At 71.4% G+C, this 55,538-nt stretch carries 52 protein-coding genes and 1 pseudogene (1 of these 53 running past the window's edge); 20 read left to right on the top strand and 33 right to left on the bottom strand.

From position 1 onward, the window contains the following. The 7 genes from I8D64_RS08830 to I8D64_RS08800 all read right to left on the bottom strand — a co-directional run. A protein-coding gene (locus I8D64_RS08830; RefSeq protein ID WP_200502141.1) for a class I SAM-dependent methyltransferase crosses the window boundary here: on the bottom strand, positions 1-122 show its beginning. It extends 652 nt beyond the left edge of the window; the window shows 122 of its 774 coding nt (coding positions 1-122); its start codon is at positions 120-122; its stop codon lies beyond the left edge, outside the window. A 71-nt stretch (positions 123-193) separates the two neighbouring features. Further along, entirely contained in the window at positions 194-1,468 is a 1,275-nt protein-coding gene (locus I8D64_RS08825) for an alanine racemase (RefSeq protein ID WP_200502140.1), read from the bottom strand. A gap of 34 nt (positions 1,469-1,502) precedes the next feature. Next, positions 1,503-2,120, bottom strand: coding sequence for a bifunctional 4-hydroxy-2-oxoglutarate aldolase/2-dehydro-3-deoxy-phosphogluconate aldolase (locus I8D64_RS08820; RefSeq protein WP_343068507.1), 618 nt, complete (start codon positions 2,118-2,120; stop codon positions 1,503-1,505). Then, positions 2,117-3,112, bottom strand: a complete 996-nt coding sequence (locus I8D64_RS08815; RefSeq protein WP_200502139.1) for a sugar kinase — start codon at positions 3,110-3,112, stop codon at positions 2,117-2,119. Before I8D64_RS08815 ends, I8D64_RS08820 begins: the two co-directional genes overlap by 4 nt. A 23-nt stretch (positions 3,113-3,135) precedes the next feature. Then, on the bottom strand, positions 3,136-3,540 hold the full coding sequence (locus I8D64_RS08810; RefSeq protein WP_200502138.1) for a RidA family protein: 405 nt from the start codon (positions 3,538-3,540) through the stop codon (positions 3,136-3,138). Between the two features lie 32 nt (positions 3,541-3,572). Continuing rightward, positions 3,573-5,297 (bottom strand): N-acyl-D-amino-acid deacylase family protein, encoded by a 1,725-nt coding sequence (locus I8D64_RS08805; RefSeq protein WP_200502137.1) that lies wholly within the window; start codon positions 5,295-5,297, stop codon positions 3,573-3,575. A gap of 1 nt (position 5,298) precedes the next feature. Continuing rightward, complete coding sequence (locus tag I8D64_RS08800) at positions 5,299-6,729, bottom strand: MFS transporter (protein WP_246482899.1); 1,431 nt, start codon at positions 6,727-6,729, stop codon at positions 5,299-5,301. A 201-nt stretch (positions 6,730-6,930) separates the two neighbouring features. Here I8D64_RS08800 and I8D64_RS08795 point away from each other — a divergent pair, with 201 nt between their 5' ends. Both I8D64_RS08795 and I8D64_RS08790 read left to right on the top strand, forming a co-directional pair. Then, positions 6,931-7,677 carry a PAS domain-containing protein gene (locus I8D64_RS08795; protein ID WP_200502136.1) on the top strand — a complete coding sequence of 249 codons (747 nt, stop codon included), beginning with the start codon at positions 6,931-6,933 and terminating at the stop codon, positions 7,675-7,677. 85 nt (positions 7,678-7,762) lie between these two features. Then, the gene (locus I8D64_RS08790) at positions 7,763-8,533 is read left to right on the top strand and encodes a glucose 1-dehydrogenase (RefSeq protein ID WP_200502135.1); all 771 of its coding nucleotides are present in this window, start codon (positions 7,763-7,765) and stop codon (positions 8,531-8,533) included. A gap of 12 nt (positions 8,534-8,545) precedes the next feature. Here I8D64_RS08790 and I8D64_RS08785 read toward each other — a convergent pair whose 3' ends face one another. Both I8D64_RS08785 and I8D64_RS17915 read right to left on the bottom strand, forming a co-directional pair. Further along, complete coding sequence (locus I8D64_RS08785) at positions 8,546-9,589, bottom strand: ROK family protein (RefSeq protein WP_246482898.1); 1,044 nt, start codon at positions 9,587-9,589, stop codon at positions 8,546-8,548. 30 nt (positions 9,590-9,619) lie between these two features. Continuing rightward, positions 9,620-9,826: pseudogene (locus I8D64_RS17915) on the bottom strand (MarR family transcriptional regulator); the annotation flags it as partial. Between the two features lie 97 nt (positions 9,827-9,923). Between I8D64_RS17915 and I8D64_RS08780 the strand changes: the two are divergent. From I8D64_RS08780 to I8D64_RS08765, 4 genes are all read left to right on the top strand, one after another. Continuing rightward, a complete protein-coding gene (locus I8D64_RS08780; protein ID WP_200502133.1) occupies positions 9,924-11,174 on the top strand; it encodes an ABC transporter substrate-binding protein in 1,251 nt (416 codons plus the stop codon). A 5-nt stretch (positions 11,175-11,179) separates the two neighbouring features. Further along, positions 11,180-12,085 carry an ABC transporter permease subunit gene (locus I8D64_RS08775; RefSeq protein WP_200502132.1) on the top strand — a complete coding sequence of 302 codons (906 nt, stop codon included), beginning with the start codon at positions 11,180-11,182 and terminating at the stop codon, positions 12,083-12,085. Between the two features lie 89 nt (positions 12,086-12,174). Continuing rightward, on the top strand, positions 12,175-12,981 hold the full coding sequence (locus I8D64_RS17315; RefSeq protein ID WP_200502131.1) for an ABC transporter permease subunit: 807 nt from the start codon (positions 12,175-12,177) through the stop codon (positions 12,979-12,981). A 2-nt stretch (positions 12,982-12,983) separates the two neighbouring features. Further along, positions 12,984-14,339: a sulfatase family protein gene (locus I8D64_RS08765; RefSeq protein ID WP_200502130.1), complete on the top strand. Its 1,356-nt coding sequence runs from the start codon at positions 12,984-12,986 to the stop codon at positions 14,337-14,339. A 46-nt stretch (positions 14,340-14,385) separates the two neighbouring features. On the opposite strand, the gene I8D64_RS08760 is transcribed toward I8D64_RS08765, so the two are convergent. Then, positions 14,386-15,280 (bottom strand): IS5 family transposase gene (locus I8D64_RS08760; RefSeq protein WP_200502356.1). Its coding sequence is split into 2 segments (ribosomal slippage): positions 14,386-14,928 and positions 14,930-15,280, totalling 894 coding nucleotides; the frame shifts between segments, so codons are not numbered across the junction. 164 nt (positions 15,281-15,444) lie between these two features. Here I8D64_RS08760 and I8D64_RS08755 point away from each other — a divergent pair. Beyond that, on the top strand, positions 15,445-16,479 hold the full coding sequence (locus tag I8D64_RS08755; RefSeq protein ID WP_200502129.1) for a putative FMN-dependent luciferase-like monooxygenase: 1,035 nt from the start codon (positions 15,445-15,447) through the stop codon (positions 16,477-16,479). 46 nt (positions 16,480-16,525) lie between these two features. Here I8D64_RS08755 and I8D64_RS08750 read toward each other — a convergent pair whose 3' ends face one another. Genes I8D64_RS08750 through I8D64_RS08735 form a run of 4 tightly spaced genes read right to left on the bottom strand, consistent with a single transcriptional unit; the run spans position 16,526 to position 21,506 of the window. Then, the gene (locus I8D64_RS08750) at positions 16,526-17,632 is read right to left on the bottom strand and encodes an enolase C-terminal domain-like protein (protein ID WP_200502128.1); all 1,107 of its coding nucleotides are present in this window, start codon (positions 17,630-17,632) and stop codon (positions 16,526-16,528) included. A gap of 45 nt (positions 17,633-17,677) precedes the next feature. Continuing rightward, positions 17,678-18,619, bottom strand: a complete 942-nt coding sequence (locus tag I8D64_RS08745) for a phosphotransferase (RefSeq protein WP_200502127.1) — start codon at positions 18,617-18,619, stop codon at positions 17,678-17,680. After that, positions 18,616-19,797 carry a MarP family serine protease gene (locus tag I8D64_RS08740; RefSeq protein WP_200502126.1) on the bottom strand — a complete coding sequence of 394 codons (1,182 nt, stop codon included), beginning with the start codon at positions 19,795-19,797 and terminating at the stop codon, positions 18,616-18,618. The genes I8D64_RS08745 and I8D64_RS08740 overlap by 4 nt, the downstream gene beginning before the upstream one ends. Further along, positions 19,794-21,506 (bottom strand): ABC1 kinase family protein, encoded by a 1,713-nt coding sequence (locus I8D64_RS08735; RefSeq protein ID WP_200502125.1) that lies wholly within the window; start codon positions 21,504-21,506, stop codon positions 19,794-19,796. The genes I8D64_RS08740 and I8D64_RS08735 overlap by 4 nt, the downstream gene beginning before the upstream one ends. A 211-nt stretch (positions 21,507-21,717) precedes the next feature. Between I8D64_RS08735 and I8D64_RS08730 the strand changes: the two genes are divergently transcribed. After that, positions 21,718-22,749, top strand: a complete 1,032-nt coding sequence (locus I8D64_RS08730) for a hypothetical protein (protein ID WP_200502124.1) — start codon at positions 21,718-21,720, stop codon at positions 22,747-22,749. A 17-nt stretch (positions 22,750-22,766) separates the two neighbouring features. Here the strand turns inward: I8D64_RS08730 and I8D64_RS08725 are convergent, their stop codons facing one another. Then, on the bottom strand, positions 22,767-23,477 hold the full coding sequence (locus I8D64_RS08725; RefSeq protein ID WP_200502123.1) for a response regulator: 711 nt from the start codon (positions 23,475-23,477) through the stop codon (positions 22,767-22,769). Beyond that, positions 23,477-24,748 (bottom strand): sensor histidine kinase, encoded by a 1,272-nt coding sequence (locus I8D64_RS08720; RefSeq protein WP_200502122.1) that lies wholly within the window; start codon positions 24,746-24,748, stop codon positions 23,477-23,479. Before I8D64_RS08720 ends, I8D64_RS08725 begins: the two co-directional genes overlap by 1 nt. Before the next feature lie 103 nt (positions 24,749-24,851). Between I8D64_RS08720 and I8D64_RS08715 the strand changes: the two genes are divergently transcribed. From I8D64_RS08715 to I8D64_RS08700, 4 genes are all read left to right on the top strand, one after another. After that, entirely contained in the window at positions 24,852-25,592 is a 741-nt protein-coding gene (locus I8D64_RS08715) for a GAP family protein (protein WP_200502121.1), read from the top strand. A 184-nt stretch (positions 25,593-25,776) separates the two neighbouring features. Next, positions 25,777-27,111, top strand: coding sequence for an ABC transporter substrate-binding protein (locus I8D64_RS08710; protein ID WP_200502120.1), 1,335 nt, complete (start codon positions 25,777-25,779; stop codon positions 27,109-27,111). After that, complete coding sequence (locus I8D64_RS08705) at positions 27,108-27,992, top strand: carbohydrate ABC transporter permease (RefSeq protein WP_200502119.1); 885 nt, start codon at positions 27,108-27,110, stop codon at positions 27,990-27,992. Before I8D64_RS08710 ends, I8D64_RS08705 begins: the two co-directional genes overlap by 4 nt. Beyond that, entirely contained in the window at positions 27,989-28,951 is a 963-nt protein-coding gene (locus I8D64_RS08700; RefSeq protein ID WP_200502118.1) for a carbohydrate ABC transporter permease, read from the top strand. The genes I8D64_RS08705 and I8D64_RS08700 overlap by 4 nt, the downstream gene beginning before the upstream one ends. 264 nt (positions 28,952-29,215) lie before the next feature. Here the strand turns inward: I8D64_RS08700 and ykgO are convergent, their stop codons facing one another. From ykgO to rpmB, 5 genes are all read right to left on the bottom strand, one after another. Next, complete coding sequence (gene ykgO, locus I8D64_RS08695; protein WP_200502117.1) at positions 29,216-29,338, bottom strand: type B 50S ribosomal protein L36; 123 nt, start codon at positions 29,336-29,338, stop codon at positions 29,216-29,218. Continuing rightward, positions 29,335-29,658 carry a type B 50S ribosomal protein L31 gene (locus I8D64_RS08690; RefSeq protein WP_200502116.1) on the bottom strand — a complete coding sequence of 108 codons (324 nt, stop codon included), beginning with the start codon at positions 29,656-29,658 and terminating at the stop codon, positions 29,335-29,337. The genes ykgO and I8D64_RS08690 overlap by 4 nt, the downstream gene beginning before the upstream one ends. A 70-nt stretch (positions 29,659-29,728) precedes the next feature. Beyond that, positions 29,729-30,034 (bottom strand): 30S ribosomal protein S14, encoded by a 306-nt coding sequence (rpsN, locus tag I8D64_RS08685; protein ID WP_200502115.1) that lies wholly within the window; start codon positions 30,032-30,034, stop codon positions 29,729-29,731. Further along, on the bottom strand, positions 30,034-30,201 hold the full coding sequence (gene rpmG / locus I8D64_RS08680; RefSeq protein WP_200502114.1) for a 50S ribosomal protein L33: 168 nt from the start codon (positions 30,199-30,201) through the stop codon (positions 30,034-30,036). The genes rpsN and rpmG overlap by 1 nt, the downstream gene beginning before the upstream one ends. Before the next feature lie 308 nt (positions 30,202-30,509). Then, positions 30,510-30,746 (bottom strand): 50S ribosomal protein L28, encoded by a 237-nt coding sequence (gene rpmB, locus I8D64_RS08675; RefSeq protein WP_200502113.1) that lies wholly within the window; start codon positions 30,744-30,746, stop codon positions 30,510-30,512. Positions 30,747-30,802: 56 nt separating this feature from the next. Here rpmB and I8D64_RS08670 point away from each other — a divergent pair, with 56 nt between their 5' ends. Together I8D64_RS08670 and I8D64_RS08665 are read left to right on the top strand one after the other, a co-directional pair. Next, positions 30,803-31,939 carry a GTP-binding protein gene (locus I8D64_RS08670; RefSeq protein WP_200502112.1) on the top strand — a complete coding sequence of 379 codons (1,137 nt, stop codon included), beginning with the start codon at positions 30,803-30,805 and terminating at the stop codon, positions 31,937-31,939. Between the two features lie 86 nt (positions 31,940-32,025). Then, the gene (locus tag I8D64_RS08665; protein WP_200502111.1) at positions 32,026-33,906 is read left to right on the top strand and encodes a glycoside hydrolase family 35 protein; all 1,881 of its coding nucleotides are present in this window, start codon (positions 32,026-32,028) and stop codon (positions 33,904-33,906) included. Between the two features lie 212 nt (positions 33,907-34,118). Here I8D64_RS08665 and I8D64_RS08660 read toward each other — a convergent pair whose 3' ends face one another. The 3 genes from I8D64_RS08660 to I8D64_RS08650 all read right to left on the bottom strand — a co-directional run bounded on the left by I8D64_RS08660 (position 34,119) and on the right by I8D64_RS08650 (position 37,920). After that, positions 34,119-35,762, bottom strand: a complete 1,644-nt coding sequence (locus tag I8D64_RS08660; RefSeq protein ID WP_200502110.1) for a type 2 periplasmic-binding domain-containing protein — start codon at positions 35,760-35,762, stop codon at positions 34,119-34,121. A gap of 83 nt (positions 35,763-35,845) precedes the next feature. Further along, entirely contained in the window at positions 35,846-36,706 is an 861-nt protein-coding gene (locus tag I8D64_RS08655) for a carbohydrate ABC transporter permease (RefSeq protein WP_200502355.1), read from the bottom strand. Positions 36,707-36,870: 164 nt separating this feature from the next. After that, positions 36,871-37,920, bottom strand: a complete 1,050-nt coding sequence (locus I8D64_RS08650; RefSeq protein ID WP_425490287.1) for an ABC transporter permease — start codon at positions 37,918-37,920, stop codon at positions 36,871-36,873. 276 nt (positions 37,921-38,196) lie between these two features. Here I8D64_RS08650 and I8D64_RS08645 point away from each other — a divergent pair, with 276 nt between their 5' ends. Next, positions 38,197-39,369 (top strand): Gfo/Idh/MocA family protein, encoded by a 1,173-nt coding sequence (locus I8D64_RS08645; RefSeq protein ID WP_200502109.1) that lies wholly within the window; start codon positions 38,197-38,199, stop codon positions 39,367-39,369. Positions 39,370-39,473: 104 nt separating this feature from the next. Here the strand turns inward: I8D64_RS08645 and I8D64_RS08640 are convergent, their stop codons facing one another. The 5 genes from I8D64_RS08640 to I8D64_RS08620 are packed head-to-tail and all read right to left on the bottom strand — an operon-like array spanning position 39,474 to position 44,825. Beyond that, positions 39,474-41,003: an FAD-dependent monooxygenase gene (locus I8D64_RS08640; RefSeq protein ID WP_200502108.1), complete on the bottom strand. Its 1,530-nt coding sequence runs from the start codon at positions 41,001-41,003 to the stop codon at positions 39,474-39,476. 42 nt (positions 41,004-41,045) lie between these two features. Beyond that, positions 41,046-41,903 carry a class II fructose-bisphosphate aldolase gene (locus I8D64_RS08635; protein ID WP_200502107.1) on the bottom strand — a complete coding sequence of 286 codons (858 nt, stop codon included), beginning with the start codon at positions 41,901-41,903 and terminating at the stop codon, positions 41,046-41,048. After that, positions 41,900-42,961, bottom strand: a complete 1,062-nt coding sequence (locus I8D64_RS08630; RefSeq protein WP_200502106.1) for a 1-phosphofructokinase family hexose kinase — start codon at positions 42,959-42,961, stop codon at positions 41,900-41,902. The genes I8D64_RS08635 and I8D64_RS08630 overlap by 4 nt, the downstream gene beginning before the upstream one ends. Next, positions 42,958-43,926 (bottom strand): ROK family protein, encoded by a 969-nt coding sequence (locus I8D64_RS08625; RefSeq protein WP_200502105.1) that lies wholly within the window; start codon positions 43,924-43,926, stop codon positions 42,958-42,960. Before I8D64_RS08625 ends, I8D64_RS08630 begins: the two co-directional genes overlap by 4 nt. 20 nt (positions 43,927-43,946) lie before the next feature. Beyond that, complete coding sequence (locus I8D64_RS08620; protein WP_200502104.1) at positions 43,947-44,825, bottom strand: SIS domain-containing protein; 879 nt, start codon at positions 44,823-44,825, stop codon at positions 43,947-43,949. Positions 44,826-45,177: 352 nt separating this feature from the next. On the opposite strand from I8D64_RS08620, the gene I8D64_RS08615 reads away from it, so the two are divergent. From I8D64_RS08615 to I8D64_RS08605, 3 genes are all read left to right on the top strand, one after another. Beyond that, on the top strand, positions 45,178-46,053 hold the full coding sequence (locus I8D64_RS08615; protein WP_200502103.1) for a DeoR family transcriptional regulator: 876 nt from the start codon (positions 45,178-45,180) through the stop codon (positions 46,051-46,053). After that, entirely contained in the window at positions 46,050-47,084 is a 1,035-nt protein-coding gene (locus tag I8D64_RS08610) for a LacI family DNA-binding transcriptional regulator (protein WP_200502102.1), read from the top strand. The genes I8D64_RS08615 and I8D64_RS08610 overlap by 4 nt, the downstream gene beginning before the upstream one ends. Positions 47,085-47,149: 65 nt before the next feature. After that, positions 47,150-48,523 carry an alpha/beta fold hydrolase gene (locus I8D64_RS08605; protein ID WP_200502101.1) on the top strand — a complete coding sequence of 458 codons (1,374 nt, stop codon included), beginning with the start codon at positions 47,150-47,152 and terminating at the stop codon, positions 48,521-48,523. A gap of 90 nt (positions 48,524-48,613) precedes the next feature. On the opposite strand, the gene I8D64_RS08600 is transcribed toward I8D64_RS08605, so the two are convergent. Continuing rightward, complete coding sequence (locus I8D64_RS08600) at positions 48,614-49,801, bottom strand: DUF4185 domain-containing protein (protein ID WP_200502100.1); 1,188 nt, start codon at positions 49,799-49,801, stop codon at positions 48,614-48,616. A 286-nt stretch (positions 49,802-50,087) separates the two neighbouring features. On the opposite strand from I8D64_RS08600, the gene I8D64_RS08595 reads away from it, so the two are divergent. Then, positions 50,088-51,011: a glycoside hydrolase family 172 protein gene (locus I8D64_RS08595; protein ID WP_200502099.1), complete on the top strand. Its 924-nt coding sequence runs from the start codon at positions 50,088-50,090 to the stop codon at positions 51,009-51,011. After that, positions 51,001-52,026, top strand: a complete 1,026-nt coding sequence (locus tag I8D64_RS08590) for a glycoside hydrolase family protein (protein ID WP_200502098.1) — start codon at positions 51,001-51,003, stop codon at positions 52,024-52,026. Before I8D64_RS08595 ends, I8D64_RS08590 begins: the two co-directional genes overlap by 11 nt. On the opposite strand, the gene I8D64_RS08585 is transcribed toward I8D64_RS08590, so the two are convergent. From I8D64_RS08585 to I8D64_RS08575, 3 genes are read right to left on the bottom strand one after another with little or no spacing between them, the layout of a single operon-like run. Then, the gene (locus I8D64_RS08585) at positions 52,004-52,906 is read right to left on the bottom strand and encodes a carbohydrate ABC transporter permease (RefSeq protein ID WP_200502097.1); all 903 of its coding nucleotides are present in this window, start codon (positions 52,904-52,906) and stop codon (positions 52,004-52,006) included. The two genes, I8D64_RS08590 and I8D64_RS08585, sit on opposite strands and share 23 nt — an antisense overlap. A gap of 1 nt (position 52,907) precedes the next feature. Further along, positions 52,908-53,867, bottom strand: coding sequence for a carbohydrate ABC transporter permease (locus I8D64_RS08580; protein ID WP_343068506.1), 960 nt, complete (start codon positions 53,865-53,867; stop codon positions 52,908-52,910). Beyond that, positions 53,864-55,222 carry an ABC transporter substrate-binding protein gene (locus I8D64_RS08575; protein ID WP_200502096.1) on the bottom strand — a complete coding sequence of 453 codons (1,359 nt, stop codon included), beginning with the start codon at positions 55,220-55,222 and terminating at the stop codon, positions 53,864-53,866. The genes I8D64_RS08580 and I8D64_RS08575 overlap by 4 nt, the downstream gene beginning before the upstream one ends. Between the last annotated feature and the right edge of the window lie 316 nt (positions 55,223-55,538).

Here is a 55,538-nt window from a genome sequence, read left to right as displayed (position 1 = left end):
CCGCAGCCCGCGTCGAGGAGGGTTCCGGACCCGGTGGCGTCGAGCAGGTGGTCGACGGTGCCTGCGCACAGGGATCCGAAGGACCGCGCGTAGGCGTCGCCGCGGTCCGTCCATGGATTCATGCCGCGATGATCGCAGACTCCGTGGCGGCACCCCGGGCGGATGGACTCGTGGGCCTCGCGACCGCTCGGGCTCAGAACCGCGTCTCGATCGCCTCTACGACGACGCCCTTCCCGTCGACCACCGGCACCAGCCGCCACTTGTCGAAGGCCGTGCACGGGTGCGAGAGGCCCAGCGTCACGACCTGCCCGACGGCGAGGGGCGCCGGGCTCTCAGCACCCGCCGCGCCCGCGGCATCCCACCGTACGAACGTGTGCTGGTCGTTCAGTGCCGTCACCTCGAGGGCACCCGGCTCGACCGCCCGCTCCCGGCCGCCGAGCTCGTCGGCCACCGCGAGGACCGTCGGCAGGCCCTCGTCGAAGGGCACGTCGCGCTTGCCGGCATCCAGCAGGGCCAGCCCGGGCTCGGGCTGGGACACCACCCGCGCATAGGCGCGCATGGCGGGACGCAGCGCCTCCTCCGCGGCGACGCCGCGGGTCGCGTCCAGGGGGGAGATGCCGCGGTAGAACCCGCTGTCGTGCACGATGTACGCGCCTGAGCGCAGGATCGCCCGCACGGCCTCGAGGCCCGCGAACGCCTCGGCCACCAGGTCGAAATACGCGCTGCCGCCCGCGGTCACCCACGGGGTGCCCTCGACCAGCGGCCGCACCTGCTCGACGAGCGCGGCGAGGCGCCGGCAGTACGCGCCGACCGTCGCGAGCGACTCCGGGGAGCGGTCGTGCGCGAGCGCGCCCTCGTAGCCGGCGACGCCGCGCAGGGTGAGCACGGGCGAGGCCGCGATGCGCTCGGCGATCGCGACCGCCTCATCCTCGCGGCGTGCGCCCGTGCGCCCGCCGTCGGCCCCGAGCTCGACGAGCACGCCGAGCCGGGCCTCGGCAGGAAGCGATCGCTCCATGAGCTCGACCGCCGCGAGCGAGTCCGCCCAGCACACCACCTCCTGCTCAGGATGCTCGGCGAGGTGCGCCGCGAGCTGCCGCAGCTGCCCCGGGTCCAGGCTCATGTTGGCGATCTGCACCGTGGGGATCCCGGCGCGCAGGGCGACGCCCGCCTGCCATCCGGTCGCGACCGTGATCCCGGTGGCGCCCGCGGCGAGCTGGCGGTGCCAGAGCGTGGGCGCCATCGTGGTCTTGCCGTGCGGCATCAGCTCGAGCCCGCGCTCGCGCGTCCATGCGGCCATCGTGGCGAGGTTGTGGTCCATCGCATCGCGGTCCAGGACGAACAGCGGCGTCGAGAACTCCGCGAGCGGCGCGTCGAGGTCGGCGACGTCGCGGCCGACGAGCGCCGCGGGGAAGGACTTGTCGTCCTCGGTGACGGTGCGCGTGGTCGGGGGAGTGGGCTGCGTCGTCATGGTCTCCATGGTCCTCGGTCTCGTGGTGGGGCGGTCAGTTCTCGATGATCCGTGCGAGCCGGGGGAGCTCGTCCGCGTCGGCCAGGGCGCTGCCGACGGCCACGACCCGCGCTCCCGCGGCGAGCATGTCCGGGGCGTTCCGCGCGTGCATGCCACCGGTCGCGACGAAGCGCACCTGGGGGAACGGGCCGTGCATCGCCGTGAACCACTCGGCGCCCAGCACGGAGGCGGGGAACGCCTTCAGCCAGGTCAGCCCGGACTTCTGGGCGATCTGCACCTCGGACGCGGTGGCGACGCCCGGCAGCGAGGGCATGCCCGCCGCCTCGCTCGCGCGGACCACGTCGAGGTCCAGACCCGGGCTCACCGTGAAGGCCGCGCCCGCCCGGGACGCGGCCTGCACGGTCGCTGCGTCGACGACGGTCCCGGCGCCCACGGCCTTCCCTCGTTCGCGCCCTGCGCGGACCACGGCGGCGAGGGCCTCCTCGTCGGCCGGGCCCTGGATCGGGACCTCGACCATCTCGATGCCCAGGTCCCAGGCGGTATCGGCCAGTTCGAGACTGCGCTCGGTCCCCATGCCCCGCAGGATCGCCATCAGGGGCGCCGCCCGGAAGGCCTCGTCGAACCATGCGCTGCTGTCGATCGGGGTGCTCACGCGGTCGCCTCCTGCATGTCGGGTGCTGATGACCCGTGACGATCGGCGTGATCGCCGTGGTCGGGGATGTCCTGGGTGCTCGAGAGCGCCCGCGCCGCCCACTGGTGCCCGCGCCCGAGGCGCGAGCGCGGGGACGCGCCCTCGAGCAGGCCGTCGAGCCAGCCGGCGGCGAAGGCATCGCCCGCGCCGACGGCCTCCACGACCTCCACGCGCGGCGTCGGGACCGCGGTGCGGCCGTCGGCCGAGAACTCGACCGCTTCCACGTCGGCGTCCTTGACCACGAGGTGCGGTGCCTCGGGCAGCAGCTCCCGCACGGCGTCCGCGGTGCGGGCGCCCCACAGGGTCTCGGCCTCGTCCCTGCCCACGAACACGATGTCGGCCCGGCGCGCCAGCGCGAGGATCGTGCGCGCGGCCTTTTCGGTCGACGCCCACAGCGCGGGCCGATGGTTCACGTCGAAGCTCACCAGAGTGCCGGCATCGTGCGCGCGGTCGATGGCCGCGTCGACGAGCGCCCGGCAGCTCTCGGAGAGGGCGGGCGTGATGCCGGTCAGGTGCACGATCCGGGCCTGTTCCGCGTCGATCCCGGCGAGATCCTCCGGGCCCAGGCGGGAGGCGGCCGAGCCCCGCCGGTAGTAGGAGACCCCGGCGCCCGGATCCTTGACGTACAGGCCCGTCGGCGCGCCCGCATCGAGGCGCACACGCCCGACGGAGACGCTGCTGGCCTCGATGAACGCCCGGACGCGACGGCCCAGGGGGTCATCATCCAGAGCGCTGAACCATTCGACCCGGCATCCGGCCGCGGCGAGGTGGCAGGCGACGTTGGACTCCGCGCCGCCCGAGCCGACGTGGAAGTCGCGGGCGTCCTCCAGCGGCTCCGGTCGCGCGGGCGTCACCAGCGCCATCGTCTCCCCGATCGCGAGCAGGTCCAGGGGGCGCGACCCGCCTCCGGAGTCCTCCCGCGTCGGGTGCGCCGTGTCGGCTTCGCGCGTCATCCCGCGCCCTCCCGTCGTCGTCCTCAGGCCTTCACGCGGGCGACGACGTCGATCTCCACGAGGATGTTCGCGAGCTGCGAGCCGACGGTCGTGCGCACGGGGTACGGCTCGGTGAAGAACTCGGCGTAGGCCTCGTTGAACTCGGCGAAGTCGGCGAGGTCCGCGAGGTGCACGGTCGTCTTCAGCACGGCGTCCATGTCCACGCCGTGCTCGGTGAGGACGGAGCGGACGTTCCGCAGCACCTGGCGGGTCTGCTCGGCGACGGAGTCTGCGACGGCGTTGCCGTTCGCGCGGTCCTGCGGGCCGAAGCCGGCGGTGAACAGCAGGTCGCCGCTGACGATGCCCTGGCTGTAGGGGCCCGCGGGCCGCGGCGCGCTCTCGCTGACGATGGCGGACTTCTCGATCTTCTGAGTGTGCTCGGTGCTCATGGTGCTCCTTCGGTGGGTGTCTCGTGATGGTGTCAGGGACGGGCGGCCGACGGGGGTTCCCCGCGGCCGCCGGGGGCGCAGGCACGGATGCCTCCGCCGGGGGTGACGCCGGTCAGCCTGCCGTCCGCGAGGACGGGCAGGCCGCCGACGATCACGTCGTCGATCCCCTCGGCGAGCTGGAGCGGCGCGGCGTAGGTCGCCGCGTCCCGCACGGCGTCGGGGTCGACGAGGGCCAGATCGGCGATCGCGCCGGGCCGGATGCGGCCACGATCGCCCAGGTGGAAACGGTCCACGGCCGCGGTCGACAGGTGCGCCGCGGCCTGCGCCCAGTTCAGGAAGCCGTGCTCGCGCACGTAGGTGGCGAGGTAGGAGGCGAAGGTCCCGCGGGCGCGGGGATGCGGGTGCGCGCCGATGAAGATGCCGTCGGACCCGCCCATGTGCGCCGGGTGTGCGAGCAGCCGCCCCAGGTCCTCGACGGCACGCTGATGGTGCGCGGCCATGATCGCGTTCGCGTCCAGGCGGGAGGCGACCAGCACGTCCAGGGCGGCGTCGACGGCGTCGGTGCCGCGGCGCTGGGCGATCTGGGCGAGCGTGAGACCCGGCGCCCACGCGAGCTCCGGCGCAGCGGTGTGGGCGAGGGTGATCAGCTCGGGCCACTCCTCGCCCAGGCTCGGGTTCTTCGCGACGCGCGGGAACCACTCGCGGCGCAGGCGCTCGCGCTGCGAAGGGTCCTGCAGCAGCGGCACGAGGTCATCGGCCCGCATCGCGTTCAGCTCCGGCGGCAGCATGGTCATCGCGAGGATCGAGCAGCCGCGCGTGTAGGGGTAGGCGTCGAAGCTCCCTGCGACGCCCTGGCCAATGAGCCAGTCCATGAGACGCGCGGCCTCGTCGGCCGGGGTGTGGAAGTGCGAGATGTGCACGGGCACGCCGGCGGCGGCGCCGATGCGCCCGGCCTCCTCGACGCCCACCTGTGCGTTGTCCTCGTAGCCGCCGCGCATGTGCGTCACGTACGGCAGGGCCGACGGCGCGAGCGGCGCGCACAGCGAAGCCATCTCGGCGGCGTCCGCGAAGATGCCCGGCGCGTAGTCGAGCCCGGTGGACAGGCCCACGGCCCCGTCGGCCACGCCCTCGGCCACGAGCGCCACCATGCGCTCGAGCTGCGCGTCCGTGGGTGCGTCCTGCGTCGACCCCATCACCTCGTGGCGGACCGTCCCGGCCGGCACCAGGTAGGCCACGCCGAGGGGGATCCGGCCGTCGTATCCTGCGAGCAGGTCGGCGACGCGAGTGCCGGGGGCGTGCGTGCCGGAGACGCCGGTGCCGGGGGAGGCGGATCCCGCCCCGCCCGTCGGCCCCGGATCGCCGCCGCGGGTCGCTGTTTCCGGCACACCCGGATACCCCGGGTGCGCGCCGTTGATCGGTGCGAAGTACTCCGAGGCGTAGGTGCCGTCGCCCGGGGCGAAGGAGACGCCGTCCTGCCCGCCGATGACGGCGGTGATGCCCTGGCGCAGCAGCGCGAGCTGCACGTCCTCGTCGAAGACGGCGGCGTCGGCGTGGGAGTGCGCGTCCACGAAGCCGGGCATGACGAGGCGGCCATCGGCCTCGATCACGTGCGTCCCGGGGAGGTCGGTGCCCGCGCGTCCCGTGCCCGGTGCGGAGACCTCGGCGACGCGATCTCCGTCGACGAGCACGTCGGCGTGCACGGGCGCGACGCCGTCACCGGGGACGACGCTCCCTCCGCGGATCAGGAGCCGGCCCATGTCAGGTCGTCTCCAGCGCGCGGAGCCGGCCGGCGTCGGCCGTATCGGGACGGATCGAGGCGGCGGCGGTGGCGATCGCGCCGATCAGGCAGATGACGACGACGTACACGATGACCGGCCAGATCTCGCCGCTCGCCCAGCCCACGAGCGCGGTCGCGATGAAGGGTGCGAGCCCCCCGCCGAGCGTGTTGGAGAGCTGGTAGCCGACGTTCACGCCGGTGGTGCGCTCCTCGACGTCGAACATCTCGGTGAGCAGGGTCGAGAGCGTCCCCTGCATCATGACGCCGGGGATCACGAACCCCACGACCATGCCGAGCCAGATGAGCGCGGGCACGTGCGTCCCGTACAGCAGGAACGCCGGCCAGACGAGCAGGGCGAAGCCGATGCAGCCGGCGATGTAGACGCGGCGCCTGCCCACCCGGTCCGAGAGCGCCCCGTAGGCGGGGGCGACGAAGATCTGCAGCACACCCACGATCATCGTCCCCAGGAAGCCGACCTGGGGCGGGACGCCGCCGGAGACCATGTATGAGAGCCCGTAGGTGAGCACCACGTAGCCCGCGATGGACTGCGGGAGGCCGATGAGGATGCCCAGGATCGTGTTCCGGGGGTGGAGCAGCACCTCGAGGATGGGGGAGCGGCGCCGGATCCGGCCCAGCTCGATCTCCTGGGTATGGGTTGTGAACTCCTCGGACTCCTGCAGCTGGCGCCTCAGCAGCACCGCGCACACGGAGAGCACCAGGGAGAACACGAACGGGATCCGCCAGCCCCAGGTCATGAAGAACGAGTCCGGCCCCAGGCCCAGGCCCGCCATCATGCCCGCGGAGAGCACGTTCGCGACGCCGGCCCCGCTGATGAGGAAGGCGCCGAACAGGCCGCGCCGGCCGACGGGCGCGTGCTCGACGACCATCGTCGCCGCGCCGCCCATCTCCCCGCCCACGAACAGGCCCTGGAGCATCCGCATCACTAGCAGCAGCACGGGCGCCGCGAGGCCGATCATGTGGTCGGGCGGGATGAACCCGATCGCGGCCGTGGACAGGCCCATGCCGATCACCGTGACCAGCAGCGTGACCTTGCGGCCCATGCGGTCGCCGATGTAGCCGAACACGACGCCGCCGAGGGGGCGGAACAGGAAGCCGACGGCGAAGGTCGCGAAGGACTCGAGCTGGGCGACGAAGGGGTCGTTGCCCGAGAAGAAGACCTGCGGGAACACCGCGGCGGCCGCGAGTCCGTACAGGTAGTAGTCGAAGTACTCCATCAGGGTGCCGACGGCGCCGCCGGCGATGGTGCGCGCCTGCGCGCGGCGCGGGCGCCCGGACCCGGGAGCGTCGGGACGAGAGCCGGCAGGGCCGTGCGCGGCCCGGGACCCCGGGGAGCGCTGAGGGGTCGAGGCGCTCATGAGCGCCTCGCGGCGGGGCGTGAAGTCATGGCTCATGTCCTCCTTGACGTGGCCTGTCGATGGGGCGTGGACCCACCGCGAGATGGTGGGACCGTGCGGCAGAGCTGGGTGATCGGGCTGGTCGAGCGCCGATGCGGAGCGAGACTACGCGATGCTGTACTGAAATTCTAGGTGGCTGACAGAATGTCTGTCCATGTGGGTGCGATGATGTCCGTGCATCGACGAACGGAGAGTGCCGTGACGACGACCTCAGCTGCGAAGACCGACGCTGCGCAGACCGACGCCGCGAAGACCGGATCTGCGCTGGCCGAGTCTCCGCAGACGGACATGCGCTTCGCCGACATCGACGAGGCCCACCGCGCTCTCGCGCCGGTCATGGAGGCGATCGCCGCCGTCGGCGGGCCGCACTGCGAGGTGGTCCTGCACGACCTCTCGGCGGGCGACCTCGAGCATTCGATCCACGCGATCCTCCACGGCGAGGTCAGCGGCCGAAGGGTCGGTGGCCCCTCCACCAACCTCGGCGCGGAGGTGCTGCACGACCAGAGCCGCGACCACAACGCCTTCGGGTATCGCGCCCGCACGGCCGACGGGCGCGAGCTGATCAGCTCCTCGGTCTACTACCGCGACCACGAGGGCCGCATCATCGCGGCGCTTTGCATCAACCGCGACCTCACCCCGGTGCAGGGCGCGATGGACGCGCTCACCGCGCTGCTCCCCGCCGCCACAGAGGACGCCGCCTCCGAGCCCCAGGAGCTCGTGGTCCCGAACGTCTCGGACGTCCTGGACGACATGATCGCCGAGGCCGTCGCCGCCGTCGGCAAGCCCGCACCGGCGATGACGAAGGCCGATCGCATCGAGGTGCTGCGACTGCTCGAGGGCAGGGGCGCCTTCCACATCAAGCGCGCCGCCGAGCGGGTCTCCGCGCGGCTCGGCGTCTCGCGGGTGACGACGTACGGGTACCTGGACGAGGTGCGGCGGGGCTGAGCGGCTCCGGTAGCGTCCCTGCCACCGGGCTGCGCTCTCCGCTCGGTCTCCCATGGCGCCCCCGACGAAGACGGTGATCCCCCCGATGAGCATCCTCTCCACCTTCGACCTGACCGGCCGCACCGCGATCGTCACCGGCGGCTACCGCGGCCTCGGGCTCGCCTTCGCGCGCGGTCTCGCCGAGGCCGGGGCCGACATCGTCATCGGCGCCCGCGACGGCGCCGCCTCCCAGGAGGCGGCGCGCGACCTCGCCGAGGAGACCGGTCGACGCACCCGTGGCATCGCCCTGGACGTCACCGACCCTGCATCGTGCGAGGCGGCCGTCGCCGCCGCCGTGGAGCTCGGCGGGGGTTTCGAGGTGCTCGTGAACAACGCCGGCGCCTGCTTCCACGCCCCCGCGCTCGACGTCACCGCGCAGGAGCTGCGCACCGTGCTCGACACGAACGTGGGCGGAGTCTTCGAGATGAGCCGCGCCGCAGCGCGCGCCATGATCCCCGCAGGTCGCGGCTCGATCGTGAACATCGGATCGATGTCCGGGGACATCGTCAACCGTCCCCAGCTGCAGCCGATCTACAACGCCTCCAAGGCCGCCGTCCACCACCTCACGAAGTCGCTCGCGATGGAGTGGGCGGAGCACGGGATCCGCGTGAACGCCGTCGCCCCGGGCTACGTGAAGACCGAGATGGCGCCCGTCGACGACCCGTCCCTGCGCCAGCGCTGGATCGACGATGCCCCCATGAAGCGCTACGCCATGCCCGAGGAGATCGCCCCGGCGGTGCTCTTTTTCGCCTCCGACGCCTCGAGCTTCGCGACCGGCTCCGTGCTCACGGTCGACGGGGGATACACGGTGGTGTGACGCGAGGGCCTCTCACCCCAGATACAGCTGGCCCGGTGCGTCGAACATGGTCTCCGCCATCGCCAGGGACGCGGCGCCGACGGCGCCGACGTGGCCTCCGATCGCGGTTCCCCGCACATCGACCGTGTGATCGTCCTTCGCCACGTAGTGCTCGTTCACCAGGGTTGGAGCGATCCGCAGGCAGGCGGCCTCGAAGGCCGGCCACTGCGGACCGCCGAACACGATGCTGTCCAGGTCCAGCAGGTTGGCCAGCTGCATGCCGACCCGAGCGAAGCCGCGCGCGGCGTCCTCGAGGATCTTCCGGGCCACGGGGTCGCCGCGATGCTCCGAGCGCTCCGCGAGTCGGGACAGTGCGGCTTCCACGGAGCGTGCGTCGTCGAGGTCGGTCCCCTTTTCCAGGGCGCCCTGCTCCACCGCGGTCCCCACGATCTGTGACGGGAGAGAGGAGACCGCCACGCAACCGCGGCCGCCGCATTCGCACGGCGGCCCATCCGGGTCCGCGGTGAAGTGTCCGATATTGCCCAGATGGGAGAGGCGTCCGGCGGCGTTCCCGGACCCGCGCAGCGGCTGTCCGTCCAGCACGATCCCGGCTGACACGCCGCTCCCCAGGTAGAAGAAGGCCAGATTCTCCGCATCGCGCGGTGTTCGCCAGATCTCTCCGATCGCTGCGGCGGTGCTGTCCTTCTCGACCAGCACCGGGAGGCGCAGGCGCTGCGCGATCTCGTCTCGGAGCTCGACGGTCCCCCACCCCGGCAGCAGGGGAGGGCCGACGACCGACCCGTGCTCGATGTCGAGCGGGCCGGGTGTCGCCACACCGACACCGGCGACCTCTTCGGTCGGGACAGCTGCCTGGTCGAGTAGAGCTCTCACCTGGGTATCGACCAGTTCGAGTATGTGCTCGGGCCCGGGTGTCTGCGGTGTGGGCACGGTCAGCGCATGGACGTCATCGCCGGCGAGGTCGAGCAGCACCAGGGAGAGGCTCGCCGGATCGATGTGGAGTCCGATCGAGTACCGGCCGGTGGGAACGACCTCGTAGACGATGCGCGGGGCGCCCATCCCGGAGCGCACGCGCCCTGACTCCCGGATCAGTCCCGCAGTCACCAGGCGCTGGCAGATGTTCGAGAGTGTCTGCGGTGTCAGTCCCGTGCGCTGCACGAGCTCGCTCCGACTGGTGCCGGGAGAGCGTCGGATCAGGTCGAGGACCAGGACCTGGTTGTACCCGGCGACGCGAGGAAGGTTCGTCCCGCGGCGCCCCGGTCGCTCCGTCGCCGGCTGCGGGTACTGCAGTGCCATGGGCCGATGGTACGTCGGCCGTTGACTTATTCAAATTGATCATGTCTACTGGCGAACGCCGAGGCTCGACGTGGAGACCTCAGGAGGAGACCTGGTCATGAGACGACGGACGATGCTGGCCGCGGGATTGGCGGCACTCCCGCTGGCCGGCTGCGCCGGAGGGAGAGGGGAGGGCCGACGCGTCTTCCGCCAGTTCGACCCTGCGGATCAGGCGACGGGACTCGCGAAGGCGGTCAAGGCATGGAATACCGAGCATCCGGACTACACCGTCACCATGGAGACGCTGTCGCCGAACAATCCGCAGCAGTTCGCGCGCGAGGCCAATGCCGGTTCGGGCCCCGACATCGCTCAGCTGGCGTTCACCGATGTGTCCTTCATGGCGGAGCCCCGCATCCTCACGCCGCTCGATCGCCTCATGTCCAGCGCCCCGGCGGAAGGACAGGAAGACCTCCTGGCCACAGACATGACGACGTACGACCGCCAGTCCTGGGCGATCCCCTGGACCGCAGACACGATGGCTCTCGTCTTTAGACCCGACGTGCTGGAGAAGTCGGGAGTGGCGGACACTCCCGAGGACTGGGAGGAACTGGCGGAGGTCTCCGCACGCATCACCAAGGATTCTGGGGGCGATGTCAGCGGCTTCGTGTTCCCGGCGGCCGCCCAGTACTCGAGCGCCCAGTGGTTCCCCATCAACTACTACCTCTGGGCACATGGCTCCCAACTGATCCGGGCCGACGGAGAATCGTGGGAGGTGGCCGTCGACGAGCAGCAGCTCGCGGACGCGATGACCTACTTCAACACCTTCTTCACCGAGCGCATCACTCCGGCGGCGATGCAGGCGGTCACCGATTACGGCGACCCGAGCATCGTGGGCGCTCTCGGCGAGGGCAGCTGCGCGATGACGTTCATGCCGCCGACGGCATTCCGCGCCGCACGGGAGAGCATCGACGCCGAGCTGATGACAGCCCCCATGCCGTGCGGCCTCGTCGACGGCGCGACGCATCTCGGTGGCCGAGCGCTCGGCATCAACGCGAACTGCGAGGAGCCGGAAGCGGCCTGGGCGTTCGTCTCCCATTTGCTGAGCCCGGAGACCTTCGAGCTGTACCCGCAGTACCCGGCGTCGGCCGCGACTCTCGATCGGGTGGATGTGGACCCGTCGGAGCGAGGGTTCACGAAGCAGCTCCCGCACGCCGAATCCTTCGCACGCTACGCGGACGCGCCGATCACCATCGCTTCGCTCCAAGAACAGGTGAACCAGCAGTTCTCCGCCGTCTACTCCGGTCAATCGGAGCCCGAGGACGCCTCGCACAAGCTCCTCGACGCCCTCGCCCGCGGGCTCGAGGAGTGATCGACGTGATCGCATCCCGCCTCCGCTCGGCGCAACCGTACCTGCTCAGTGCCCCCGCTCTGCTCGTGATCGGACTGCTGTTCCTCATCCCGTCCGTCTACAACGTGGTCCTCGCCTTCCAGCACCTCACGCCCTACCAGTCGCCGGGCGAGGCCGAAGCTGCGGGCCTCGAGAACTTCACCGACCTGTGGAGCAGCGGAGACCTGCCGCACGCCGCACTCAACACCGTTCTCTGGCTGACAGCGGCGACCGTGGTCCTGCGCCTCGGCATCGGGCTGGGGCTGGCCCTCGCTCTGGAGTCCCCGATCCTGAGGCGGTGGCGGCTCCGCGGTGTCTCCCGCACGATCATCCTCATCCCGTGGATGGTCCCCCAGGTCGTCGCGATCGCAGCGTGGCGGTGGATCCTCGACGGGAGCACGGGCGTGCTGAACCAGGCGCTCACCGGGCTCGGGGTCATCGATCAGGGCGTCCCCTTCCTGGCGCAGACCAGCACCGTGTGGTGGTCGATCATCGCGATCATCGTCTGGCGCGAGCTCCCGTTCGTGGTCATGGTGCTCGTCGCCGGACTGCAATCGATCCCGGCGGAGCAGTACGAGGCCGCCGCGGTCGATGGCGCGGGTCGGTGGGCGTCCTGGCGCAGCGTCACCGTCCCGCATCTGCGTCCCGTGCTGACCGTCGTGGTGCTGGTGACCGTGATCCAGACCTTCAACAATTTCGTATACGTCTGGCTCACCACGGGCGGTGGGCTGGGAAATGCGACCGCCGTGCTGGCCACCGAGCTGTACAGCGCCGCGTTCTTCGACAACGACCTCGGCGCGGGCGCGGCGATCGGATTGCTGATGACCGCGATCATGGCGATCTTCGCCGTGGTCTACCTGCGTGTCACCTCCACGAAGGGGGAATCCCGATGACGGCGGCACCTTCCGATCGGATGAGCGGGGCCCGGCGTCGGCCCGGAGCACCACGACGATCACGTGAGGGCAGGCGTCTGCGGGACCTCGTGTTCCTCATTCCGTTCGCCGTGATCCTCCTCGTGATCCTCTTCCCCGTGATCTGGATGCTCTACAGCTCTCTGCGCCCGGTGCAGGCCATCTCGCAGGGCATCACCTGGCGCACCGTCTTCTCGGGACTCAGCCTGGACTCGTACGCGCGGCTGTTCGAGCAGACGGGATTCGGGCGCTACCTGCCCAACAGCATCATCGTGTGCGTCAGCGGGACGGTCATCACGGTGGCGATCGCGACGCTCGCCGGGTTCGCGCTCTCGCGCTTCGCGTTCCGGGGGAGGCCGGCCGTGATGCTGGTGCTGGTCGCCACGCAGCTGCTCCCCTTCGTCGTGCTGATCACGCCGGTCTACCTCCTCTTCGCCGAGCTGCGGCTGCTGAACTCTTTCGCCGGGCTGATCATCGTCTACGTCGCGATCACGACCCCGCTCGCCACGCTCCTCATGACCGGATTCCTGAACGCCGTGCCGCAGACGCTCGACGAGGCGGCGAGGATCGACGGAGCCTCGACGCTCACGGTCATCGTGCGCGTGATCGCCCCGCTGGTCTGGCCCGGGATCGTCACAGTCGGAGTCACCACGTTCATCGCCATGTGGGACGAGTTCCTGTTCGCGCAGGTGTTCCTCACCAGCGACTCCCTGAAAACCGTCCAGGTGGGCATCGCCGGGCTCTTCGGCGAATACGGCACCGACTGGGGAGTCGTCATGGCCGCCTCCGTGGTCGCCGCCCTGCCCACCGTCGTCCTGTTCTCCCTGCTGCAGCGTCGGCTCGTCGCCGGCATGACCGCGGGAGCCGTGAAGGAGTGAAGATGACACAGCCGAGCCGCCCCAACATCGTGATCCTGTTCGCCGACGACCTCGGCTGGGGTGACCTCGGCTGCTTCGGGGCCGACGACATACCCACCCCGCACCTCGACGCCCTCTGCGCGGCCGGGGTCCGGCTTCCCCAGTGGTACGCGAACTCCCCGGTGTGCTCGCCCTCGCGGGCCTCCCTGATGACCGGCCGATACCCCGCCCACGCCGGTGTGGAATCGATCCTCGGCGGGACCCGTCACACACCCGGCCTGCCCCACCAGCCCACCCTCGCCTCGCACCTGCGCCAGCGCGGGTATCGGACGGGACTGTTCGGCAAATGGCACCTGGGGGCCGACCCCGCCTACGCGCCCTTCCACTTCGGGTTCGACGAGACCTTCGGCTTCCGCGCCGGCTGCGTCGACTACTACTCGCACATCTTCTACTGGGGAGACCACAACCCGGTGCACGACCTCTGGGACGGGGACGACGAGGTGTGGCGCAACGGCGAGTACCTCACCACGGTCATCGGGAACCGCGCCGCGGACTTCATCATCCGCACGGCGCCCGAGTCGCCCTTCTTCTGCTACGTCCCCTTCAACGCGCCGCACTACCCGATGCACGCGCCCGACGAGCACATGCGCCGCGTCGCCCACCTGCCTCCCGGTCGGCGGGAGAGCGCGGCGATGATCGCCGCGATGGACGATGCCGTCGGCGAGATCCTCGCGGCCCTCGATCGCAGCGGCGCCCGGGACGACACGATCGTGCTGTTCTCCTCCGACAACGGACCCTCCAGGGAGAGCCGCAACTGGCTCGACGGCGAGGAGATCTCGTACACGGGCGGCTCCGCCGGCGGGCTCCGCGGCTCGAAGGGTTCCGTGTTCGAAGGGGGGCTCCGCGTGCCCGGCATCGTCTCCTGGCCTGCGCAGCTCCCGTCCAACGCCGAGCACGACCAGGTGGGCACGATGATGGATCTGCTCCCGACGCTCCTGCACGCCGTGGACGGCGAGGAGCCGGAGCTGCCCGACGTCGACGGGATCTCCCTGCTCGATGCGCTGCGGGGCGATGGAGATGGCGAAGGCGTCGCGACACCGTCGGGCGAGTTCACCGAAGCCACCGAGCGCGCCGTCGTGTGGGAGTACCAGGGCCAGTACGCGGTGCGACGGGGTCGTCACAAGCTGGTCCACGACGCTCGCGAGGGCATGGACCCGCCCGCTGCGGTCCACGCCGCCCTCTTCGACCTCGAGTCCGATCCCCAGGAGTCGACGGACCTCTCCGGGCAGGCGCCCAGGATCGTCGCCGACCTCGAGCGCGCGATCACCCGATACCAGGACGCCGCCGTGCAATGGGGGAGCACCGCTCGGAGTCGCTGAGGGCGAGACCACTCCCGGGACCGCACCGCACGTCGCCCCGGAACTGCTAGGGCGTGTCTGACAATTGCCGGGTCCAGGCGATGACGGCGTTGAGGATCACGGCGGCGCGGTAGACGATGGCGAGCTTGTCGTAGCGGGTCGCGAGCCCGCGCCATTGCTTGATCTGGCAGTAGCGGCGCTCGATGACGTTCCGGTTCCGGTAGTCGGCCGCATCGAGCCCGACCGGGCGTCCACCGCGTGATCCGCGGCGCTTGCGGTGGCCCTGCTGGTCGGACGGTTCGGGGATCACGGCTTTGATCCCACGGGAGCGCAGGTGTCCGCGGATCGCGCGTGACGAGTACGCCTTGTCGCCGCGGACTGCGTCGGGACGGGTTCGGGGCCGACCGAGGGGACGCGCAACTCGCAGGCGCTCCATCAGCGGCAGGAACATGGGCGAGTCGCCAGCCTGACCCGCTGTGAGCAGCGCAACCAGGGGCAGGCCGTTGCCGTCGACGAGCTGATGGATCTTCGTCGACAAGCCGCCGCGGGAGCGGCCGACCGCGTGATCAGGCGGCTCGTCGGCCGGGCTCGTGTAATTCGATCCAGCCCCCTGTGAGGCGCTTCGTGTTGGTCGCGTGCTGATGCGCGCGAGCGATCGTGGAGTCGACGGACAGTGACCAGTCCACGAGTCCTTCGGCGTCGGCCGCGGCCGTGAGCTTGGCGAGCACCTTGTCCCAGGTTCCCTCCGCCGCCATGCGGTGATGCCAGGTCCACACCGTCTGCCACGGACCGAACGCCTCAGGAAGGTCCCGCCACGCGATCCCGCACCGATACCGGTAGACGATGCCTTCGACCATCGTCCTGGCGTCCGAGAACGGCCGCCCCTTGCGCCCGGTCGGACGCGGCAGCATCTCCTCGATCAACGACCACTGAGCATCCGAGAGCATCTGAAACCGCGACACGCTCACAGCCTCTCAGCACGCCGCCGATCCATTTGTCAGACACGCCCTAGGTCCATCGGTCCGCGAGCCGGATATCGCGATGAGCTCCTCAGGGGAGTCGGCTCCGTGATCCCACATCGGGACCGGTTCCCGACGCACCCCCGGCACAGAGGAGACCCCGCACCATGACCCGACCCCGCCTGGGACTGTTCACCCGCCTCCTCGAGGAGGCGGGTCCTGCCGACCGATACCGCTTCGCGCTCGAGCAGATCGCTCAGGCCGACGAGCTCGGCTTCGCCTCCGCCTGGGTCGCCCAGCACCACTTCGGCGAGCACGAGGGCGGGCTGCCCTCGCCCTTCGTGCTGCTCGCTGCCGCAGCGCAGCGCACGCACGACATCGCACTGGCCACCGGCGTGCTCACCCTCCCGATCGACGATCCCCTGCGCGCGGCCGAGGACGCCTCCGTGCTCGACGCCCTGAGCGGCGGGCGCGTGCAGCTCGGGATCGCCGCCGGCGGCACGCCGTCCTCGTTCCCCGCCTTCGGCCGCGACCCCGCCCGGCGCCGGGAGATCTTCGCCGCGCACCTGGGTGTGCTGCGGGACGCGCTCGTCGGTCGCGGGGTCCGCGGGACCGAGTCCCGGATCTACCCGCCCGCCGGGGACCTCGGCCGGCGCATCCGGCAGGCGACGTTCTCCGCCGACGGCGGCCGACGCGCCGGTGAGGCCGGCGACGGACTGATGCTCTCGCGCACCCAGGTGCGGCCCGAGGACGCCCTCGACCTGCCCCTCCACGAGCTCCAGCTGCCCATCATCGAGGCCTACCGCAGCGCGCTCCCGGAGGGAGCGGGCTCGCGGGTCCTCGCCTCGCGCACGGCGCTCGTCGTGGACCCCGGCGACCGCGACCGCGCCCTCGCCCTCGCGGAGCCGGGGCTGCGCGCGCTCGCCGCGGGCCAGAGCGGATTCGACGCCGACGGCGCGAGCATCCAGGAGCTCGTGACCATCACCGACACGCACGTGGGGACCGTCAAGGAGGTCTGCGAGACGCTCGCGGCCGACGAGACGCTGTCCGCCGCGACCGACGTCTCGTTCCAGGTGCACTCGATCGCCGCGCCCCACGAGATGACCCTGCGCAGCCTCGAGCTGCTGGCCACGGAGGTCGCTCCGCGCCTCGGCCTCGCCACGGGACCGGAGGCGGCCGCGTCCCTTCGCGCAGGGACCTGAGCCCGTCGCCGTCGTCCACGCCCCCCCCGGGACCGGCGCCACGGGATCAGTCGTGAGGGAGCAGGTGCTCCGCGTCCGGCAGCGGGATGCCGAAGCCGGGCGCGTCGTCGAGGTGCAGCACCCCGTCGACGGGCCGCAGCAGCGCATCCTCGACGCCCCGCACCGTGCCGGGCACGCCCTCGACGAGCTCGACGTTCCCGCAGCCCGCGGCGAGGTGCGCCGCGTACCGGGTCTTCAGCGGCTGGCCCCACGCGTGCGGTGAGGCCAGGGTCCCTGCGGCCTCGATCTCGGGCATGAGCCGGCGCCAGGGCGTGAGGCCGAAGGAGATCACGTCCATGAGCAGCACGTCGATGCTGCCCGCGGCGGCGATCGGCAGCAGCGCCGGCACCTCCGGGGTGGTCTCGCCCTCGGCGATCAGGGTGGCGGGGGAGTGCTCGTCGAGCCAGGCGCGCAGCTGCGCGAGATCGTCGGCGTCGTCGAGGAAGGGCTCCTCGACCCAGTGCAGGCCGACGTCGGCCACCGCGTCGAGATAGCGCAGGAACCCGGGCAGGTCATAGCCGTCGTTGGCGTCCACGAGCAGCCGCGCCCCGGGCATCGCCTCGCGGACGGCACGTGTCACCGCGACGTCGCGGGCGTCCCCCTCGGCGCGCGGCATCCAGCGGTTGCCGCGTCCGATCTTGAGCTTCACGTCGCGGTAGCCGAGCGCGGCGTCCGCCCGGCACTCCTCGAGGATCCGCGCGATGCCGCCCGGGGACTCCTGCGGGTCGAGGTCCTCGAAGTACAGGGCGCCGTCGTACACCGGGACGTCGACGGTCCCGCGCCCGCCAAGCAGGGCATGGACCGGCTGGTCGAGGACGACGCCGAGGAGGTCATGCAGAGCGACGTCCGCCCAGTGGTCCCGGGGATCGCGCACGCCGCTCGCGGGGTCGATGAGGTCGGACAGGCGGCGGCCGATCAGGGCGTCGACGTCGCCCGGAGGGCCCTCGACAAGACCCCATCCCGTGCGGCCGTCGTCCGTGCGCAGCACCACGACGTCGGCCGATGGGCCGTCACCGTGCTCGCCGAGGCGCGCATTGCGGCCGATGGTGCGGGAGTAGCGGGTCTCGAGGCGGTGCAGCTCGACGGAGCGGAGCGTGGGGTCGGCGGTGACCATGGGGTTCCGATCGGAGGGGGTCGGCGGACGGCGGGGCCCTCGATCTCATCCTGCGCGATCGAGCGTCCGCCTGATCGTCTCCCGCACCCGCCGAGCCATTCCAGGCCCGTCCACGGTCCGGCGCCCCGCGACCTGGATAGGAATGAACTCGGGCCACTGGAGGCTGAAGCCCAGCAGCTGCTCGACGTCCGCCGCCGGGTCGACGTGCACCCCGGCGGCCCGCTCGTAGTCGTCGAGGAACCACATGGCGGCGTCGGCCGAGAAGAGGACGGCGAGGTTCAGCCGGCAGTGCCCCACGTCCAGGCCGCGGTCGGCGAGACCCGCCGTCGGCCAGTCGACCACCGCGCGGATCCGTGGGCGGTCCGTCTCCTCCCACAGCACGTTGAAGTGCTGGTAGTCGCCGTGGGAGAGCACGGCGGACGAAGGGTCCGGGGCGCGCGAGGCCAGCTCGTGCGCGTCCCTGGCGAGTCCGGCGTCTCCGAGCGCGACGAGCCACGGGTGCTGCGCATAGGGCATGTACTCGCAGGTCCCGAGCGCCGGCGGAGGCACGGAGTGGATGCGCACGAGCATCTCGGCGAGCAGCCGCACCCACTCCCGCAGATCCGCCGGATCGAGCTCCACGCGGCCTGGGAGGAACGAGGTCATGGTCGAGGGCAGGCCCGATCCGCTGCCGTCGGGATCCGCGGCGAGCAGTCGGGGGATGGGAAGCCCCGAGTCGGTCAGCGCCTCGAGCCCGGTCGTCTCGCGCCGCACCAGTTCCTGCTCCTCCGGGCCCCTGCTGCGCCAGCGGCGGACCACCAGATCCTCGCCGCCGGAGGTCGGCCGCAGCTGGAGCATCTGGCCGGTGATCCCGCCGACCAGGGGGCGCACGAGCGCGACCTCGCCGACCAGCGGCTCGAGCCAGCGGCGCAGGTCCGGGTCGAGACCGTCCTCGCCGCCCTTGGCGCTGTCGGCACGCTCGGCGCTCCCGTCGCCCTCGGCGCTCACGCGGTGCACGCCCCCGTCGACACGGTCTCCGTCTCGCCGTCGAGCTGCGCGATCACGGGCAGCAGCTCGGCGTCGGTCATCGCGTAGGCGACGTCGTCGTCGGACTCGCCGCGCGCGAAGACCACCCCGGCGACGCCGCCGTCGGAGTCCAGCAGCGGACCGCCGGAGTTGCCGGGCTCGACCTCCGCATCCAGCACGTAGATGTCGCGGCGCACTGTGCCCTCGCCGTGCGCGTCGTGCACCTCGGCGCTGCCCGAGGCGCGCACCGTCGCCGAGGACGAGCGGAACGGCCCGCCGTGCGGGTACCCCTGGATCACGGCCGAGGCGCCGTCGTCCAGCCTGTCGACGAGCTTCAGGGGTTCGGCGTCGACGTCGGCCGCGATCACCGCCAGGTCGTTCTCGACGTCGAAGTGGACCACGCGTCCCTCGCGGGCGCTCTCGCCGGGCAGCTCGACCATCGGATGGTCCACGCCGGCGACCACGTGGGCGTTGGTGACGATGCGATCGGGCGCGATCACGAAGCCGGATCCGGTGGAGATGGTGCCGCAGCCGTTCGTCGGCCCGAAGACGCGCGCGACGGACTGCGCGGCCTGCGTGAGGTCCGCCTGGTCGAGATCGACGGGGGCCGACGTCGGGACGTCGGCCTCGCCCAGTCCCTCGGGCGGGCTCACGATGGTGGGCATGGGCAGGGTGCCGACGACCTCCGCTCGCAGCTGGGCGAGGGCGTCGTCGACGGGCTCCGGTGTGGCACGGTCGATCTGCTGCAGGACCCGCGAGGACGCGACCGTGCTGGAGACGCCCGGGATGCCCGCCGAGACCAGCCCGGCCCCGCCGAACATCACCACGACCAGGCCCAGCACGAGCCCGAGCACCCCGCCGAGCAGACGTTCGAGGACGCGCAGGTGGATGCGGTCTGCGCCCCGACGGATCAGTCCGCCGATGCTCGAGCCGATGCCGCAGCCGACCACGAGCAGCAGGAACAGGGCGCCGAGCACGGCGACCGTGCGCCACGGGGGATCGACCGCCGCGGAGACGTGGGGGAGCGCCCACACCGCGGCCGCCGCGCCGGCCACGAGGCCCAGCAGGGCGCCGAGAGTGGCTGCGAATCCCGAACGCAGGCCCGCGCCGAGAGCGCCCAGCAGGATGATCACGGCGACCACATCCACGATCCACGTCATCGCGCTCTCCGGGTGACCATCCGCGCGAGCGAGCGCGCCGGGCCGGCGCCCGCTGCGAGATATGCGCCCAGCACCAGGGTCGCGCCTCCGGCGGCGAGCATCAGCGGATCCCGCAGTCCTCGGTGGGAGCGCTCGACGCCTGCGGCCGCCACGCGGCCCACGCCCACGAGCATCGCACCCATGGTGACGCCCGCGACGATGCGATCCCCTGTCGCCTCGATCCGCTCGACCAGCGGTTCCAGGTCGTCGGGATCGATGTGCACGGCGACGCCCCTCGACTCGTAGTCGTCGAGCATGCGGCGCACCCTCGCGGGCGCTTCTTCGCCCAGGCGCAGCGCCTGCATCCCGCTCTCACCGAGACGTGTGAGCAATGCCTGCGGACCCCAGATCTGCGCCAGGGCGACGGGCAGGACCTCCTCGAGGACAGCGCTGATATGGAACGTGGGGTCCAGGAGCACAGCGCTGGACTCGGTGAGCACGAGCATCCTCAGCAGAGTGGACACATCCGCCGGCAGCTGCAGCCGGTGCCGGCGGAGCAGGGTGGTCAGCTTCTCGAAGAAGGCCGAGAGGGAGATGTCGGCGAGGGCGTGCCCCTCCAGAGTGTCCAGGAGAGCCTGCACGTCCTGATCGAACCGGCGAGCGTCGTGCGGGCCCTGCGGAGGTGCGAGTCGGAGCAGGGACGCCGCGACGCCGTCGGAGTCGTGGCGGGCCAGCGAGAAGGTGAGGCGCACGATGTCCTCGCGCACCGGGCGACTGAGCTCGCCCACCATCCCGAAGTCGATGAGCCAGATGCAGCCGTCCTCCCGGACGAACATGTTGCCGGGATGCGGATCAGCATGGAAGAACCCGTCGACCAGGACCATCTTCACGATGGAGCGGGTTGCGGCGCGAGCGAGCGCCGGTCTGTCCACGCCCGCCGCATCGAGAGCCTCGCGGTCCGTGATCCGCATGCCGGCAGCGAACTCCTCCGTGAGCACTCGGGAAGTGCTCAGCGCGGTGAAGACCCGCGGGATCCGCACCACCGGGTCCTCGGCGAGGTCCGCGGCGAACCGCTGCGCGTTCGCCGCCTCGGCGCGGTAGTCGAGCTCGCGGCGCATGCTGCGGTCGAAGGCAGAGGCCAGGCCCTCGACGTCCACGTCACGCGCCGTCTCCCACTCGCGGTCGGCGATCCCCGCCAGGTGCCGGAGGATGCCGAGGTCCTCAGCGACGATGTCCTCCACGCCGGGTTTGCGGACCTTCACGACGACCTCCGTGCCGTCGAGCATCCGTGCGCGGTGCGCCTGCCCGATGGACGCCGTCGCGAGCGGCGCCTCCTCGAACATCTCGAACGCCTCCAGCGGGTCCATGCCCAGCTCTTCGCGCACGACCTGGGCGATCTGCTCGTACGGTGCGGGCGGTGTGTGGTCCTGCAGCCGTGTGAGCTCCTCGGTGTACGCGGCCGGCAGGAGGTCGTCCCTCGTGGCCAGCATCTGGCCGAGCTTCATGAACGTGGGCCCGAGCTGCTCGAGTGCTCGGCGCAGCCTCACGGGACCTGGCACGGGGCCCGGCGCGCCGCCGCCGTCCGCGGCGTCCGGCCCTCCCGCACGGCGCCGCAGACTCTCGGGGACGTGGCCGAGCAGGCCCGTCTGCCCGGCGAGCGCTGCCAGACCATTGCTCACGAGGATCTCGGCGATCTCGCGGTAGCGGGCGACGGAATGCGAGGGCGCCATCTCTGTCTCCTGGATCGAACGTGATCGGCGGGGTCGACGACCTGGAACCGTCGATGCTAGTGGGCCCGCGCGCGGAGCATCACTCGCAGAGCATCTGTGAGGCGCTTCATGTGCCACGGAACGCGCTGGTCACCGCCATTTCTCCGGCGTCCTCAGGAAACTGTGAGGGTGGTCGTCGCGAACGCGGACGGAGCGGCGCGACAATCCCCGCATGACACCCACGACGCATGACCCTGCGCAGTCCCCGGGGGATGGCCAGGGCGTTCCCCACCGCGCGCCGGGCGCGCCCGCGCACATCTCCTCCACGCGCTCGGAGACAGGCCTCGGAGCCGGGGATCCTCCCCTGGGCGCACGATCCGGACATGGTGCGCACAACGGCTCCGGCGGCGATCAGGGGGGCGAGTCGCAGATCAAGAAGCTCTCGCCCTCGGGACTCATCGGCAGCGGTGCCGCGGCGGCCGCGGCCTCGGTGGTCGGCGGTCAGCTGGGCGTGGCCGGCACCGTGCTGGGTGCGGCGCTCACGTCCGTGGTCTCCGCCGCGGTCCTCGCTTTCTACACCGACTCCGTCAACACCAGTCGTCGAAAGCTGCGCGAGGTGCAGCGCAGCGGCATCCGACCCGGCGACCCGCGCTCCGGCGCGAGGTCGTCCTCCCGCACGCCGTCGGCCGGGTCCGCCGTCGCCGGCGGAGCCGAGGAGGGAGCGGCCTCGGGCGTCGCAGCCGGATCGGCCCCGCGCTCACGACTGCTGAAGGTCATCGGCATGGCTGTGGCGATCGGCGTGATCGGCATCGTCGCGGTGTTCGGCATCCAGCGTGTCATGGGCGCGGAGCTCTCGCCCGGCACCGGGCAGATCCAGCGCAGCGTCACCGGCACCGCGCACGTCTCCTCGCGCGATGACTCGTCCTCCTCGGGAGACGACTCCTCCACGACCGACGGATCCACGAGCGACGACGACTCCTCGACGACCGGTGATTCGACCGACGGTGACAGCACCGACACGGACTCGGGTGACTCGAAGGGATGGGGCCCCTTCGGAGGGGGCTCCTCGAACGGCGACTCGGACAGCGACTCGGGCACGGGCAGCGGTGGGGGCTCCGGGTCCGGTGACGGCTCGTCGGGTGACGGTTCGGGCACCGGGAGCGGTGACGGGTCGGCAGGGTCGGGGAACTCCGGCGGATCCGGATCCGGATCCGGATCGGGGTCCGGCAGCGGCTCCGGCAGCGGCTCCGGCACCGGGCAGTGAGTCTCAGCAGGACGCGGTCACCCCCGATGCCGCTGCCACCACAGCGCGGCCTGCACGCGGGACTCGACCTGCAGCTTGCTGAGCACGTGCGTGATGTGAGTCTTCACGGTGGTCACCTCGACCACGAGCTCCCTCGCGATCTGCTGGTTCGACATCCCGTCGGCGAGCAGCCGCAGCACCTCGCCCTCCCGTCGCGTGAGCTCGACCCCGGGTGGTGGGCCCGGCGTCGGGGCCGGCTCGTCGCGAGCGGGAGCGTCCCGGGGTGTCACGCTGCGCAGCGCGGCGACCACCGCGCGCAGCGCAGCGGGAGAGAGGATGGCGTCACCGCTGGCCACGGCGTGTACGGCCTCCAGAATCCTCCGGGGCTCCTCCGTCTTCACGAGGTATCCGTCGGCCCCTGCGGCGAGCGCGCCCAGCACATAGGAGTCGAGGTCGAAGGCGGAGATGACGAGCACCCGGGCGCCGGTCCCGCGCAGTGCCGGAGTGATCTCGATGCCGGTCGCCCCGGGCATGCGCACATCGGTCAGCGCCACGTCAGGGCGCTGGGCCCGTGCATGCCGCACGGCGGCGTCGCCGTCGTCCGCCTGGGCGACGACCTCGGTGCTCGGATCGGCCTCCAGCAGGGCGACGAGCCCCGCGCGCACCGCCGGGTGGTCGTCGGCCACGAGCACGCGGATCGGCGTCTCCGGCTCCTCGCGGGCGGAGGTCGAGGTGGGGGCGTCGGACATCAGGTGACCTCCGTCGTGAGCGGGGAGTGATCCCGTATCGGGACCCGGACCTCGACGCGCCAGGTCCTCGGGTCGGTGGCGTCGGGTCCGGCGTTGAGGGATCCGCCGACGGCGAGGGCGCGCGAGCGCATCGTGGTGAGCCCGAGCCCGGGGGAGTCGTCGGCGCGGACATGGCCGGGGACGAACGCGTTGGTGCAGATCAGGTCGACGGCGTCGGCGTCCGCGACGACATGCAGCCGGCGCGGCGCCCGGCCGTGGGCGAGGGCGTTCGCGACGGCCTCCGCGCCGATCCGCAGCAGCGCCGCCCGCAGCGTCGGATCCACGCGCGCCGGATCCTCGACCGCCGGGTCGACGTGCACGACACTGCGGCCGTCGGGCCCGTCGGGCCCGTCGGCCCCGTCGGCACGGCCGACGGTGTCTGCCGCGTGCTCCCCTGCATCGAGCCGCGCCGCGAGCGCATCCCAGCTGAGCGTCACTTCAGGTTCGACCGCGTTCTCGTCGGTGAGCATCGTGATCACCGAGCGCAGGTCGCGCAGCGCCGCCTGCGCCGAGTCCCGGGTGGTGGCGAGCGAGCGCTCGCGCGCGTCCGCCGAGGGCAGCTGTGCGGCGAGCCCCGCGTGCAGCGCGACGGCGCTGAGGTGCCCGGACAGCACGTCGTGCAGGTCCTGGGCCAGGCGGCGTCGCTCGGTCTCCACCGCCCGCTCCGCCCGCTCGGCCGCGAGCTCCTGCTCGGCCGAGGCGAGGCGCTCCGCCGTCGCCCGCGCCAGGTGCAGGTGCCGCACCTCCCAGCCCCAGGCGAGGGGAGTGCCGACGACCACGACGATCAGCAGCAGCCCCACCACGATCGACGGGCCCGGCTGCGGCCAGGTGGAGGTCACGGCGACCATCGCGATCGAGATCGCGGCCCCGGCGCCGCTCGTCACGCGCGCCAGGCGCCGGGACCCGTAGGCCACCGGCGACCACAGCGCCTCGAAGAGCAGCACGTAGCCGCCGATCGTGGAACCGCCCAGCACCTCCGCGCAGGAGAGGGTGCCGGTCACGACCAGGGTCACCGCCGGCGCCCGGTGCCGCAGCGCCGTCGCGAGCGCCGCGGGCACGAGCAGCGCGATCGACGTGCCGTTCGACCACAGCGGCCCCTGCGCCAGCAGACCCTGGGCGCCGATCCCGAGGCCGCCGATGCCGCCGAGCATCACCACGACGACCACGTAGAGCGCCGCGACGAGCACATCGCGGCGCGGTGACCACGGTGCGCGCTCGGGACCGGATTCCATGCCCACGAGGCTAGACGGCGCGTCGAGGGCCGGCACCGGTGATCGAGGCGTCCAGCACCAAGGGATGACGCACCGGTCCCGCGGGACCGGAAGCCTGGAACCCATGGACGCTCTGACCCACGCCGCGGGACCGCTCGGACTGGTGGTGCTCGCACTCGTCGACTCGACGTCCGTGGGGACCCTCGTGATCCCCGCGATGCTGCTCGTCCTCGGGCAGGGCGGCGCGCGTCGCGTGGCCGGCCGCACCGTGCTGTACCTCCTGGTCATCGGGGTCTTCTACCTCGTGCTCGGTCTGGTCCTGCTGGCCGGGCTGCTGCCGCTCATGCAGTCCGCCCAGGGCCTCCTGGAGACTCCGGCGGCCGCCGTCGCCCTGGCGGCGGTCGGCGCCGGACTGCTCGCCTGGTCCTTCCGCCTCGACCCGAAGTCGATCCGCAAGCGCGGCGGGGACCCCGAGGCCTCCGCGCGCCGCTGGTCGGAGCGGGTGAGGTCGGCGGCAGGGAGACCGCGGGCCCTCGTCGGCCTCGCCCTCCTCGCCGGTGTCATCGAAGCCGCGTCGATGCTCCCGTACCTCGCGGCGATGGGGATCATCGGGCAGATGGGGCTCGGCTTCGCGAGCGGCGCGCTCGTGCTGGACGGCTACTGCGCGGTGATGATCCTGCCCGGCCTCGTGCTCGCGGGCATGCGCGCGCTCGCCGGTGCCCACGCCGATCGTCTGCTCCAGCGCCTGCACGACTGGGCGATCCGCAGCGCCGCCGAGACCCTCTCGTGGGTGGTCGGGATCGTCGGCGTGATCCTCCTGCTGCGGAACCTGGGAACGGTGCTGGACGTGCTCGGCATCGGGTGAAGCGGTGCGGTGAGGACCTTCCGCGGGTGTGAATCACGCCACCCCGTCGTGAACGATCACGAGGTCGCGGACCTGCGGAAGCTCTGCGCGCCACCGATGCGCAACTCCGGGCTCTTTGCGGCGCCCCACAAATAGTCGCCGAGCGCTAATGTGGGCCTCGACTTCGCAAGGAAGAGGAGTATCCATGAGACCGCTCGTGCCACGCCGCACGGCCCTCGCCGGGGGCGCAGCAGCCCTCGCCGCGGGCCTCGCGGCATGTGCCCCCACCGGCGCCGGGAAGGTGAACGCGGAAGCGGTCATCCCTCCGTCGGACGGGCCCGTCACCCTGACATATTGGGCCTGGCTGAAGGACCTCCAGAAGGTCGCCGACAAGTTCAACGCCTCGCAGGACCGCATCACGGTCAACGCCACCTGGATCCCCGGCGGCAACGCCGGCGGCTACGCCAAGATCCTCAGTGCCGTCGCCGCGGGCGGAGGCCCGGACATCGCCCAGGTCGAGCTGCGCAGCGTCCCCGAGTTCGCCCTCGCCGGCGCGCTCACGGACCTCTCGCGCTACGGCCTCGCTGACGACGAGAAGGCCTTCGACCCCGGGGCCTTCGCCCAGATCAAGGTCGGCGACTCGCTGTGGGCCGTCCCGCAGGACACCGGGCCCGGCGCGATGTTCTTCAACAAGGACGTCTTCGAGGGCGACCTCGGCCTGACGCCGCCGAAGACCTGGGACGAGTTCCGCACCGTCGCCGAGGAGGTCTCCAAGGCCGGTAAGACGATCATGACGCTCGACCCGGGCGACGGCTCCGTGCTGCCGATGTGGGCCATGCAGAAGGGGTCCGTCTGGTTCGAGCCCCAGGACGACACCTGGGTGCTGAACATGGCCGACGACCCCACCATGGAGATGGCCGACTTCTGGGACGGCATCTTCGCGGACAAGCTCGTCTCCACCGGCTACGGCGCGTTCTCGACGCCGTGGTACGCCGCGGCGGGCAAGGGCGACGTGCTCTCCTACGTCGGCGGCTCGTGGGGCGACGCCCTCATCGAGACCGTCCCCGGCGGCAAGGGCAAGTGGGCCGTGGCCGACATGCCCCGCTGGGACGACGGGTACGCCTCCGGCGGGCTCGGCGGCTCCTCGGCCGCGGTCCTGTCCACGAGCGAGCACCCGGCCGAGGCCCTCGAGTTCCTGCGCTGGATGTGCACCGACCCCGACGGCATCGACGCCATGATCAAGAACTCGGGCATCGGCTGGTCCCCGGCCGCCGACTACATCGGCAAGACCCGCGAGAAGGCCAGCGACTTCTTCTCCGGACAGAACTACAACGTCGACGTCATCGAGCCGATGGCCAAGGGCCAGAACCTTGACTGGACCTGGGCGCCGCTCATGCAGCGGATCATCGACCGCCTCGGCGACGGCATGCTCGACGTCGTCGGCGGGGGCAGCACCTTCACCAAGATGCTCCCGCAGGCCCAGGACGACATCGCCGAGATCATGCGCAAGATCGGCCTGAAGGTGGAGATCGCCAAATGAGAAGCAAGAGCGCTCCCTGGGTGCTGATGGCGCCCTTCCTGCTGCTGTTCCTGTTCACCATGGTGCTGCCGATCATCATCGCGATCGTCCAGTCCTTCCTCACCGTGCAGCGCACGGGGCTGGTCGGCGAGGACGGCGCCGTCAGCCGCTTCGCGGGGCTGGAGAACTACCTCGCGGCCCTGACCAACCAGAACTTCACCGACTCGATCCTGCGGATGCTGGCCTTCGGCGTCGTGCAGGTGACCGTCATGATCGTCGCCTCGACGATCCTCGCCCTGCTGCTGGAGAGCGCGAGCGCGAGGTGGCCGGGCCTGTTCCGCGCCGCCTACTTCCTGCCCTACGGCATCCCCGGCGTGATCGCGACGATCCTCTGGTCCTTCCTCTACGTCCCGGGCCTCAGCCCGATCGTGGACGCGTTGGGATGGGTCGGCATCGACGTCGACTTCCTGGGTCCGAACATGGTGCTGTGGTCGATCGCGAACATCGTGACCTGGACCTACACGGGTTACAACATGCTCATCATCATTGCCCAGCTGAAGGCGATCCCCGGTGACATCTACGAGGCCGCGAAGATCGACGGGGCCGGGCCGCTGCGCGTGGTCACCTCGATCCAGCTGCCGCTGATCCGCCCGGCGCTGATGCTCACGATCATCTTCTCGATCATCGGGACGCTGCAGCTGTTCGCCGAGCCGCAGGTGCTCTCCTCGATGAGCTCCGGCATCAACTCGGAGTACACCCCGAACCTGTCCGCCTACGCCTACGCGTTCCAGTACAACGACCTGGGCATGGCCTCGGCCGAGGCGGTCATCATCGCCCTCGCCGCGTTCATCCTCTCGGCCGCCGCACTGGGCATCTCCAACCGTCTGGGGAGGAAGTCATGAGCACCTCGACGCAGACGCAGGGATCGTCCGCGCACTCGACCGGGGGCGCCGGCACACCCGGCGCGACCTCGAAGCGCACGAAGCCCGGCAAGGCGGCCCGCGAGTCCCGCACCGCCGGTACCAAGCCGACCACCACCATCATCGTCACCGCGATCCTGGTGATCGTCGCGCTGTACTTCCTGGTGCCCGTGTACTGGGTGATCGTCAACGCCACGAAGTCGACCGAGGACCTGTTCGGCACGAACGGCTTCTGGCTGGGCAACAGCTTCCAGCTGTTCTCGAACCTGGGCGACGTGCTCACCGCCAACGGCGGCGCGTTCCCGCGCTGGGCGCTGAACTCGCTGCTCTACTCCGGGGTGGGCGCGGTCTTCGCGTGCTACTTCGCCGTGGCCGCCGGGTATGCCCTGGCCAAGTTCGAGTTCCCCGGCCGCAACGCGATCTTCGCGTTCGTCCTGGGCGGGGTGCTGGTGCCCGGCACCGCAACCGCGCTGCCGCTGTTCCTCGTGTTCAGCAAGATCGGGCTCACCAACACCTACTGGTCGGTGCTGATCCCCTCGCTGCTGAGCCCCTTCGGCCTGTTCCTCGCCCGCATCTACGCGAGCGCGGCCATCCCTGACGAGGTCCTCGAGGCCGCCCGCATGGACGGCGCGAGCGAGATGCGGATCTTCCACACGATCGTGCTGCGCCAGCTGGTGCCGGCGATCGTGACGATCCTGCTGTTCCAGTTCGTCGCGATCTGGAACAACTACTTCCTGCCGCTGGTCATGCTGGCCGACGAGAAGCTCTACCCGATCACCCTGGGCCTGAACAACTGGCGGGCCCAGACCGATCGTCTGCCGGAGTTCTACCAGCTCACCGTGGGCGGCGCGCTGCTCTCGGTGATCCCGCTGGCGATCCTCATCATCGTGCTGCAGCGCTTCTGGCGCGGCGGCCTCACCGAGGGGTCCGTCAAGGGCTGATGCCCGGCGCCCTCCGCGGGGGCCGCCGTGGCGCTTCCGCGGAGCCGCAGGGGTGCCGCCGCACCCGAAGATGTGAGGGCGGCGAGCCAAGAGAGTCCACTCTCCTGGCTCGCCGCCCTCACAACGTCGCGGGGCCGGCGGCCCGCCCCGCAGGGGGTCGGGGGGCCCCCCCCGGGGGGGGGCGGGGGGTGGCAAAATTTCGGGGGCGTGAATGGTCCGCAGACCCGCACCGACGCTCGGATACGGGCCGCGACGTCCTCCGGGTCAGCCCTGTCGGGCCTTCAGGCGGGGGTTCCTCTTGTTGATCACGTAGGTGCGCCCGCGACGACGGACCACCTGCGATCCGGGCAGGTTCTTCAGCGCGCGCAGCGAGTTGCGGACCTTCATCGGGTGGCCTCCTGGGTGGATGCGTCGGCGTTCCGAGAGCCGACACTCTGCGGGTCTGCGCTCTGCGCGCCCGCGGTCTTCGAGCCGTAGCGGCGGCGGAACTTCTCGACGCGACCGGCGGTGTCGACCACGCGGGCGCTGCCCGTGTAGAAGGGGTGCGAGGCGGACGAGATCTCCACGTCGATGACGGGGTACTCGCGGCCGTCGTCCCAGAGCACGGTCTTGTCCGAGGTGACGGTCGAGCGGGTCAGGAACGAATGACCGGCCCCCGCGTCGCGGAACACGACGTGGTGGTAGTCGGGGTGGATGCCGTTCTTCATGCGGGCCTCCTTCGAGGTGGCAGGGGGATGGGCGGGTCGGGCCGCCGGCGCATCGGCCGACGGCCGCGGCTCACCAGCTGGACTTGGTGATGCCGGGCAGCTCGCCGCGGTGGGCGGCGGCCCGGAAGCGGACGCGCGAGAGGCCGAAGCGGCGCAGATGGCCGCGGGGGCGGCCGTCGATCGCGTCGCGGTTGCGCAGGCGCGTCGGGCTCGCGTCGCGGGGGAGCGTCTGCAGGGCCCGCTGGGCGTCGGCGCGCTCCTCGGGCGAGGAGGCCGGGTCCTTGAGGGTCCGCTTGAGGGCGGCCCGGCGCTCGGCGTGCTTGGCGACGACGGCGCGTCGGCGCGCGTCGGCTGCGATCTTCGAGGTCTTGGCCATCAGCGCTCCTCCCGGAACTCGACGACCTCGCGCACGCGCGGATCGAACTTGCGCATGGTGAGGCGGTCGGGGGTGTTCCGCCTGTTCTTGGTGGTCATGTACGTGAAACCGGTACCTGCCGTGGAACGCATCTTCACGGTCTGGCGGACGTCGTTGCGACGACTCATGGGTGCCCTCCTGCGGGTCGTGATGGGTGGATCGGGATGCGCGGGCCGCGGGCCGCTGGCAGACGGCCCCGCGCGGGGGTGGTGAGGACTGGAGATCGAGGAGCGGGGCCGCGAGGGCTCTGCGCGACGCGGTGCTCGACTCGGCGGAGGCGGGGCCGCCTGCATGAGATCGCGCGCCCCGTTCCTTCCGTGCCCGGTACGACGCCCGGCGACCCCGTCTCGATGTCAGAGGTGCTCGCACGTCACATCGCCGTCGGACCCATGGACCCACGGCCCCTCGGCCCGCTGGTTCCTCGGCCCCTCGGCCCTCAGACCTTCTCGCCCCGCGCGCGCATCTCCTGCACCACCGCGTCGATGCCGCGCTGGTCGATGATCTTGATGCCCTTGGCCGAGAGGGTCAGCCGCACGGTGCGGCCGAGCGAGGGGACGAAGTACTTCTTGTGCTGGATGTTCGGGCTGAAGCGGCGGGGCGTGCGGCGGTGGGAGTGGGAGACGTTCCGTCCCATCCGCGGCACGGCGCCGGTGACTTGACAACGTTGGGTCATGATGGAGCAGACTAGCTACTGATAATCATTCTCGTCAAGAAGTGAGGTCGCGACCGATGTCCGCGAACGATGCCGCACACGGCGGCCCCGGCGCCCACGGGCCGCTCCGCCCCGTGCCCGATACCGGCTCCCTTCCGGTCAGCCTGATCTCCTCGATCGACCCGGTCCTGAGGGACGTGCTGGTCACGAGCCTCCTGCTCGAGCGCCCCGGCATGCTCGCCCTGCGCTACGACGTCGACGCCGAGCACGGCGCGCTGCGCCGCGTCCTCGGCGACGCCGAGCGCGTGATCGACGACTCGCTCGTCGAGCTCGACCACCCCTGCGTCTCCTGCGCCATGCGCGAGGACGCGATCCCTCTGCTCGCGCGCCTCGCCTCCGAGAGCCGCTGGAACGGGCTGCTGCTCGCCCCGCCGATCAGCGCCGATCCTGAGGTGGTCGTGCGCACCATCCTGCCCGGCCGGCAGGGTTGGCACCTGGGGGCCTCGGCCGCCGTGGTCGACACGCGCACCGCCGTGCACGACCTGCTCGAGGACGACACCCTCGCCGAGCGCGGTCTGCAGTGGGCCGACGGCGACGAACGCGCCGTGGGCGAGGCGCTCGCCGCCCAGATCGAGTACGCCGACCTGCTGGTCCTGGACGGGGCCGACGGCACCGCTCGTGAACTCATCGAGCACCTCCGTGCACCCGAGCAGCAGGTCGCCGCCTCGATGCACACGCTGCACCCCAAGACCCTGCTGCTGGGCCGCCACTCCCGAGCGCGGGCGGAGGCGCGCCGCGACCCCCGGCGCGTGTCCCCCTACGGCGGCCCCACCGCGCACGGCACCTGGACCCTGGACCTGAGCTCCGACCGGCCCTTCCATCCGGATCGTCTCCTCGAGCACATCGAGGAGCTCGGCGCGGGCCGGCTGCGCGGCCGCGGCCGCTTCTGGGTCCCCGACCGTCCCGGCACGATCTGCCAGTGGGACGGCGCCGGCGGCCAGGTCTCGATCGGTGCTGTCGCCGACGCCGGCCGCGAGCTGCCCACCACCCGGCTCGTCGTCACGGGCATGGGGCCGGCCGACGCCGAGCGCGTGCGCCGCGCCTTCGGTCGTATCCTTCTCACCCCGGAGGAATGGGCCGACGGACTCGCCCCGTGGCTCGGTGTCGAGGACCGGCTCGCCCCGTGGCTCGGGGAGCGCGAGGCCGCCGCCTGACGGTGCGGGGCGAGCGGCGGCTCGCCCCGCACCGGACCGTGGAAGACTGGGGCTCGTAGAACGGTTCACCGAGAGGACTCCCGACGATGCCTGCCCTGCTCGAGCCCACCCCTGACGGCTTCCTCCGCGGGGGCGAGCCCCACCGGATCGTCTCCGGCGCGATCCACTATTTCCGCGTCCACCCTGATCAGTGGCGCGACCGGCTGCGCCGCCTCGTCGCCATGGGCTGCGACACCGTCGAGACGTACGTCGCCTGGAACATCCACCAGCCCGATCCCGGGACGGTCACCTTCGAGGGCATCGCCGACCTCGGCGGCTTCCTCGACATCGCGGCCGAGGAGGGGCTGGACGCGATCGTGCGGCCGGGACCCTTCATCTGCGCCGAGTGGGAGAACGGCGGCTTCCCCGGCTGGGTGCTGCGCGACCGCGCGATGCGCCTGCGTGTGCACGACGAGGCCTACCTGCGGCTCGTCGACGACTGGTTCGACCACCTGATCCCCGTGATCGCGCAGCGACAGGTGTGCCGCGGCGGCAACGTGGTGATGGTGCAGGTCGAGAACGAGTACGGCTCCTACGGCGACGACACCCTCTATCTCGCGCACCTGCGCGACGGCCTGCGCGCCCGCGGCATCGAGGAGCTGCTGGTGACGTCCGACGGCCCCGCGCGGATGTGGCTGACCGCCGGGACGATCGACGGCGCGCTGGCCACCGTCAACTTCGGCTCCCGCACGCGGGACGTCCTCGAGATGGCGGCGCGCGAGCTGCCGGCACAGCCCCTGATGTGCATGGAGTTCTGGAACGGCTGGTTCGACCACTGGGGCGAGGAGCACCACAGCAGGGACGCGGGCAGCGCCGCCGCGGAGCTCGAGGACATGCTCGCGGCCGGCATGAGCGTGAACTTCTACATGGCGCTGGGCGGCACGAACTTCGGGCTCACCGCGGGGGCGAACCACGACGGCGTCCTGCAGCCCACGACCACGAGCTACGACTACGACGCCCCGATCGCCGAGGACGGCCGTCTCACCGAGAAGTTCCACGCCTTCCGCGAGGTCATCGGCCGCCATCGGGACCTGCCCCCGCTCACCGAGCAGCTGGCCGAGTTGGGCCTCGACGCGGAGCCGGCCGCGCTGGGCGCGCGCCAGGCGCGGATAGAGCGCGTGGTGCCGCTGCGCGCCGCCGAGCGCTTCACCCGCACCGCTCCCACCCACGTCGTGCCGCCCGCCTTCGAGGACCTCGGCCTCGAACGCGGGATCCTCCGGTATTCACGGGACGTCGAGATCGAGGCCTCCGACCGCGCCGACGGCACCCGGACCCTTGCGCCCCTGAAGCTCTTCGGCCTCGCCGACCGCGCGTGGGTCTACGTCGACGGGGTCGCCGTCGGCTCCGCGGGCATCGGCGCGCAGGGCGCGGTCGACGGGAGCCTGGCCGGGGAGACCGATCCCGCCGTCGTCGAGCTCGCGCCGTTCGTGGACCGACTGCTGCCCGAGGGCGGGCACCGCACGGTGCGCGTCGAGATCCTCGTGGAGAACCTGGGACGCGTGAACTTCGGCCCATGCCTGGGAGGACGCAAAGGCATCCTGCGCGGCGTCTGGGACCGCGTGCGCTTCCTCGGCGACTGGGAGGCCGATCCCTGGCCGCTCGAGGAGATGGGGGAGGAGCTCGCCGGGATCGCCGCCGCGGCCCACGCCTCGCCGGCCCCCGCCGGCGCGGAAGATCTGCCCGTCCTCGCCGTCGCCTCCTTCGAGGCCGAGAGGTCGGCCGATGTCCACCTCGACGTCTCCGCTGCGGGCCACGGCGTCGCATACGTCAACGGTCACTGCGTCGGTCGCTACTGGAGCGTCGGGCCGCAGCAGTCGCTCTACGTGCCCTCGCCCTGGATCCGGGAGGGCCGCAACGAGGTGCTGCTGCTGGATCTCGATCGGGTGCCGAGCCGCCTCGGCCTGGTGGACCGGCCGCTGTTCGACTGACCGCGGCGCCTGCGACCGGGACGCCTCACCGTCCGACTCCCGATCCCACCGCCCCCACCGACCCGACTCGCCCGTCCATGGAGCGACCCGACTCGCCCACCGAGCGACGATGCCCAGGTTCTCTATCAAGAATCAGACATTCCTGCCATAGAACCTGGGCATCGTCGGTGCATGACCCGGAGCCGACTCGCCGGCCCACCCGGGTCAGGTCGTCACTTCTTCTTCGGGTCCTTGGTGACAGGGACGTCCGCGGGGAGCACCTCGGCATACTCCTCGAGGATCTTCTTGCCGCCGCCGTCCTCCCAGGCCTTGAGCGCCTTCGTGAAGTCGTCGATGGTCTTGCGGCCCTGGATGACGTCGTCGCGCACGTCGTTCAGGCGCGTGCTGAGCTCCGTGCCCTTGGAGGAGGCCGTGTCCGAGTACAGCCCCTTGATCGGGGACTGCGAGGCGTGCTCGAGCAGCTTCTTCTCCTGCGCGTAGATGTACTCGGAGTCGTCGGCGATCGGGTTGTAGACGACGCCCTCGCCGGCTGCCATGATCTGCAGAGCGCTCTGGAGCCCGGGCACGTTGGTCTCGCCGTCTTTGGTGAGGACGTAGTTGCCGTCCTCGACCTCGTACTCCTGGCCCTCGCGGCCCCAGTTGACCGTCATGTACTCCTCGGTGCCGAAGGGCGCCGAGAGGTAATTGATGAGGTCCAGCAGCTCCCGGATCTTCTTCTCGTCGTCGGTCTTCTTCAACGGCGTGAAGCCCACGGTCCCGTAGCCCATGTCGTAGACCTGGGTGCGGTCCGCGTCCGCAGGGAAGGGGATGAGGATGTCGGCCAGCAGGTCCTTGTTGTAGTGGCGGTACTCGGAGGCGCCGCGGGGACCGACGGAGACGATCGCACCGATCGTGCCGTTGGCGAAGTACTGCGAGGACTCGGCGAGGTTCAGGTCCGGGTAGAACACGCCGGCCTTGAAGACCTTCTGCGCGTACTCCAGCGTCTCGAGGTACTCGTCGGTCTGCTGCGAGGCGGTGAGCGTGCGGTCCTCGTTCACGCGGTAGCCCGTGGGCACGCCGAACCATTCGCCGAACATGTGGAAGGCGTTGGGCAGGAACGGCTCGAGCGCCCAGCGCTTCCCCCTGATCGACACGTCCTTGCACTTCTCGAGGAACTCGTCGGCGTCGTTCGACTGGAAGCCGCCGACCTCCTTCCAGACCTCGGGATTGCCCAGGTAGACCTGGCCGAACGGGGTCGAGGGGATCGGCGCGCCCCAGATCTTGCCGTTGACCACGGCGGTGCGCCACGAGCTCGGAGTGAGCGCTGCGAGGTTCTTCCACTCCAGGACGGCATCGCCCGAGAGGTATTCCGTGAGGTCGGTGAACTGGGACTCGAGCATCGGGCCGATGTTCGGGATGCCCTGGTTCGGCGGGACCCACATGAGGTCCGGCAGGTCGCCGGAGGCCAGGATCGTCGCGAACTTGTCCGGGTAGGAGTCGATGACGACCTGCATGTCCAGCGTGCCGCCGAGCTCCGAGTTCAGGTTCTTCCAGAACGGGTTGGACTTCATGGGCGGCGGGGGCGTCGCGAAGGTCTGGGTGAGTGCCGAGATCGTGCCCGAGGTGATCGGCTTCTTCTCGGTCGTCCGCAGCAGCTTCTCGGGCGCCTTCAGGAAGACGTTGTGCAGGCCCTTCTCGTTGCCCTTCAGATCCGGTGCGAGGCCGTCGAGCGCCTTGTAGGTGGGCAGTTCGACCTCGGCCGACTTCTTGGCGCCGCCCGACCGGCTGGAGCTCGCGGTGCAGGCGCCGGCGCCGACGGCGACCGCGGCGGCGCCTCCTGCGGCGAGGAGCCGGCGACGTCCGATCTCGAAGCTCATGGTGTGTCCTTTCATCGGGGCCGCGGCGATTCCGTCGCGGAGTGAGGGGGGGGGGAGAGAGATGCAGAGGGCGTCTGCGCTGATCAGCCTTTGATAGCGCCGGTGATGACGCCCTTGGAGAAGTACTTCTGGAGGAACGGGTAGACGACCACGATGGGCGCGAGCGCCACGACGACGACGGCCATCTTGATCGACTGCGGGGGCGGGGCCTGCGAGACGCCGAGGGCGTCCGCGGTCATCGAGGAGCCCTGGATGACGTAGCTGCGCAGGATCATCTGGATGGGCCACAGGGACTGGTCGTTGATGTACAGCAGGGCGTTGAAGAACGAGTTCCAGAACCCCACCGCGTAGAACAGACCGATCACGGCGATGACCGCTTTGGACAGGGGCAGCACGATCCGCAGCAGGATCGTGAAGTCGCTGGCGCCGTCGATCTTGGCGGACTCGAGCAGCTCCTTGGGGATGCCCATGAAGAACGAGCGCATGACGATGAAGTTGAAGCCCGCGAACAGGCCGGGCAGGATCAGCGACCAGATCGTGTCCAGCAGGTGCAGCTGCTTGACCATGAGGTACATCGGGATCAGGCCTGGGCTGAAGAACAGGGTCACGATGATCGCCATGAGCATCGGCTTGCCGAAGAGCACCGGACGGCTGAGCGCGTAGGCCATCGTGATCGTCACGAACAGCGCGAGCAGGGTGCCCACCACGGTGATGAACGCGCTCACGCCGATCGCCCGGAAGACCAGCGGGCTCTTGAAGATCGTGCGGTAGGCCTCGAGCGTCGGGTCCGTCGGGAACAGGACGTACCCACCGGCGTCGCGGATCTGGTCGCTCGAGGCGAACGAGGTCGAGACGACCACGAGCATCGGCACCACGATCGAGATGGTGACCACGGCGATCAGGAGGCCCTTGAGCACCGACAGGCCGGGGGAGGGTCTCTCCATCCAGGCGGCGCGCTCGCTGCGGCCGAAGATGCGCGACCAGATCCGCTCGTGCAGCGAGCGGTCGTCCCTCACGGGGCGGGCCGATGGGCCGGCCGACGGGCGTGCCGACGGTCCGGCGACGTCGTTCTCGTCGACCTCGGGGGCCGGGATGGTCGTGTGCTCGCTCATCGTGCGCTCCCTCGGTAGATGCCGTCCTCGCCGAGCATGTGGGCGAACTTGTTGGCCAGCAGGACGAGGATCGTGCCGACCACGCCCTTCGCGAGCCCTGCGGCCGCGCCCATCGACCAGTCGCCGCCGATCACGCCCGTGTAGTAGGCGTAGGTGTCCAGGACCTCCGAGGCATCGGCGCCCACGGCGTCGCGCTGGAGGATGAACTGCTCGAAGCCGACGGTGAGGATCGAGCCCAGGTTCAGGATCAGCAGCAGCACGATCACGGGCCGCATGCCCGGCAGCGTGATGTGCCAGGCCCGACGGAAGCGACCGGCGCCATCTGCCGCGGCCGACTCGTAGAGCGAGGCATCGATGCTCGCGAGCGCCGCGAGGAAGATGATCATTCCCCAGCCCGCGTCCTTCCAGACGTTCTCGAGCGCGATCAGCAGCGGGAACGTGCTGGGGTTGGTCATGAAGGGGATCGCCTCCATGCCGTGTGTCAGCAGGAACTTGTTGATGAAGCCCGCACCGCCCAGCATCTGCTGGAAGAGGGCGATCACGAGCACCCATGAGAGGAAGTGGGGGAGGTAGACGATCGACTGGAAGGCCCTGCGCAGGCGCGGGGTGACCATCGAGTCGACGACGAGGGCGAGGACGATCGGCACCGGGAAGAAGAGCAGGAGCTGGACGACCGCGAGGATCAGCGTGTTCTTCAGGGCGAGGAAGAAGCGGCTGTCGTCGAACAGGTCGATGAAGTTCTGCATCGCCATGTACGGCGCCTCGGTGATCTTGAGGTACGGCTGGTAGTCCTGGAAGGCGATCACGTTGCCGAGGATCGGGATGTAGAAGAACAGCAGCAGGCACAGAACCCCGGGGATCATCAGGACGAGCATCTGCCAGTCGCGGCGCAGACGCACCCCGATGGAGTCCTTGGGCCTGCGCGGTGCGCGCCCGTCTCTGCCGCGACGGTTCTTCCTGCCGCGTCGGCTCGGGCTGCTCCCGCCCTGCGTCTGCAGGGCGATCGCCTCCTCCTCCGCGGCTGTGGCCGGCATCGTCTGGCTCATGGCTCTCCTCGCAGGTCATGCTGCGGCCGCTCGGCCTCCCTGCCAGGCCTCGCTGCTTGACAGGCTGTGCATGACCGTAGAGGATCTTTGTCGCTGTGTAAATCCATTCACCGAATCGTGATCATCCGTGACGACCGATGGACCCGGCTGTCCGCGCAGACGACGCAGGCCGTAGGGTCGGCCGGTGGTCCGATGATCGAGAGGGGATGGGAGGACGCGCGAGCGTCGGCCCGGACCGGGCGGCGACCCCCACCATCGCGAAGGAGAGTGGTCCCCATGGAGGACCTGCGGATCGGCATCATCGGCTTCGGGGCGCGCGGCACCCTCTCACGGCATGCGCACACGCCGGGGGAGGGCTCGCGGGTCACGGTCGTCGTCGATCCCTCCGAGCGGGGCCGCGAGGACGCCCGCGCGCGCTTCGGTGACGAGGTCGCCTACGTCGCCTCGGTCGACGAGCTGCTGGCCGAGCACGAGGTCGATGCCGTGATGATCCTGGCTCCGGACTTCGCGCACGCCGGGATCGCCCTGCAGACCCTCGGCGCCGGCATCCCCACCTTCACCGAGAAGCCGATGGCGATCCGCGTCGAGGACACCGACGCGATGCTGCAGCTCGCGATGGAGAAGCGCACCCGCCTGTTCGTGGGCCACAACATGCGCCACATGCCCGTGATCCGCCAGCTCAAGGCGATCGTCGACTCCGGGCGGATCGGGAGGGTGCGCGCGATCTGGTGCCGCCACTTCGTGGGCGCCGGCGGCGACTTCTACTTCAAGGACTGGCACGCCGAGCGGGCGCGCGCCACCAGCCTGCTGCTGCAGAAGGGCGCGCACGACATCGACGTCATCCACTGGCTCGCCGGCGGCTACACCCGTCGCGTCTCCGGCATCGGCGACCTCGCCGTCTACGGCGACATCAGCGATCGCCGCGACAACTCCGACCGCCGCATGTGGGACTGGTTCGACGCCGAGACCTGGCCGCCCACGGAGCAGAAGGAGCTCAACCCCACGATCGACGTCGAGGACATCTCGATGCTCAACATGACGCTCGACAACGGCGTGCTCGCCTCCTACGAGCAGTGCCACTTCACGCCCGACTACTGGCGGAACTACACGGTGATCGGCGACGCCGGCCGCATCGAGAACATGGGCGACGGCGGCGGCGACCAGATCCACATCTGGGAATCCCGCAAGGGCGGCCCCGGCAGCCCCGACTCCGTCGAGGTCATCGACCGCGGGGACGGCGGACACGGCGGCGCCGACCCGAACCTCGTGGGCGAGTTCCTGCGCTTCGTGCGCGAGGGCGGCGCGACCGACGTCTCCGTGATCGCCGCGCGCGAGGCCGTCGCCACCGGCGTTTACGGCGCGGAGTCCATCCGCCACGGCGGGGTGCCCTACGACATCCCGGAGGTGCCCGCCGAGGTGCGCGCGTACTTCGACGGCGGTCAGGCCTGACGGATCGGCTGCCCGTCGTCCGTCGTCCGTCGTCCGTCGCCCGTCGTCCGCAGCCTCGCGGGGCTCACGGCCCCGCGGCCCGCGGAGGGCCTGCCGCTCCGACCTCAGTCGACGACGTCGAGGGCTGCGAGGGTCTCCCGGACGTCGGCGTCCGCGCTCGCCCCGGCGTGCAGCGGCCAGGCGGCCGCGACGAACCCGTCGGGCCGCACCAGCAGCAGCCGGTCGGGTCGGGCGCTGCCCGTGGGATCGGCCGGAAGCGAGAAGGTGCCCTCGATCCAATCCGGCACGGCGGCCGGGCGCTCGGCGCGGGCGCCGTGGACGAGCAGCCTCCAGCTCATCGCACGCAGGTGCTCGGCGTTGTGGGGCGTCGGGGGCAGGCGCACGCCCACGATCCGGTCACGCGCCCACCGCGGGAGCGGGCCGCCCTTCGCCGCCACGTGGTAGCGGATGCGGTACTGGCCGAGCCACCCGGCGATGCGCGGACCCTGTGAGGAGGCGAGCAGGCGCGGCGCGAGCGCACCGGCGAGGTCCCGCAGCCTGCGCCGCGCGAAGGCATGCACCGGGCCGGTGCGCGCGATCAGCCCGAAGGCGCTGTCCGTCGCGCGGATGAGAGTGAGAGCGACAGGTCGCCGCTCCGCCTCGTAGCGATCGATCGCGTCCGACGCCAGATGCCCTGCGGCGATGTCCGCGAGCAGGTGGGCGAGGCCGTGGGCGTCCTGCAGGCCCGTGTTCATGCCCTGGCCGCCCACGGGGGAGTGCACGTGCGCGGCATCCCCCGCCAGCAGCACGGGACCCACCCGGAAGCGCTCGGCCACGCGGTGGTGCACCCGGTACGAGGAGAACCAGTCCAGGTGCGCGAACGTGATGCCCAGGTCCTCCTGCGCCCCGGCCATCGCCTCCTGTGCGGAGGGGTGCGCCGCGCCGTGCAGCCAGATCAGACGGGCATGGCCGTCCGGACCCATGGGGAAGACGACCGCGAAACAACGCTCGCCGAAGCGCGCCGAGAGCGCCGACTCGGGCACGCCCTCCACCCCGCGCAGGTCCGCGACGCAGAAGGTCGCGTCGTCCGTGACACCCTCGAAGGCGAGGCCCAACCGATGGCGCACGGGCGAGCTCGCCCCGTCGGCCCCGATCAGCCAGCGCGCATGGATGCGCTGCGGCCCCGTCGGCCCGTCCACCATCGCCTCGACGCCGTCGGGTGCGTCGGGAGCGCCGACGAGGAACGAGCGCAGTTCGTGCCCGTACCGGACCGGGCACCCCTCCTCCTCGAGCGCCGCGGAGAGCAGCTGCTCAGTGCGGGACTGCTCGAAGACGTGGACGCCGGGGAACGGCGTCCGCCCCTCCTGCAGGGGCGCGATGTCGATGCGCACGGGTGAGGCCGCGTCGCCGATCTGGATCCCGGTGGCGAGGTTGTCGGCGGCGAGCACGGGCTCGGAGAGTCCGAGCTGGTCGAGGATCTCGAGGCTGCGCGCCTGCACGACGAGCGCCCGCGACTCCCGCGTGGGGCCGTCCTTCGCGTCGACGACGAGGGTGCGCAGTCCGCGGCGGTGGGCGACGAGACCCGCCATCAGGCCGGTCGGGCCGGCGCCGACGACGAGGACGTCGTACGGGCTGGTGTGGGTCTGCGGTGACATGGCGGGCGCCTCCTCGAGCCGGACCCGGGTCCGGGCACCAGCCTAGTTCCGCCCGTGCACGGGCTGCCGCCCGGCGATCACCTCGAGCAGGCGCGCGGCCTCGTCGCGGCCGGCGTCGCGACCGGGACCGAACCACTTCCGGGTGTCGGCCGGCGGCTCCTGGCCCGTGAGGATCTCGCGGACGGCGCCGGTGGTGACCCTGTTCAGATGCGTGGACACGTTGATCTTCGTCATCCCGGCGGCGACCGCGTCGCGGATCCCCTGATCGCTCACGCCCGAGGAGCCGTGCAGCACGAGCGGCACCTCGACCCGGTCCGCGATCGCGCGGATGAGGTCGAGGTCCAGGCTCGCGTCACGCGTGGTCATCGCGTGCGAGGAGCCGACGGCCACCGCGAGCAGGTCCACACCCGTGTCCGCGACGAACTGCGCGGCGTCGCCCGGGTCCGTACGGGCCGACGGGTCGTGCACGCCGTCCTTGCCTCCCACCTCGCCGAGCTCGGCCTCGACGCTCACGCCGCGCGCGTGCGCCCTCGCGGCGACCTCACGGGTGCGCGCGCGGTTCTGGGCGTCCGGCAGCTTCGAGCCGTCGTACATGATCGAGGTGAAGCCCAGCTCGAGCGCCTCGTCCACGAGGTCGAGGTCGTCGGCGTGGTCGAGGTGGACGACGACGTCCTGGGCGCAGCGCCGACCGATCTCGAGGGTCGCGAGCGCGATCGGGGCGAGCCCGCCGTGGTACGTCGCGGCGTTCTGGCTGATCTGCATGACGATCGGCAGGCCGGTCCGCTCCGCCGCGGCGGAGAACGCCTCGGCGTTCTCGATGTGGACGACGTTGAAGGCCGCGAGGCCGCGGTGCGCGGCGCGGGCCTGCTCGGCCAGCGGGGCGAGGGCGCTGAGTGTCATGGCTGCTCCAGGGGGTGAGAGGGAGGCATGGGGGCCGTGGGAGCCGTGGGGGACGTAGGCGCCGTGGAACCCGGGGAGGCCGGAACGGTCGGTGCGGAGGGGACCTGTTCGACGGCGATCGCGCCGCGCAGGTCCTGCGCGAGTGCCCGGTCGATCTCGCCGGCGACGGGCCGCGTCACGGCGCTCGCGCTGACGGCGACGGCGCTGCGCAGCAGGTCCGCGAGCCCATCACCGCGGGCGAGGGCACGGGAGGCGGCGGCGACGGAGGCGTCGCCCGCACCCGTGGGGTTGCCGCTGAGAGCATGCGGCGGCGTTGCGCGGAGGGCGGCGTCGGCGGTGACGGCGAGCATGCCGTCGGGCCCCAGGGAGCACAGCACCGCGCCCGCGCCCAGCGCGATGAGCGAGCGGCAGGCGGCGATCGGGTCGTCGATCCCGGTGGCCGCGCGCACCTCGCCGAGGTTCGGCTTGAGCACCGAGGCGCCCGCGCGCGCGGCGTCCAGCAGGGCCGGTCCCGAGGTGTCGACGACGACCGGCAGGCCCGCCCCGCGCAGCTCGGCGACCAGGGCGCTGACGTCCTCGCCCGCCATGCCCGGAGCGAGGGATCCGCTGATCACGACGACGTCGGCACCCTGTGCGCGCTCGCGGACGCCCGCGAGGACGCGGTCGCGCTCCTCGGGGGAGAGCATCGGGCCGGGCTCGTAGAAGCCGGTCGCGCCCTCGGGGTCGACGACGGTCACGGTGCGGCGGGTCGCCCCCGCGACGCGGGTCCACGCCTGCTCGACGACGCCGTGCTGGACGACGCCGTGCTGGACGGCGCCATGCTGGGCGGCACCGTGGCCGTCGAGCAGCCCCACGAGCTCCTCGCCGGAGGAGCCGCCGACGGGGCCGACGAGCACCGAGCTCTCGCCGAGCGCGGCGAGCACGCGGGCGACGTTCACGCCCTTCCCGCCGGCGACGGTCCGCACCCGCTGCACCCGCTGCTCGCCGTGCACGCGGACGGGACCGGCGACCTCGTAGGTGACGTCGAGCGCGGGGTTCGGGGTGAGCACCAAGATCATGACGCGCGCACCATCCCCGCCAGCCCGGCGCCCTGGCAGCCGGCCCACATGCCCAGCGAGGACGGGAGCACCGGGGGAGTGGGCACCACGCCCAGGCGTCCGGAGATCGACGCCTCGAGGGTGTCCAGCACGATCGGTCCCCCTTCGGCCAGACCTCCGCCGATGACGACGGGCAGGGTGCCCACGCTCGAGATGATCGTCGCGAGCGCCTGGCCCAGCGTGTCCAGGGCGCTGAACAGGATCCTCTCGGCATCCGCATCGCCCGCGCGGGCGCGATCCACGACGGCGCGGGCGGCGGGGCGCCCGCCGTCGGTGGTGACGAGGGGGTGGGCGTCGGGGTCGATCTGCTCGGCGAAGCGGCGGCCGATGGCGGAGGCCGAGGCGACCCCCTCGAGGCGCATCATCCGTCCCGTGAACGGCTCCTCGACGCGCACCTGTCCGATCTCGCCGGTGAAGCGGTCGCCGAAGACGGCGCCGTCGTGCACCACGGCCGCGGCGATCCCGGTGCCGATGGGGACGAAGATGAGGTCGGCGAGCGGCGGGGTGTCCGTGCTGCCCGCGGCGGAGCGCCGGCTGAACATGCGTCCCGCGCCCCAGGCGGACTCGGCCATCCCACCCGCCCGCACGTCGTGCGCGAGGGCGAGCGGTGCGTCGAGGTGCTCGCGCAGCAGCCGCCCGAGCGCGAGCTCCTTCCAGCCCAGGTTGACGGCGAGCTCGACGACCTCGCGCTCCTCGTCGATGATCCCCGGCACCGCGACGCCCACGGGGGTGTCGGCACCGAGACGCGCCAGGGCGCGCAGCCGCGCCGTCTGCTCGGCGATCATCGCGGCCAGCTCGGCCGGCTCGTGCGGTGTGGGCAGCGAGTAGGGGACGGTGAGGGCGCCGTCCGGTGCGACCGCGCCGATCTTCGTGCGGGTGCCGCCGACGTCGACCCCGATCGCGGGGCGCTCCGGGGCAGAGGGCATCGTGCTCGACATCGTTGCTCTCAGCCCAGGTGGACGGCGCGGGTGAGGTGACGCGGGGCGTCGGGGTCCAAGCCCTTCGCCTCGGCGCGGCGCACCGCCCACAGGTGGACGGCGACGAGCTGGGCCAGCGGATCCAGGTCGGAGTCGACGAAGGCGGATCCCGCCTGCTCGGTCTGCGCCGCCAGCCCTTCCGGCGCGGGCCCGAACTGGTAGGTGATGCGCCCGGGCTGGGCGATCGCGATCGGGCCGTGCCGGTACTCCATCGCGTAGTAGGACTCGGTCCAGGACTGCGAGGCCTCGCGCATCTTCAGGCCGGCCTCGTCCGCGAGGCCCTTGGTCCATCCGGTGCCCAGGAAGGTGATCTGATCGGCGTCGATCCAGGACTGCTCGACCTCGCGACCCAGCACGGTCCTCGCGTCGGCGACGGCGCCGCCGAGGTCCTCGCCGAGGGAGGCGCGCAGCAGGGCGAGGGCGCTGGTGGCGAAGCGGGTCTGGACGACGGACGTCTCGTCGGCGAAGTCGAGGACGATCTCGGCGTCGGCGTGCTCGCTCGCGGGGCCGTCCGCGACCGCGGTGAGGAGGACGCTCGGGGTGCCCGAGACGCTCTTCAGCACGTCGATGATCTCGGTCGTGGTGCCGCTGCGGGAGAGCGCGATGACGCGGTCGTAGCTGCGGGCGGGGGAGACCTCGGTCGGGGTGAGGGCATCGGTGACGCCCTGGCCTGCGGCTTCGCGCAGCTTCGCGTAGGCGATCGCCATGAACCACGAGGTCCCGGCGCCCATGATGAGCACGCGCTCGCCGGGAGTCGGCAGCAGATCGCGCACCTCGGGCAGCAGGTCGATCGCCTGCTGCCAGGTCTCGGGCTGGGTGCGGAGCTCGTTCTCGGTCGCGCTGGTCATCGCATCTCCTTCGGGGTGGGCGGGTGCTCATGAGGCCGACGAGATGCTCGGCGGCGGACGCTCGCACCACGGAGTGCATGATGCGGAGTGATTGTTTATGAGCATATCCAATCAGAACGAGCAATGTCACGCAGTTGGGTGAGCGGATCCAGCGAGCGGTCCCAGCACGCTCCGGCCGTCGGTCGGTCATCGGTCGGCCGTCCTGTCGCCCGTCGACCCGTCTGCCGTCACGCCTCGACCGGCACGCCCTTCCTGCGGACTCGCCCCCGACGGCCCGCCCGGGTCGCTTACCCTCGATGCAGCGATCCCAGACCGCACACCCACCGCAGACCGCAGGACGAGGAGGCGCCCGGTGCCCAGCGACGCAGCGTCGAGCACCCCCGCGGGGTCCGGCTCCGAGGACTCCGCCGATTCCTCCTCGACGACTCCTGCCCGCGGTCGGCGTCAGCGCCTGGACCGGATCCTCGACCTCGTCATCGAACGCGGGCACGTGCGCGTGGACGAGCTCGCGAGCGATCTCGGCACCTCGCCCGCGACCGTGCGCCGCGACCTCGACAGCCTGGCCGCGCAGCAGCTCGTGATCCGCAGCCACGGCGGGGCCTCCGCGCACCCCGACGCGAGCGCACTGCCCATGCGCTACCGCTCGACCCGTCACGCCGATGCGAAGGACGCGATCGCCCGCGCCGCCGTGGACATGCTGGTCCCCGGCACCGTCGTCGGCCTGAACGGCGGCACCACCACCACAGCCCTCGCGCACGAGCTCGCCTCGCGCGACGCGATCCGCGAGGCCTCCCGCCCCACGACCCTGGTCACGAACGCCCTGAACATTGCCCAGGAGCTCGCGGTGCGTCGCCACCTGCAGCTCGTGGTCACCGGCGGCATCGTGCGCGGCGGGAGCTTCGAGCTGGTGGGCGGCTGGGCCGAGCAGATGCTCGAGCAGATCCGCATCGACCTGCTGTTCCTCGGCGTCGACGGGATCAGCGCGCGCGACGGCGCCCGCACCCATGACGAGGCCGAGGCCCTGATCTCCGCGCGGCTCGCCGAGCGCGCGGAGAAGGTCGTCGTCCTCGCGGACTCCTCGAAGATCGGCGCCGGCGCCTTCGCGCGGATACGCTCGACCGAGGACCTCGACGCCGTGGTCACCGACCCGGACGCCGACGCCGATGCCCTCGCCGCCCTGCGTGAGGCGGGCGTCGAGATCGTCATCGCAGATGGAGGCTCCCGATGAACAGCACCGGCCGTCCGGCGACCCTCGCCGACGTCGCGAAGAGGGCAGGCGTGTCCGTCGCGACCGCGTCGTTCGTGCTCTCCGGGCGCGGGGGCGCGCGTTCCTCCGGGTCCCCGGAGACCAAGGCGAAGGTGCGGGGTGCGGCCGAGGAGCTCGGCTACGTCCCCAACCGCAACGCCCGTTCCCTGCGCACCGGCCGTAGCGGAGGCATCGTCCTGGCCCTGGGCACTGTCGAGGATCCGTGGGGTCTGAGCCTCGCCGGCGCGGTGCGCGACCGCGCCCTGCCCGAGGATCTCTCGACCCTGATCCTGGGCGACGAGCGCTGGTTCGAGTTCCTCTCCGGCTCCGCCTTCGACTGCTCCTTCGTGACCAGCGTCGACGTCACCCCGGAAGGCCCCGAGCAGGTCCGCCATCTCGCGCGCGGGCAGGGTGGGATCGTCGCCTTCAGCGAGCGCATCCAGCCCGAGCGCTTCGACGTCATCTCCTCCTCGGCCCAGCCGGCCGTGCACGCCGCCTACCGGCGACTGCGCGCACGCCACGACTCCGTCGCCTTCATGACCGGGAGGGCGATCGATCCCGAGCGGCGTCCCTACTACCCTTCGCGCGCGCACGCCTTCCTCGACGCGGCGTCCGAGGCCGGCGACGCCCCGGGCGACGACCTGGTGCACGCCAGCGGCACCGATCGGCAGCAGAGCTTCGAGTACTCCCAGAGATGGCTCGAGGGGCCGGACCGGCCGACGGCCGTCATCTGCTCGACGGGATACCTCGCGTTGGCGCTGCAGGTCGCCGCCATGCACGCGGGCATCTCCGTCCCCGACGACCTCGAGATCATCTCCATCGGCGACGTCCCCTCCGACGCCCAGATGCTGGGCCCGATCAGCTACTACGGCGTCCAGGACGTGTTCGCGCGGATGGCCGACATCATCGTCGGGCGCGCGCTCGACCGCGAGGGCTCCCCTGGGCGGCTGCACCGCTTCGACTGGGAGTTCTTCCCGGGCGGCACCACGGTCGACGGGGCCGACGGCGCCTGAGTCCCGGGGCGGGGCTGCTCGACGCGCGCCCGTCGGCCGCTCCTGCGGCCTCTACGCTGGATGCCATGCCCACCACCTCCGGCTCCACGACGTCGTCGGCCGTCGCCTCCCAGCCCTCCGCCTCCCTCAGCACGTGGTCCCTGCCGGGGCTCGCGCTCACCGACGTGCGCGTGAGCGCGCCCCTGGACCACGCGGACCCGTCGGGTCCGCGCATCGAGGTCTTCGCGCGCGTCGCCACCGCTCCCGGCGGCGAGGACCGCCCCCTGCTCGTCTACCTGCAGGGAGGCCCCGGTTCCGAGGCGCCGCGCCCCAGCGCGTGTCCGGCCAACCCGCCGTGGCTCTCCCGCGCGCTCCAGGACTATCGCGTCGTCATGCTCGACCAGCGCGGCACCGGTCGCTCGACCCCCGTCGGCCTCGACACCGCGCTGCCGGAAGGCGCGATCGACGTCGTCGCGCCCCCGGGAGCGGATCACTCCGCCCCCGTGACCCTGCGCGAGGCGAGCCCCACCCAGCAGGCCGACTACCTCTCCCACTTCCGGGCCGACGCGATCGTCGAGGACGCGGAGCTGGTCCGCGAGGCCCTCGGTGCCCGCACGTGGAGCCTGCTGGGCCAGTCCTTCGGCGGCTTCACGGCCCTGCGCTACCTCAGTGCGTACGCGTCATCGCTGGATGCGGCGATGTTCACCGGGGGCCTGCCCAAGATCGGCCCCGATCTGGACGTGGTCTACGAGACCACCTGGCAGGGCATGATCCGCCGCAGCGAGGCCCACTACGCACGCTACCCGGGCGACCGCGACCGCATGCGCCGCCTCGCCGAGCTGGCCGCGGCAGGCCGGCTCGTCCTCGGCGACGGCGAGCTGATGGGCGTGGAGCGGCTGCGGCGCCTCGGCCACCTGCTGGGCGCCTCGGGCGGCTCCGAGAAGCTGCACTTCCTGCTCGAGAACGAGCCCGACAGCCCCGTCCTGCGCCACGACCTCGCCGCCGCGCTCCCGTTCGGCGGCCGCAACCCGATCTACGCGGTGCTCCACGAGTCCTGCTGGGCCGACGGCGTGGCCATGGACTGGGCGGCCGAGCGCACCATGCCCGAGGCGGTGCGGGAGGACCCGACCCTGCTCGCGGGCGAGCACATGCACCGCGAGGCGATCAGCGAGGACCCCGAGCTCGCCCCCTGGGCGCAGGCCGCCGACCTGCTGGCCGCGCGCGAGTGGCCCGCGCTCTACGACCCCGAGGCGCTGCGCGCGGCCGACGTGCCCGTCGCCGCGGCCGTCTACTACGACGACGCCTACGTCCCGCGGGAGTTCTCCCTCGCCACGGCCGATCTGCTGCCGGACGCGACCTGCTGGGTCACCAGCGAGTACCAGCACAACGGCCTGCGGGCGGGCGGCGAGGGCGTGCTCGACCACCTGATCGGGATCGTGCAGGGCACGCGCGTGGCGTGATGCCGGCGGGGCGCCCGCGCGGCAGGGCGCCCCCGCGACACGCAGCCCGGAGCCGGTGTGCGGGACGTTGCAGACTCGATCGGCCCGTGCTCAGCTCTCCGCGCGGATCCCCTTGGCGAGGCCCTGCACCCGGAACTGCTGCACGTGGTACGGCCAGTCCGGTCCTGTGTGCCACTGGGAGACGGTGAGGTGGAGATCGTCGAGGGTCGAGCCGGGCACTATGTACCCGCCGTAGAGCTGCGCCACGCGCTCGTCGTCCTCATGCCCCCAATCGCAGCCCCACAGCAGCGTCTCGGAGAACGCGCCCTCGCGCAGACCGGTCACGGACGTCGCGGCGAGCAGGTCCATCCGGTAGAGACCCGCGTTGAAGAAGGTGAGCACGAAGCGGTCCTCGACCGTGCGCAGGCACATCTCGCCCACGGAGCCGCCGACCACCGGCTCCGGGTCCGCGCCCCACTCCCAGATCGTCTTCCCCTCGTCGGTCGGCCCGAAGGTCTCGTAGGCCGAGGCGTCGAGGATCTTCGAGTCCTTCACCCGCTGCAGGATCGCGCCCTTGTCGCGCTGGAAGCCCGTGGTCAGCAGGTACACCCAGTCGCTCGCCGGGTCCTTGCACCAGGTCGCCTGCTGGGAGAGCCCGCCCAGGTGGTCGCCGGGGAACATCTCCGCGCCGCGCTCCCAGGTCTCCCCGGAGTCCTTCGAGGACCAGATCTCCGTGCGCACCACGTTGCCGAAACCGGCGTTGGCCTGCACCCACAGGTGCATGGTGTCGCCCAGGGTGATCACGTCCCCGGGCAGGTACGTGCTGATCTCGCCGCCGTGGTCGTAGTCGATGAGCTGCTCGGCGCGCGCCCCGCCCACGGCGCCGGTCCACTGCAGACCGCCCGCGGCCGGCCGGCGCCGGTCCTTGGCATACAGGGCGACGGGGGAGGTCCAGCGGCCCGACCCCACCTTCGGGCCCTCGAAGGTGTCGCCGAAGACCACGAGGAGGCGGCCGTCGGGTGTGCGGCAGGGGACGCCCAGGTCGGTCGCCTCGAAGCCGTACTCGGTGGTGAGGCCGGGGCCGGTGAGGGTCGCCGTGCGGGTCACGCGCGGGCGACGGTACGACGGGTTCGGACGCGGCCTGGGGGCGGCGTCGGCCGCGGGCGCGCTGGCCGTCTGCGCGAGCGCCGCCGCGCCGAGGGTTCCGGCGCCGATCGCGAAGGCCCCGCCGCGCAGCACGGAGGAGCGGAGGATCGAGGCGTCGTCGGGAGAGTTCCGGTTCTCGGGTGCGTGGTGCACGGTGGACCCCTTCGTCGGTGGGCATGCGCCGTCGCATGCGCACCGCACTGTACCGACGGCGGCACGTCCCGGCAATCGTTTACTCGCTCGTGGAGTCGGGTGTCGGCGCGCCTCGGCACCCCGCACGCGCGCCGTGGAGCACGAGCGGCGTGCGTCGGCCCGCCCGTCCGACGTTTACTTCCCCCGCGGGCCGCTCTAGAGTGGCCGGAATCCGCGAAAACGTTTAGCGACCCACGGGCCCACGTCTCCAGCGTCGGAGCGCGCGCCTGCGGAGAACGGGCTGCCGATGCACACGACCCCACCGCCGCCCCCTGGTCCGTCGGCCCCCGATCTCACGGTGCTCTCCGACGCGCGCACGTTCTCGATCAGCGCCGAGAACCCCACCGGCGCGCCCGGGCAGGGCGGGCGCGCCGAGCACGGCGAGCACGAGACCGCCTGGGCGTCCCGCGAGCTGCCCCTGGGCTGGAAGAAGTCTCCGTGCATCGACCTGCCCGGGCGCAGCACGCGCACCTTCGTGGACGTCGAGGGGCCCGGGATCATCCAGCACATGTGGATCACCGTGCTGCCCGAGCACCTGCGCTCCCTCGTGCTGCGCGTGTTCTGGGACGACGAGGCCGAGCCGTCGATCGAGGTGCCGCTCGGCGACTTCTTCTGCCAGGGATGGGCCCGGTTCGCGCCCGTGACCTCGCAGATGGTGACCGTCGCCCCCGCCGGCGGGCTGAACTGCTACTGGCCGATGCCGTTCTCGCGCCGGGCGCGCATGGAGATCGAGAACCTCTCCACCGAACCGGTCGAGGGCGGCGAGGGCCTCGAGGCGCCGAGCATCTTCCCGACGATCTGCGGCACCGGCACCGAGGACTACGTGGGCGGCGCCTGGGCCTTCGAGCACCCCGCCGGCGCCTACGCCGAGTACTCGACGCCGTACCTCGGGATGCCGCAGGTGATCCGGCCCGACGGCTTCGGCGACTCCCTCACCCGCTTCGGCCTCTACCGCTGGCACGTGCCGGATCCGATCCGCTTCCGCGAGCGGATCCGCGTCACCGTGCAGGCCCTCGGCTTCGCCCGGCCGGTCGACGGGAGGGTCCGCTACCGCCCGCTGCGCGAGGACGTGGCGACCACCGCCTTCTGGTACCAGACGGAGCCGCACGCGCCCTTCGTCGAGGATCCGCACCGGCAGGCGCCCACCTGGGACGGGATGGATGTCACCTGAGCCCCGGACCGAGGGGACCCGTGCCCCGCACGAGGGCCCGGCCGACGCCCCGCCCGTCTGCCTGCGCCCCTGCCGCAAGCGCCATCTGCTCGACGCCTCCCCGACGCCGGGCACGCCCTGGTACATCAACGACCACACGCTCGTGCGCGACGCACGCGGCAGCTGGCACGTCTTCGGCATCTGGCACCCCGAGCCCGCCGCCCCGCTGGACGAGACGTTCTTCCTCCACGCCTCGACGCCCTCGCTCGAGGCACCGGAATGGAGCATCCACGATCCCGTGATGCACGCCCGCACGGACCTGGGGGAGACCCACGTCTGGGCGCCGCACGTGATCCGCCACGACGGCCGCTTCTGGATGTTCTACTGCGGCGGGACGGTCGACCACACGCGCTACCGGATCGAGCTCGCCACCAGCACCGACCTGTTCACCTGGGAGCACCACGCGGGCGGTCCGCTCTGCGAGGACGGCTTCGACGCCCGCGACCCGATGGTGCTGCGCGAGGGCGGGCGCTGGCTCATGTACTGCACGCGCACCTCGCGGCCGGACGGCGGCTTCCACGAGGTCTCCGTGCGCGAGAGCAGGGACCTCGTCACCTGGTCCGCGCCGTGCGTGGCCTACAGGTCCGCGCAGAGCGGGACCGTCGGCGGCCCCACCGAGTCCCCCTTCGTGGTGCCCGTGCTTCCCGACGGCTCGGTCGGGATCGTCGGCAGCGACGGGGTCGACGAGGCCCGCGGGGCCGACGGGGCGATCGGGTCGGCCTCGGCCGACGCTCCGCTCGGCTGGGTCCTGTTTGTCTGCGAATCAGGTCAGTACGACCGGACCCTCGCGTACTTCTCGCGCGATCCCGAGCGCTTCGAGGACGCGGGCGCCATCGACGTCGACCTCGACGAGCACTGCGCGGAGATCGTCGTCGACCCCGAGGACCCCTCGCGGCTGTGGGTCACCGGCGGAGGCTGGGGGAGGGGCGGGCTCAGCATCCGCCCGCTGGAGATCACTTCAGTCCGGCCATCTTGATGTTCGCGATGATCTGGCGCTGGAAGATCAGGAACAGGATGATGATCGGCGCCGCCGCGAGCGCGGAGCCGGCGATGAGCAGGCCGAGCTCGCTCGAGCGCTCCCCGCGGAAGTTCGCGAGATACTGCTGGACCTGGAACAGATCGGGGTTCGTGATGGTGAGGACCGGCCAGACGAAGCTGTTCCAGTAGGCCATGAACGAGCCGATGCCCACCACCACGAACGGCGCCTTGGACAGCGGCAGGAACACGCGGAAGTACACGCCCCAGCGCCCGCAGCCGTCCACGCGCGCCGCCTCCTCGAGGCTCGAGGGGATGTTCAGGTAGAACTGCCGCACGAAGAACACGTGCCCCGCCGAGGCCAGCCCCGGCAGGATCAGCACCGCGAGGGTGTCGAGCATGTACAGCTTCGTGACCACGATGAAGCTCGTGAGCAGGATCGTCATGCCGGGGATGAACATGGTCATCAGCACCAGCGGCCACACGATCCGCTTGCCCACGAACTCCAGCCGCGCGAACGCGTAGGCGGCCATGGAGTTGATGAGGATGGAGCCGGTCGTGAAGATGACGGCGCCGAGCCCCGTGATCGCCAGCGTGCGCACGAACGACGGGTCGCTGAGGATCTGGACGTAGTTCTGCACCTCCCAGACGTCCGGGAAGAACTGGAAGGGCGTGCGCACCACCTCGGTGCGCAGCTTGAACCCGGAGATCACCATCCACGCCAGCGGGAACAGGGCGAGGCCGACGATGATCGCGCCCGCGACGAACTTCAGGACGAGGGCCGCGGCGCGGGCGGGGGTGAGCCTCCGGTGGTGCCTGCGCGCGGGGATCTGCGTCTCGGCGGCGGGCTCGATGGCGGGGATGGTCGGTGCGATCGCCATGTCAGTCCACCAGCTTCTCGGAGTTGACGATCCGGAAGATGATCGAGGAGATCGACCCGAGCACCACGAACAGCAGCAGCGCCGCCGCGATCGAGTAGCCGACGTACGTGTCCTGCCGGAAGTGGTTGAAGATGAAGAGGTTCGGCAGCTCGGTGGCGTGCTGCGGTCCGCCCGCCGTCATCACCAGGGGCAGCTCGTACTGCTGGATCGAGCCCACGAATCCCGTGACCAGCAGGAACAGCAGCACGTTCTTGATCTGCGGGAGCGTGATGTACCGGGTGCGCTGCCACCACGAGGCGCCCTCGAGCTCCGCCGCCTCGTAGAAGCTCTGCGGGACGTCGAGCAGGGCAGCGATCATGATCAGCGTCGAGATGCCCAGGCCCAGCCAGACGGCGGGCAGGGCGATCGCCCCGAGCGCCCAGCGCGGGTCGCCCAACCAGGCCTGGTTGGGCAGGCCCACGATGTTGATGAGCGCGTTGAGGATGCCCCCGGAGTAGTCGTAGATCATCACGAAGGTGATCGAGGCGATCACGCCGGAGATCACCGAGGGGATGTAGATGCTGATCTTCAGGAGGGTGGACACCTTCTGGGAGACCGAGACGGCGAGCGAGGCGATGAGGAACGAGAGCACGAGCGAGACGGGCACCGTCATCAGCACGAACTCGAGTCCCCGCAGGATCGCCTGCCAGAACCTGTCGTCGCCGAGCACGTTCGCGTAGTTCTTCCACGCCACGAACTGGGACGACGTGTAGAAGCTCCAGTCGAAGAAGCTCAGGTAGACGGCCTGGATCGCGGGCCACAGCACGAAGACCGACAGCAGCACCAGCACCGGCGCCAGCATGATGTAGGCCATCAGCGAGTCCTTGCGCGCGGGCGTGGACCGCAGGGGCTCCCTCGGCGGGGTCGGCGGGGTCTGCAGAGTCGGCGGAGCCGTCGCCGACGTCTCGTCGGCGACGCTCACTTCTTGTCCATCTCCTGGCGCACCTTCGCGAGGTCCTCGCGGTCGATGACCTTCTGGATCTCGGAGTTCGCCTTCTTCAGGGCATCCTTCGCCGAGGACTCGCCGGTCATGCCCGCCTGGATCGCGTCGCCCATGGCCTCGTTGATGTCGACGGGGTACTGCGACTCCGGGACGCAGTGGGGGACGATGTCCTCGAAGACCACCGTGGACCACGGCGCGTCCTTCGACTTCGGGTCCGCGTTGACCACGTCCGCCACCTTCTGCCGGGCGGGCGCCTTGGTGAACTGGGTGTCCACGAAGAAGGGCTTGAGGACCTCCGGATCCCCGCCGAGCGCCCAGCTGAAGAACGCCGCCGTGGCCTCGGGCTCCTTCGCCTTCGCGTCGATCAGCCACTTCATGTTTCCGATCGTGGAGATGGACTTCTCCAGGTCGCCGTCGTTCTGGACCCAGGGGGCCATCCCCGTCTTCTCGACCATGTCCGGGTAGTCCGCGGCTATCTCGGACATCGCCCACGAGCCCTGGGAGAGCATCGCGACCTTGGCCTCACCGAAGGGCTGCGCGGAGTTGCCCGCGCCCAGCGGCTGCCGGGGCATCCACTTGTTGTCCTGCAGGGTCTTGTAGAAGCCGATCAGATCCTCGTACTCGGGGTCCTCCGCGTCGGCCTTCGACCAGTCGTCGGAGATCGGCAGGTGCCCGGCGACGTGCTCCTGCGAGGCGACCGTGGTCCAGCCGAAGGTGCCCGGGTCCGCTGCCGTGCCCACGCAGAACTGCCCGTTCTTCATGAGCGGCGCGATCTTCTCGCACGCGTCGTACATCTCGTCCCAGCTCGTCGGCGGCTTCTCCGGGTCCAGGCCAGCCTTCTCGAAGAGCTCCTTGTTCCACAGCAGCGTCATCTGCGGCTCGAGCAGCAGCGGGAAGCCGTACCACTTCCCCTGGTACTGGGAGATCTCCTTGGCCTGGTCGGTGACCTCGTCGAACACGGAGGCGTCGATGAGGTCGTCCAAGGGGTGGAGGAGCCCGGTGCGCGCCCCGGTGTCCAGACGCCCCGCCTGGATGTACATGTCCGGTGCGTTGCCGGCGGCCTGCGCGGCCTTGAGCTTCTGGTCCCAGGCGTCCGCGGGGATCACCTGGTAGTTGACGAACACGTCCTCCTGCGCGTCGTTGAAGTCCTCGACGACCTTCTTGTACCAGGCGTTCTCCGGTGTCGTGAAGACCGAGCCCCAGAACTCGACGTTCGTACGGCTCTTCGCCCTCGAGTCCTTCGCCTTCTCGCCGGGCGTGCCGCTGCCGCACGCCGCGAGGGAGACGGCCGCCGCCCCGGCGGCCGCGGTGGTGAGGAGTGTCCTTCTGCGCATCGGATGCCTCTCTCCCGGTGCGTCGCTGCACCGATCTTCCGGTGCGTCCCTGCACCGTGTGCCCGAATCCGCCATGCCCGTCATGTCGGGTCCCTCCATCGGGTCCGACGGGCATCTGCGGCGCTCTCCCGGAAGGGAGAAATCGTTTACGCCGAGTGTAGAGAGGGGTGTGTGCCCGGTCAACAGGTGCGGACGACGCCGTGCGGTGCGGTTCCGTCCCTGTGGCGCGCAGCGAGTCGCCCACCTGCTCGTTCGACGCGGCAGTACGCAGAACGATCAGGTGGTAATCGTTTCCTCATCGTGACCCAGCGGTGGG

This window comes from Brachybacterium halotolerans (assembly GCF_016623465.1).
GTDB lineage: Bacteria > Actinomycetota > Actinomycetes > Actinomycetales > Dermabacteraceae > Brachybacterium > Brachybacterium halotolerans.
This window is presented reverse-complemented; position numbering and strand designations above follow the sequence as displayed.

Bases quoted from the DNA above. Each gene is read 5' to 3' on its own strand.
- I8D64_RS08825 (WP_200502140.1), bottom strand. From the start codon at position 1,468: ATGACGACGCAGCCCACTCCCCCGACCACGCGCACCGTCACCGAGGAC.
- I8D64_RS08815 (WP_200502139.1), bottom strand. From the start codon at position 3,112: ATGACGCGCGAAGCCGACACGGCGCACCCGACGCGGGAGGACTCCGGA.
- I8D64_RS08810 (WP_200502138.1), bottom strand. From the start codon at position 3,540: ATGAGCACCGAGCACACTCAGAAGATCGAGAAGTCCGCCATCGTCAGC.
- I8D64_RS08805 (WP_200502137.1), bottom strand. From the start codon at position 5,297: ATGGGCCGGCTCCTGATCCGCGGAGGGAGCGTCGTCCCCGGTGACGGC.
- I8D64_RS08800 (WP_246482899.1), bottom strand. From the start codon at position 6,729: ATGAGCCATGACTTCACGCCCCGCCGCGAGGCGCTCATGAGCGCCTCG.
- I8D64_RS08790 (WP_200502135.1), top strand. From the start codon at position 7,763: ATGAGCATCCTCTCCACCTTCGACCTGACCGGCCGCACCGCGATCGTC.
- I8D64_RS08785 (WP_246482898.1), bottom strand. From the start codon at position 9,589: ATGGGCGCCCCGCGCATCGTCTACGAGGTCGTTCCCACCGGCCGGTAC.
- I8D64_RS08780 (WP_200502133.1), top strand. From the start codon at position 9,924: ATGAGACGACGGACGATGCTGGCCGCGGGATTGGCGGCACTCCCGCTG.
- I8D64_RS08765 (WP_200502130.1), top strand. From the start codon at position 12,984: ATGACACAGCCGAGCCGCCCCAACATCGTGATCCTGTTCGCCGACGAC.
- I8D64_RS08755 (WP_200502129.1), top strand. From the start codon at position 15,445: ATGACCCGACCCCGCCTGGGACTGTTCACCCGCCTCCTCGAGGAGGCG.
- I8D64_RS08750 (WP_200502128.1), bottom strand. From the start codon at position 17,632: ATGGTCACCGCCGACCCCACGCTCCGCTCCGTCGAGCTGCACCGCCTC.
- I8D64_RS08740 (WP_200502126.1), bottom strand. From the start codon at position 19,797: ATGACGTGGATCGTGGATGTGGTCGCCGTGATCATCCTGCTGGGCGCT.
- I8D64_RS08735 (WP_200502125.1), bottom strand. From the start codon at position 21,506: ATGGCGCCCTCGCATTCCGTCGCCCGCTACCGCGAGATCGCCGAGATC.
- I8D64_RS08730 (WP_200502124.1), top strand. From the start codon at position 21,718: ATGACACCCACGACGCATGACCCTGCGCAGTCCCCGGGGGATGGCCAG.
- I8D64_RS08725 (WP_200502123.1), bottom strand. From the start codon at position 23,477: ATGTCCGACGCCCCCACCTCGACCTCCGCCCGCGAGGAGCCGGAGACG.
- I8D64_RS08720 (WP_200502122.1), bottom strand. From the start codon at position 24,748: ATGGAATCCGGTCCCGAGCGCGCACCGTGGTCACCGCGCCGCGATGTG.
- I8D64_RS08715 (WP_200502121.1), top strand. From the start codon at position 24,852: ATGGACGCTCTGACCCACGCCGCGGGACCGCTCGGACTGGTGGTGCTC.
- I8D64_RS08710 (WP_200502120.1), top strand. From the start codon at position 25,777: ATGAGACCGCTCGTGCCACGCCGCACGGCCCTCGCCGGGGGCGCAGCA.
- I8D64_RS08705 (WP_200502119.1), top strand. From the start codon at position 27,108: ATGAGAAGCAAGAGCGCTCCCTGGGTGCTGATGGCGCCCTTCCTGCTG.
- I8D64_RS08700 (WP_200502118.1), top strand. From the start codon at position 27,989: ATGAGCACCTCGACGCAGACGCAGGGATCGTCCGCGCACTCGACCGGG.
- ykgO (WP_200502117.1), bottom strand. From the start codon at position 29,338: ATGAAGGTCCGCAACTCGCTGCGCGCGCTGAAGAACCTGCCCGGATCG.
- I8D64_RS08690 (WP_200502116.1), bottom strand. From the start codon at position 29,658: ATGAAGAACGGCATCCACCCCGACTACCACCACGTCGTGTTCCGCGAC.
- rpsN (WP_200502115.1), bottom strand. From the start codon at position 30,034: ATGGCCAAGACCTCGAAGATCGCAGCCGACGCGCGCCGACGCGCCGTC.
- rpmG (WP_200502114.1), bottom strand. From the start codon at position 30,201: ATGAGTCGTCGCAACGACGTCCGCCAGACCGTGAAGATGCGTTCCACG.
- rpmB (WP_200502113.1), bottom strand. From the start codon at position 30,746: ATGACCCAACGTTGTCAAGTCACCGGCGCCGTGCCGCGGATGGGACGG.
- I8D64_RS08670 (WP_200502112.1), top strand. From the start codon at position 30,803: ATGTCCGCGAACGATGCCGCACACGGCGGCCCCGGCGCCCACGGGCCG.
- I8D64_RS08665 (WP_200502111.1), top strand. From the start codon at position 32,026: ATGCCTGCCCTGCTCGAGCCCACCCCTGACGGCTTCCTCCGCGGGGGC.
- I8D64_RS08660 (WP_200502110.1), bottom strand. From the start codon at position 35,762: ATGAGCTTCGAGATCGGACGTCGCCGGCTCCTCGCCGCAGGAGGCGCC.
- I8D64_RS08655 (WP_200502355.1), bottom strand. From the start codon at position 36,706: ATGGAGAGACCCTCCCCCGGCCTGTCGGTGCTCAAGGGCCTCCTGATC.
- I8D64_RS08650 (WP_425490287.1), bottom strand. From the start codon at position 37,920: ATGAGCCAGACGATGCCGGCCACAGCCGCGGAGGAGGAGGCGATCGCC.
- I8D64_RS08645 (WP_200502109.1), top strand. From the start codon at position 38,197: ATGGAGGACCTGCGGATCGGCATCATCGGCTTCGGGGCGCGCGGCACC.
- I8D64_RS08640 (WP_200502108.1), bottom strand. From the start codon at position 41,003: ATGTCACCGCAGACCCACACCAGCCCGTACGACGTCCTCGTCGTCGGC.
- I8D64_RS08635 (WP_200502107.1), bottom strand. From the start codon at position 41,903: ATGACACTCAGCGCCCTCGCCCCGCTGGCCGAGCAGGCCCGCGCCGCG.
- I8D64_RS08630 (WP_200502106.1), bottom strand. From the start codon at position 42,961: ATGATCTTGGTGCTCACCCCGAACCCCGCGCTCGACGTCACCTACGAG.
- I8D64_RS08625 (WP_200502105.1), bottom strand. From the start codon at position 43,926: ATGCCCTCTGCCCCGGAGCGCCCCGCGATCGGGGTCGACGTCGGCGGC.
- I8D64_RS08620 (WP_200502104.1), bottom strand. From the start codon at position 44,825: ATGACCAGCGCGACCGAGAACGAGCTCCGCACCCAGCCCGAGACCTGG.
- I8D64_RS08610 (WP_200502102.1), top strand. From the start codon at position 46,050: ATGAACAGCACCGGCCGTCCGGCGACCCTCGCCGACGTCGCGAAGAGG.
- I8D64_RS08605 (WP_200502101.1), top strand. From the start codon at position 47,150: ATGCCCACCACCTCCGGCTCCACGACGTCGTCGGCCGTCGCCTCCCAG.
- I8D64_RS08595 (WP_200502099.1), top strand. From the start codon at position 50,088: ATGCACACGACCCCACCGCCGCCCCCTGGTCCGTCGGCCCCCGATCTC.
- I8D64_RS08590 (WP_200502098.1), top strand. From the start codon at position 51,001: ATGTCACCTGAGCCCCGGACCGAGGGGACCCGTGCCCCGCACGAGGGC.
- I8D64_RS08585 (WP_200502097.1), bottom strand. From the start codon at position 52,906: ATGGCGATCGCACCGACCATCCCCGCCATCGAGCCCGCCGCCGAGACG.
- I8D64_RS08575 (WP_200502096.1), bottom strand. From the start codon at position 55,222: ATGCGCAGAAGGACACTCCTCACCACCGCGGCCGCCGGGGCGGCGGCC.